Source organism: Rhizobium croatiense, from assembly GCF_019793465.1.
GTDB lineage: Bacteria > Pseudomonadota > Alphaproteobacteria > Rhizobiales > Rhizobiaceae > Rhizobium > Rhizobium croatiense.
This window is the reverse complement of record NZ_JAILYJ010000005.1, coordinates 1-57671: the sequence shown is the minus strand read 5'-3', so window position 1 is coordinate 57671 and position 57671 is coordinate 1. Positions and strand designations below refer to the sequence as shown.

Genomic DNA, 57671 nt, shown 5'->3' with positions numbered 1-57671 from the left:
GAGGATGTGAAATACGAGCGCGTGAGGGTGCGCCGGCAGCTATCCGCCGATCGAGCGACGGAGACGGATATTCGCGCGGCCTGGGAAGCGCGGCTGGCTCTATCGCTGCGCGCCGCCGAGTGGCTGGACCGCCATTTCAGGCTTCATGGCGGCCTGCTTGGCCAGGTATCTGTTGATGGTTTGCGGCAGGATGGTGCAGTTCTGGACTATGCGCTCGGCCGTCTGACGGCCGTCTTCGGCGGACAGCCATTCGTGCCGGGGAGGGCGCAGATGGAGCGCCTTCTCTCATTTGTCACCGGCGGGGAACCGGGGCGGATGACTGTCGGTCGAGTGGTGTTCGATCGCAGGCGTGACGGGCTTTATCTCTCGCGCGAGAGCCGGGGGATATTGCCTTTGACGCTGCGCCCTGGGGAGGGGGGGGGTTGGGACGGGAGGTTTGAAGCCGCAAACGGCTCCGGAGCGACCGTAAGGATAGAAGCGCAGGCCACTCCCAAGGACTTGGGCGCGCTGGATTCCTGTGGCGAGCACAGGAATGAGGGGGAGTGGGGCAGGGGCCTGCCCAAGGCGGCATGGAAAAGTGCCGTCGCCTCAGCGCCGGCTTTTTCCGCCGATGGACACCCTCTATCTCCGGAATCTGTCGGCTCGATCCGTCTGGCGCCCTATTTCGCACCCTTCGACCGCTTTTTGACACGATTTGATTTCATCTTTGCCGATAGGCTTTCGGCGGTTTTCGCGATGGCGCCCTATGCGGGACTGCCTTTAAGAAGTATTGACGGAAAAACCATCTGACCTGGGGGATTGCCTTGGCAACAGCACGGCGCAACCCTATGTTAGAATGAATAAGACGGTCGCCATGAGGCGGCTGTTCCAGTGCTGGGGAGTTCAATGAACCCTAACTTACGTAATTTTGCCTTGTGGGCGATCATCGCGCTTCTGCTGATCGCCCTGTTCAGTATGTTTCAGACGGCGCCGGCGCAGACGGGCTCCCGCGAAATCCCTTATTCGCAGTTTCTGCGTGAGGTCGATGCGGGCCGGGTGAAGGATGTCGTGGTCACGGGCAACCGTGTTTCCGGAAGCTATGTTGAAAACGGCACCACCTTTCAGACCTACTCCCCTGTAATCGACGACAGCCTGCTCGATCGCCTGCAGCAGAAGAATGTCCTGGTTTCCGCCCGTCCGGAAACGGACGGTTCCTCGGGGTTCCTGAGCTATCTCGGCACGCTCTTGCCGATGCTTCTCATTCTCGGCGTCTGGCTGTTCTTCATGCGGCAGATGCAAGGTGGCTCGCGCGGCGCGATGGGCTTCGGCAAGTCCAAGGCCAAGCTTCTGACCGAAGCGCATGGCCGCGTGACCTTCGATGATGTCGCCGGCGTCGACGAGGCCAAGCAGGATCTCGAAGAAATCGTCGAATTCCTGCGTGATCCGCAGAAATTCCAGCGTCTCGGCGGCAAGATCCCGCGCGGCGTGCTGCTCGTCGGCCCCCCGGGTACCGGCAAGACGCTGCTCGCCCGCTCGGTCGCCGGTGAAGCCAATGTGCCATTCTTCACGATTTCCGGTTCCGACTTCGTCGAAATGTTCGTCGGCGTCGGCGCAAGCCGCGTACGCGACATGTTCGAACAGGCGAAGAAGAATGCGCCCTGCATCATCTTCATCGACGAAATCGATGCGGTCGGGCGCCATCGCGGCGCCGGTCTCGGCGGCGGTAACGACGAGCGCGAGCAGACGCTGAACCAGCTGCTGGTCGAAATGGATGGCTTCGAGGCGAATGAAGGCGTGATCCTGATCGCCGCCACCAACCGTCCCGACGTTCTCGACCCGGCGCTGCTGCGTCCCGGCCGTTTCGACCGTCAGGTCGTGGTGCCGAACCCTGATATCGTCGGGCGCGAGCGCATTCTCAAGGTGCATGCCCGCAATGTGCCCCTGGCGCCGAATGTCGATCTCAAGGTTCTCGCCCGCGGCACGCCCGGTTTCTCCGGCGCCGACCTGATGAACCTCGTCAACGAAGCCGCCCTGATGGCCGCCCGCCGCAACAAGCGTGTCGTCACCATGCAGGAATTCGAGGACGCCAAGGACAAGATCATGATGGGCGCCGAGCGCCGCTCCTCGGCGATGACCGAGGCGGAGAAGAAGCTCACCGCCTATCACGAAGCAGGCCACGCCATCACCGCGCTCAATGTCGCTGTCGCCGATCCGCTGCACAAGGCGACGATCATTCCGCGCGGCCGTGCGCTCGGCATGGTCATGCAGCTTCCCGAGGGCGACCGCTACTCGATGAGCTACAAGTGGATGGTGTCGCGCCTCTGCATCATGATGGGCGGCCGTGTCGCCGAAGAACTCACCTTCGGCAAGGAGAACATCACCTCGGGCGCCTCCTCAGACATCGAGCAGGCGACCAAGCTTGCCCGCGCCATGGTCACCCAGTGGGGCTTCTCCGATCAATTGGGTCAGGTCGCCTATGGCGAGAACCAGCAGGAGGTCTTCCTCGGCCACTCGGTTTCGCAGTCGAAGAATGTGTCGGAAGCAACCGCGCAGAAGATCGACAATGAAGTGCGCCGCCTGATCGACGAAGCCTATACCCAGGCCCGTACGATCCTCACGGAAAAGCACGATGAATTCGTCGCTCTCGCCGAAGGCCTGCTGGAATACGAGACGCTGACCGGCGAAGAGATCAAGGCGCTGATTCGCGGCGAGAAGCCGTCTCGCGATCTCGGCGACGACTCACCGCCGAGCCGTGGCTCGGCCGTGCCGAAGGCCGGCGCGCGGCCCGCGACCAAGGGCGACGAGCCCGAAGCCGGCCTCGAACCGCAGCCGCATTGAGCCGCCGCGCCATCTTCAACAAGGCCGGATTTCCCAAGCGGGAGATCCGGCCTTTTCTATTGGTAACGGGATATAATCATTTTTCTTGCTAATTTACGTGCCGATCGCCGCATTTTGTGGCATTCCGCTGAATTGAGGCAAGCATGAATCACGCTCCTGGATCGACGACATTCCATTGAAGCCAGATTCGCTTGGAACGGTGCGCCGCCTTGAATGGCGCGCGGAAAGTGCAGGAGTGTAGATGAAAAGACGCTATTTCGGGACCGACGGCATTCGCGGCCAATCCAATGTCTTCCCGATGACACCGGATCTCGCCATGCGGGTCGGCATCGCCGCCGGCACGATCTTCCGCCGCGGCAACCATCGCCATCGCGTCGTCATCGGCAAGGATACGCGCCTTTCCGGCTATATGCTCGAAAACGCCATGGTCGCAGGCTTCACCGCCGCCGGCCTCGATGCTTTCATTCTCGGCCCGATCCCGACGCCTGCCGTCGCCATGCTGACGCGTTCGCTGCGCTGCGATATCGGCGTGATGATCTCGGCTTCGCACAATCCCTATGAGGATAACGGCATCAAGCTGTTCGGCCCCGACGGCTATAAGCTGTCCGACGACATCGAGGCCGAGATCGAGGATTTGCTCGAAAAGGATCTGAGCACCCAGCTCGCCAAGTCCGATGACATCGGCCGCGCCAAGCGCGTCGATGGCGTACATGACCGTTATATCGAACACGCCAAGCGTACGCTGCCGCGCGACGTGACCCTGCAGGGCCTGCGGATCGCCATCGACTGCGCCAACGGCGCCGCCTACAAGGTGGCGCCTGCCGTGCTCTGGGAGCTCGGCGCCGACGTCGTCACCATCGGCAACGAGCCGAACGGCACCAATATCAATCTTAATTGCGGCTCCACCAGCCCGGTCGCGCTGCAGAAGAAGGTCGACGAGGTGCGGGCCGATATCGGCATCGCGCTCGATGGCGATGCAGACCGCGTCATCATCATCGATGAGAATGGTTCGATCGTCGACGGCGACCAGCTGATGGCCGTCATTGCCGAGAGCTGGGCCGAGAGCCAGCAGCTGCGTGGTAATGGCATCGTCGCCACTGTCATGTCCAACCTCGGCCTCGAGCGCTTTCTCGACGAGCGCGGCATGGCGCTCGCCCGCACGAAGGTCGGCGACCGTTATGTCGTCGAGCATATGCGCCAGCACAATTACAATGTTGGTGGCGAGCAGTCGGGCCATATCGTGCTGTCGGATTACGGCACGACGGGCGACGGCCTGGTTGCCGCACTGCAGATCCTTGCCGCCGTCAAACGCACCGGCAGGACCGTCAGCGAGGTCTGCCGCCGCTTCGAGCCGGTGCCGCAGCTGCTGCGCAATGTCCGCATCAGCGGCGGCAAGCCGCTGGAGGATATCCAGGTGCAGAAGGCGATCGCCGATGCCGAAGCCGAGCTTGCCAAGACCGGCCGGCTGGTCATCCGCCCCTCCGGCACCGAGCCTCTGATCCGCGTCATGGCCGAGGGCGACGACCGCGCCCAGATCGAACGCATCGTCAACGAGCTGATCGGCACGATTTCAAACGTCCGGACCGCCGCCTGATTTTTTGAGGGCAGATCGGGTTCGGCGGCAAGCTTGGCGACATGGTTGGGCGTTTGGGCTGATGCTCAAAGAATGAGCGAGGCCCTCTCTTCGCCCTCATCCTGAGGTGCCCCTCAGGACGAGGGCTAATGGCATGCTGTGCGGCTGATGGGCTGGTCGGCGTGCTTTGCTTGTGAAGCTTCGTTCGACGCTACGCTCTACGGCAGAAAATCTAGCGCAAGTACAAGCCCATCCACCCTTCACGCTGGTGGCGAGTTTGGCGGGAATGCCAACCACACTCTCCGTCATCCCAGGCCTTGAGCCTAGGATCCATGCGGCGGCTGCTGATGGATGCGGCGTGGATGCTCGGCTCAAGGCCGAGCAAGACGGAGGGCGGGGTAGGCAGGAGAGACCGTTCACAGCGCAGACGCCGTGTCAGCGATGCATCCGCTAGCGAAACCAGCAATGCCAGTCACGGCCTAAACTGACTTGGTGAGGGTGGGTGGGGCGAACGTCCTCGCCAATTTATCACCGCTGGTGATGATCATATGCCGTGTCGCGGCTGAGCGAAGATTAAGGGAAGAGCTGGTGCGCTATCCAGCAAAATGGTCTCGTCAGGCCATAACTTCAAAAGACTTTTACTGCGGCAATCCATGTCTCCTCTGCCGGAATCTTCAAGATCTACGGTAAATAATCGTGGTTAAGCAGCTTTTAACGTTTCCGCTTCATTATCCATACGAAGCGTATCAGATTGGCGGCGACGAGCCTGCCGATGTAACGGATTTTGGAGTGGGATCCATGAAAAGAAGCTTGTCCGGCATCTTCGCGGCATTGTTGCTCGCGACAAATGCCTATTCCGCGGACTTCGCTCCGGCCGAACCCATCCCGGAGCAGCCGCCCGAGGTGACGGTCAGTGAAGCGACGGGCTGGTACCTGCGCGGCGATGTCGGTTATGCCTTTACCGATCTGCGCGGTGCCCGCTATTTCCAGGGCAGCAACGCCACCGAAGTCGATTTCGACGACGCTGACCTCGACGACGCATGGACGATCGGCGGCGGTGTCGGTTACCAGATCAACAGCTACCTGCGCACCGATCTGACCTTCGATTATCTCACCCAGGCCGACTTCCGCGGCTCGACGGTCGGTCAGTGCGGCTTCCCGCTGGTGGATTGCACCTCGCGCGACCGCTCGTCGCTGACGGCCTATACGCTGCTGGCCAACGCCTATGTCGATCTCGGCACCTACGGCTACGTCACGCCTTATGTCGGCGCCGGTATCGGTGGCTCCTACGTCAAGTGGAAGAACCTGCGCAACGTCGCCTGCGCCGATGACGGCAGCTTCTGCGATGACGAGGTCACCCATGGCGGCAAGGGCAACTGGCGCTTTACTTATGCCCTCATGGCCGGCGCCTCGGTCGACGTTACCTGCAACATCAAGGCTGATGTCGGCTACCGCTACCTGCATATCGACGGCGGCAACATGTTCGGCTATGCCGAGAACGGCGGCCCGGGCCGCGACAAGGGTCTCAGCGTCCACGAAGCCCGCGTCGGCGCCCGCTATCTGTTCGGCGGCTGCGCCCAGGCGAGCTACGAACCGCCGCCGGAAATCCCGCTGCAGCAGCCGGTCTACAAGTAAATTCAATCCGCTCGCATCAAAGAGCCGCCCCCGGTGAGGCGGCTTTTTTCAGTTTCGCCACTCCGCCTGCGTCAAAATATCTACCGGTTGCGACACTTCGATCTTGACTATGACGTCGCCGATCCATACACACGGCGGCGGGACACCCTTCCCCAACGAAGGGCTTTCTATCTGAGAGGATAGCATCATGGCGAAGACCGCAAAGCCGGACATCCGTCCGCATAATACCCATTTTTCTTCTGGCCCCTGCTCGAAGCGCCCCGGTTGGTCGCTCGAAGCCCTTTCCGACGCGGCCCTCGGCCGTTCGCACCGCGCGAAGGTCGGCAAGGCCAAGCTCAAGCAGGCCATCGACCTTACCCGTGAAATTCTCGAAGTGCCGGTGGATTACCGCATCGGCATCGTTCCGGCCTCCGATACCGGCGCCGTCGAAATGGCGCTCTGGTCGCTGCTCGGCGAGCGCGGCGTCGACATGCTCGCTTGGGAAAGCTTCGGTGCCGGCTGGGTCACCGATGTCGTCAAGCAGCTGAAGCTCAAGGATGTGCGCAGGCTCGAAGCCGGTTACGGCGAGCTTCCCGATCTCTCGGCCGTCGATTTCGACCGTGACGTCGTCTTCACCTGGAACGGCACCACATCAGGTGTCCGCGTGCCGAACGGCGATTTCATTCCCGCGGACCGCAAGGGCCTGACGATCTGCGACGCCACCTCGGCCGCTTTCGCCCAGCAACTCGATTTCGCAAAGCTCGATGTCGTCACCTTCTCCTGGCAGAAGGTTCTGGGCGGCGAGGGCGCGCACGGCGTCATCATCCTTTCGCCGCGCGCCGTCGAGCGCCTTACCACCTACACTCCGGCCTGGCCGCTGCCGAAGATCTTCCGCATGACCTCGGGCGGCAAGCTGACGGAAGGCATCTTCCAGGGCGAGACGATCAACACGCCGTCGATGCTCTGCGTCGAGGACTATATCGATGCGCTGCTCTGGGCCAAAGAGCTCGGCGGTCTCAAGGCGCTGATCGCCCGCGCCGATGCCAATGCCAAAGTCATCCGCGATTTCGTCGCGGCGAACGATTGGATCGCCAATCTCGCCGTCAAGGCGGAAACGGCCTCCAACACCTCCGTCTGCCTGAAGATCGTCGACAAGGACATCGCGGCGCTCGACGACGACGGCCAGGCGAATTTCGCCAAGGGCCTGGTCGGTCTGCTGGAAAAGGAAGGCGTCGCCTATGACATCGGCCATTACCGCGACGCGCCGTCGGGCCTGCGCATCTGGGCGGGTGCCACGATCGAGGCATCCGATATGCAGAAGCTGATGCCCTGGCTTTCCTGGGCCTTCGAAACGCAGAAGGCGCAGCTCTCTCAGGCTGCTGCCTGATGTGATCGCATCCGGCTCCGCCACAGGGCGGAGCCCCTGATTTCATCCATCGCTGAACATTTTTGAAGGAGTCCCTCATGGCACCTCGCGTTCTCGTATCCGACGAATTGTCGGAAACCGCCGTCCAGATCTTCCGCGACCGCGGCGTCGAAGTCGATTTCGAACCGCAGCTCGGCAAGGACAAGGACCGTCTGCTCGAAGTCATCGGCAAATATGATGGCCTCGCCATCCGTTCCGCCACCAAGGTGACTGAAAAGATCATCGAAGGGGCGAAGAACCTCAAGGTCGTCGGCCGCGCCGGCATCGGTGTCGATAATGTCGATATTCCGGCGGCCTCGCGCCGCGGCATCATCGTCATGAACACGCCCTTCGGCAATTCGATCACGACGGCCGAACACGCGATTGCGCTGATGTTCGCCGTCGCTCGCCAGCTTCCGGCAGCAGATACCTCGACGCAGGCCGGCAAATGGGAGAAGTCGAAATTCATGGGTGTCGAGATCACCGGCAAGACGCTCGGCGTGATCGGCGCCGGCAATATCGGCTCGATCGTCTGCGCCCGCGCCATCGGCCTCAAGATGCATGTCGTCGCCTATGACCCGTTCCTCTCCAAGGAGCGCGCCGAGGAAATGGGCGTCACCAAGGTCGAGCTGGACGAGCTTTTCGCCCGGGCCGATTTCATCACGCTGCACGTGCCGATGACCGACAGGACTCGCGGCATCCTCAACAAGGAAGCGCTGGCGAAGACCAAGCCGGGCGTGCGCATCATCAACTGCGCCCGCGGCGGCCTGGTCGATGAAGCGGCTCTCGCCGAAGCCATCAAGTCCGGCCATGTCGCCGGTGCTGCCTTCGACGTGTTCGAGGTCGAACCCGCCAAGGAAAGTCCGCTCTTCGGCCTGCCGAATGTCGTCTGCACGCCGCATCTCGGCGCTTCGACGACCGAGGCGCAGGAAAACGTCGCTCTGCAGGTAGCCGAACAGATGTCGGACTATCTCGTCAATGGTGCGGTCTCCAACGCCATCAACATGCCGTCGATCACCGCGGAAGAAGCGCCGATCCTCAAGCCGTTCATCCGTCTTGCCGACGTTCTCGGCGCCTTCGTCGGCCAGGTCACCGAGGAGCCGATCAAGGAAATCGAAATCCTCTATGACGGCGTCACCGCCAACATGAACACGCGGGCGCTGACGAGCGCGGTGCTCGCCGGTCTCATCCGCCCGCAGGTCGCCGACGTCAACATGGTTTCGGCGCCGATCATGATCAAGGAAAAGGGCATCGTGCTCTCCGAGGTCAAGCGCGATAAGACGGGCGTGTTCGACGGCTATATCAAGCTGACGGTGAAGACCGAGAGCATGACGCGTTCGATCGCCGGCACGGTGTTTTCGGACGGCAAGCCGCGCTTCATCCAGATCAAGGGCATCAATCTCGATGCCGATGTCGGCTCGCATATGATCTACATCACCAATACCGACGTCCCTGGCATGATCGGCTTCATCGGCACGACGCTCGGTGCTGCCGGCGTCAACATCGCCAACTTCCAGCTCGGCCGCGACAAGCAGGGTGGCGACGCCATCGCGCTGCTCTATGTCGACGGCGAGGTGGAGGACGGCGTGCTCGAACGGCTGACGGCGCACCAGGCAATCCGCCAGGCAAAGCTGCTGACATTCAACATAGACTGAGTTTTCCTCCTCCCAAGGAAACAGGGAAAACCCGGCGCCGGAAACGGCGCCGGGTTTTCTGCGTCAGCAATGGGTATATTTTCAGTGAGGCAAGAGCTTGCGGCGGACGATCTTGCCAAAACGGGCTCTATCGTCCTCAGCCTTGGTGCGATGAAGGAAGGCGCGTCTGCTGCCGTCGAGACCCTGGAAGAACTCGTCCCAGGAGATCTCCTCCTGCGTTTCCGAGGAGAAATCGACGCGGACGGTTTCGCTGTCGGTCGCGTCCTTGATGCGGGCGGGATGGCCGCCTCGCTCCTCGATCCAGTGTCTGATCCTGTTGTAATCCGCCGTCAAGCCGAACCTGGCCATGAAACCCTCCGCAGCATTCGATTGCGACATTGATGCGAAACGCATGATCGAGATAATAGTTCCATAGGGTGATAATTATTGGCTCAACGATTTCCGGTTGAGCCGGTTGGTGCTCAAGCATTCGTTATTTTGAGAACGGCGCCCGGCGCGGCATAATGCATGGGCTGGCGGGAGGATGTATATGAAACGCTATTCATTCTCGATAATCGGATTGGCGCTCATGACCGCTGTCATCGCCAATCCAGGCATCGCATTCGCCTGCAACAAGCTGATCGGCACCTGAGCCGCACCCCGCTTTAAGGCGTGGCCTCGGCCGCGCCTTTCCTTTCCCGTCGGCGAAACGATACGCCGCCCGGAAGCCGCCCCTTGCGTCCCGATACAATCCTTTCTATATCGATCGCTGATCGAAAGGCGGCCGATCCCGCCTGATACAGCAATCCGCCGCAATTGCAGCGCAAGGGCGGATGATGAGCGCGCAGAATTTGGCACCACCGTTGAACACACTGGATTTTGACAAGAAGCCGGAAGAGACCCGCGTCGTCGTCGCCATGTCGGGCGGCGTTGATTCCTCCGTCGTGGCCGGCCTTCTCAAGCAGCAGGGTTACGACGTGCTCGGCATTACGCTGCAGCTTTACGATCATGGCGCCGCCGTTCATCGCGCCGGATCCTGCTGCGCCGGCCAGGATATCGACGATGCCCGCCGCGTCTGCGAAACGCTCGGCATTCCGCATTATGTGCTCGATTACGAGAAGCGCTTTCGCGAGACGGTGATCAATCCCTTCGCCGAAAGCTATGTGGCCGGCGAAACGCCGATCCCCTGCGTCTCCTGCAACCAGACTGTCAAGTTCGCCGATCTCCTGGCAACGGCCAAGGAGCTCGGCGCCGATGCGCTGGCGACCGGCCACTATATCCGCTCACGGCCGAACCCTTCGCCCGAACATCCCCGCCGCCGCGCGCTGTTCCGTCCGGCCGACGCCGACCGCGACCAGAGCTATTTCCTGTTCGCCACGACTCAGGAGCAGATCGACTATCTGCGCTTTCCGCTCGGCGGCCTCCCGAAGGCCGAGACCCGCCGCCTTGCCGAAGAGATGGGCCTCGTCGTCGCCAAGAAGGCCGACAGCCAGGACATCTGCTTCGTGCCGCAGGGTAAATATTCCGACATCATCACCAAGCTGAAGCCGAATGCGGCGCTCGCCGGCGAGATCGTTCATCTCGACGGCCGTGTATTGGGAAGCCATGAAGGCATCCTGCATTTCACCATCGGCCAGCGCCGCGGAATCGGCATCGCCACCGGCGAACCGCTCTACGTCGTCTATCTCGATGCCCGCTCGCGTCGCGTCATCGTCGGGCCGAAGGAGGCGCTGGAAACCCACCGCGTCTATCTGCGCGACGTCAACTGGCTGGGCGACGAGACGCTTGCGGAAGCAGCGTCCGGCGAAGGCTTTGCCTGTTACGCCAAGGTCCGCTCGACCAGGGCGCCGGCGCCGGCCGTGCTGCATGTCGATTCCACCGGCACCTATGTCGATTTGACGGTCGGCGAGGCTGGTATCGCACCCGGCCAGGCCTGCGCGCTCTATTCCGCGCCCGGCGATGACGCCCGCGTCTTCGGCGGCGGCTTCATCGAGCGCTCCGAGCGCGAACCCTCGGCCGAGGCCTCGCTCAAGGCCCTCTTGGCCAGCCCCGTCGCCGCCTGAAACCGATAGGAGAGGGCGGGCGGCTAAGCCCAGCGTTTTTCTCCATCATGCGCTTGACACAAAGCCGAAGCGCACCTTATAAGCCGCTCATCCCACGAGCCCGCAGCGCTTCGCGAGCAGGTATCGTTTGACCAGTGGCGGAGTAGCTCAGTAGGTCAGAGCAGAGGAATCATAATCCTTGTGTCGGGGGTTCAAATCCCTCCTCCGCTACCATCTCCTCATTTCGGAATTTGCGATTCTGACGGCTCGATTTTGAGCCGGTTCCGACGGCTGCGGTAGCGCGTCCCTCCGCCAAAAGACGCGGCGACAGGACAATAACCTCGGGATTTCGCTGACGCCGAGGCCAGCACTATCTGTAGAGCATAAAATGCAAAATGGGCATTTTCATCGCCCAAAGATGGGATGCAGCAGCGATAATAATTGCCCATAAGGCCAGCGAGAACATGACCGCGGCTAACCTGATTCCCATTGATTGCATTATTTCCTCCATCCCAGATAATCGTCCCTCCTCGGACGATCCATTGCTAGCAGGGCGCAGGTCGATCAGCTATCGCAAGAAATCGCTACTGGATCGCCGGCAGCGTGCTCGGAAAGATGCGATGTTTGGCGATGCGGCGCCCTTTTGCTCTCTCAAACGACAAAGTGGAAGTTGTCGTATTGCGCGCCATAATAGTCAGGGCCGCTCGTTTCGGTGATGACGGGCTCGGTGTCGAGCACGAGATAGTCGATCTGGCCATAGGCGCTGAGATCAATCACCTGCGGGTCATGAATGCTGTCGGCGGTCACGTTGACCGTAACCAAGAACACGGTGTCGCCGTTCAGCCTACCTTCGATCGTCAGAACGTTGTCATAGTCTGATGTGCCATTTGCCACGCTGAATTGCTCGATCTGGAAGGTGCCGCTGTCGGCGGCCTGGATGGGTGTCCAGAAGACGCCGCCTGACAGATAATGGTTGCCGTCGGCTTCCTTTTGTATCGCTGCATCGTCACCATCGTGCCAAGCGCCCCAATCGAAGCCCTTGTAGCCTGTGGGGAAATCATATTTGCCGACATCCTCGAAATTGACGAAGATGTCGCCCCGCTCCGGCAGATCGACAGCGATATTGAGCAAGCCGAAGTCGGTAGCGCCTTTGCCGTCCGAGATCTTGAAATTGAACTGGTCGACGAGTTGATCTCCCGGGCCGAGCGCTGATACCACCGGATTGGAGTGATTGAGTTCATAGGTGTAGTAGCCGTCGGAATAGATGGTCAGCGTGCCGTATTTTCCCTCGATCGTCGTCGTCGTGGCCGGTCCGTCCGGATTGGCCGGTTGCGGAATTCGCTGCCCGTTCACGAAGTTGAGACGCACAAGATCTCCGTCGGCATCCGTGGAACCGTCCAGGATGTTGCCGTCAACCGGCTTATCGATGTCGAAAATGGGTTGGTATACGTCCGCTGCGACCGGCTTGTGGTTTGCCATCTCTACCTCCCGTCTGAAGTTCTGTTTAAACATGCAACCCTATCGGGTGGTTGGCAACGAGATTATGCCGAGCGTCAGATCAATTCAGCCTGTCAAATCCGACAGGCGCAATTTGTCTGCAGCTCAAAATCCAAGTAAAGGGACTGACGCCGGCGTCTATTCCCTTGGAAATGAATATTTATGACCTGTCTTACGCTGATGCCGCTTTGGGGATGCGGTATTTTCTGCCTGTTCAAGCTTTCTATCAATCTAGGCCAGCAGAAATATTTCAGGCAGCGTAATAAATGCCAGGCTCATGCTGACGTCGTCATGACGATAACCGGCATTGATTGCTTCAATGCAGGCCGCCCACTCCGAGCAAGCTTTCGACGGCTTCGTGGTCCTTGGATAGGCCTGCCGGCGTTCCCGCCCAGGCCAGCCGCCCTCGTTCGAGAATGACGACCTGATCGGCGAAATCCAGCGCGCTCTGGATGCGCTGTTCGACAAGCAGAATGGTCATGTCGCCTGACTTGGCGAGATCGGCGAAGGCTGCCATCAGTTCCTCGCAGATAACGGGGGCGAGACCCTCGAGCGGTTCGTCGAGCAGCAGGACCGACGGGCGGCCGAGAATGGTGCGGGCCGTCGAAAGCATCTGCTGTTCGCCGCCGGAGAGTTGGTTGCCGAGGTTGCGGCGGCGCTCCTTTAGGCGCGGGAACAGCGCATAGGCTTCCTCCAGCGCCGCCTTCGGCCGCGCCTTCAAGCCGACGAAAAGGTTCTCTTCGACGGTCAGCGTCGGGAAGACGCAACGTGTCTGTGGCACATAGCCGAGACCCTTGTGCGCGCGTGTTGCGCTTGGTGCTGTTGTGACGTCCGCATCGCCGAGGGTGATGCGGCCCTCGTAGCGTCTGGTCTGGCCGGCGAGCGTTGCCAGCAGCGTCGTCTTGCCCATGCCGTTGCGGCCGAGCACGGCAAGCCTTGCGCCTGCCGGCACTGCGAAGGAAATGCCTTCCAACACTCGCGTCGGCCCGTATCCGGCCGACAGATTTTCGACCTTAAGCGACAGGGCTGGCATTGGCATAACTCCCGAGATAGGCCTCGCGCACACGCGCATCCCTGGTGACATCTTCAGGCCGGCCGTCAAAGATGATCGCGCCGGCCGCCAGCACGATGACACGTTTGGCAAAACGAAAGACAAGATCCATGTCGTGTTCGATCATCAGCACGGCGAGATCGGCGGGCAGATCAGCCAGCGCTTGCTCGATGCGGCCGGTATCGCTTTGCGGGACGCCGGCGGCCGGCTCGTCGAGCAGCAGCACTTTCGGTTTCAGCGCCAGCGCGACGGCAAGTTCGAGAAGCCGCTGCTGCCCATAGGCAATCTCGCTGACCTTGCGATGCATCAGCGGCGTCAGTCCGAGCTTTCCCAGGAGGTCGTCGATCTCGGCCATGACATCGGGCATCGAGAGGAAATTTCCGAACATGTTCCAGGTCTTTCCGTCCCGCTGAAGGACAGCGAGCCCGACATGTTCGGCGGGCGTCATGTCCTGGAAAAGCCGTGTCACCTGAAAGGAGCGGACGAGGCCGCGTTTGACCCTGCCGATCGCATTGACCGCCGTCACCGTTTCGCCGCCAAGGCGGACCTCGCCGGAATCGGGGGGGAGATTGCCGGTGACGAGGTTGACAAAGGTGGTCTTGCCGGCGCCGTTCGGGCCGATCAGCGCGACGCGGTCGCCGGGCGCCATCGCCAGCGAAACATCGTTGGTGACGGCAAGGCCACCGAAGGCTTTCCGGAGATTGGCGACTTCGAAGACATGGCTCATGAGCGCTACTCCCTGCGGCGGTCAATGAAATTTGCGGCCGTTCCGTAAAGCCCTTTCGGCGCGAAGAGCACGACGGCGATCAAGAGCGCACCGACCATGGTCAGCCAGTGGAACGGATTGGCGGCCGAGACATAGTCCTCGAAGAGCATGAAGATGATCGTACCGGAGATCGCCCCGAAGAGAGAGCCGGTGCCGCCGAGCACGAGCATGACCAGCGCCTCCGCCGACTGCGTGAAGGACAGGCTGTCCAGACCGACGACCTGCGTCGAGATCGCGTTCAAGGCGCCGCCGACCCCGGCAACCGCGCCCGAGATCGCGTACATCCTGATGAGCGCGCCCTTCGGCGAACCACCCATGGCGCGGATACGCAACGGGTCCTGCTTGATGGCGCGGCAGAGCATGCCGAAGGGTGAACGCACCAGCAATCTCAGCAACACGAAGACAACAAGCAGCAGCGTCATTCCGAAAAAGAAGGCGGTGCGGCCATAAAGATCGAATTCAAAAAAACCGAGGACCGGGTCGGGCGCGATGCCGGAAAGTCCATCACTGCCTCCTGTCCATGAGGAGGCCTTGTTGGCGAATTCGTGGAAGAGGTGGATGAGGGCAATCGACAGCACGAGCTGCGGCAGGCCATGCGCGCGCAGAATGATCGCGCCGCTGAGCAGCCCGGAAGCTACGCCGCCGGCAATGCCGGCAAGCAGCATCAGCAGCGGATCATTGATGCCGTAATGCGCCGACAGGATGCCGGCGGCATAGGCGCCGGAGCCGAACAGGGCGGCATGGCCGAGCGTCGCAACGCCGCAATAACCGGTCACGAGATCGAGCGAGAGCACGAGCAGCGCGATGGTGATCATCCGCGTCAGAAGCGCGAGATTATCAGGGAAGGCGAAATAGCCGATGGCGGCAACGGCGATGATCACGATGATGCCGGCGAGATCGCGGCTGACATAACCGCGCCGATGCTGGAGACGTCCGTTTTCGTCGTTCAACACAAGCGCCATCTCACTTCGCCCTCCCGGCAAGGCCGCGCGGGAAGACGCAGATGATCGCGATCACGGCAAGATAGAAGAAGAATTCCCCGAACTCCGGCATCAGATAGCGGCCCGTCGTATCGATCGCGCCGAGCAGCAGGCAGGCGATCAGCGCGCCGGGAATGGAGCCGGCGCCGCCGACGGAGACGACGACCAGGAAGGTGACCATGTAGCGCAGCGCATAATAGGGCTCGACCGGCAGGAGTTCGGCACCGACCACGCCGCCGAAGGCGGCAAGCCCGACGGCGATGGCAAAGCTCACCGCATAGATGATCTCGGTGCGCACGCCGAGTGCCGCGGCCATCGCCGCGTCATCCACCGAGGCGCGCAGCTTGACGCCGAAGCTGGTTCTTTCGATCGCGAACCAGAGCGCCAGCGCCACGGCGATGCCGCAGAGGATCGCGAAAAGCCGGTGAACGGGGATCGTGCGAAAGCCGAGATCGGCCGAACCCTGCAGCGCAGCGGCAAGCGGTATGGTCTTCAGTGTTGGTCCCATCAGGTAATTGGCGATGCCGATGATGCAGAAGGTGATGCCGATCGTCATCAGCACCTGGATCAGTTCCGGCGCGCCGTAGATCCGGCGATAGAGGAAGCGCTCGAGAGGGATTGCAATAATGATCGTAGCGACCACGGCAGCGATGATTGCCATGGCATAACCGAGGCCGAGGTCACGTGCTGCATAGGAGGCGATGTAGCCGCCGATCATGGCGAAGGCGCCGTGCGCGAGGTTGACGACGCGCATCAGCCCCATGGTGACGGAAAGGCCGATCGATATCACGAAGAGCACCATGCCATAGGCTAGCGCGTCGACGGCTATGCTGAAGACTGTCTGCATGGAACTACCTGCTTGAATGCGACGGACCTCGGATTCCAAGTCCGCCGCATGTTCTGACGCCGGATGTTACTTTGCCGCCGCCAGGCCCGGATCGCCCTGCTTCTCGAAGGTCTGGACCTCCTTGTTGATGTAGGTCCCGTCGTCGGCCTTGGCGACTTCGCGCAGATAGATGTTCTGCGTGATGTGGCGGCTTTCCGGATCGATCGAAACCGGGCCGCGCGGGCTCACCCAGGCAAGGCCCTTCACCGCATCGACAGCCTTTTCAGCATCCTGCTTGCCGCCCGTCGCCTCGATCATCTTGTAGATGACATACATGCCGTCATAGGCGCTGACTGCCGGGAAGGAGAGTTCGGCCTTGTTGCCGATCGCCTTGGCGGCCGCCTCGACGAAAGCCTTGTTCTCGGGAGAATCGTGCGACACGGCATAGTGGAAGGTCGTCTGGATGCCGAGTGCGGCGTCACCCAGCGCCGGCAGGTCGGATTCCTGCGTCAGGTCGCCCGGCGCGAAGAACTTGATGCCGGCAGCCTTCAGACCGTTTTCGTTGTAAGCCTTGACGAAGCCGAGCGTCGTCGGTCCCGACGGCAGGAAGGCGAAGACGCCCTCAGCGCCGGAATCCTTGATGCGCTGCATGATCGGGCTGAAATCGTTGGTCGCGAGCGGCATGCGGATCGCCTCGACCACCTGGCCGCCGGCCTTTTCGAAGCCGGTCTTGAAGGCATTCTCGGCGTCGACGCCCGGGCCGTAATCGCTGACGACCGAGATCACCTTCTTGACGCCGGCGTCGAAGGCGACTTTTGCGATCGGCGTCGAGGTCTGCCAAGTCGTGAACGACGTGCGCACAACAAGCGGGCTCTTGGTGACGATTGCCGAGGTCGCGGCGTTCATGACGACCATCGGCACATTGCCCTGCTTCAGGATCGGCGTCACCGCCATGGCATCGGGGGTGAAATAGAAGCCGGCGAGATACTGGACCTTTTCCTTGACGATCAGTTCCTGGGCAAGCGCCTTGGATTGGGCAGGATCGGCCTGCGGCACGTCGCGATAGACGATCTCGACGGTGTCGTTGCCGACCTTGCTGCCATTGGCCGCCATATAGGCGTCGATGCCGGCCTTGAAGTTCTTGCCCTGAAGCGCGAATGGACCGGAGAACGGGCCGATGACGCCAACCTTGATCGTGTCGGCATAGGCGCTCGTGCCCATGACGATGGCCGCAGCGGCGGCCAGAAACAACTTCCTCATTTTCTCTCTCCCTTTTCGGCGTACTCCGGCGCCGTATTGAACTTCATGTTAGCTTCTCATGCGAAATGGTGATGTAAAATGAAATAAATCCCCAAATACATGATTTCCTGGTTATGGTTCTGCGTCCCGAACGCCTGGTGTTCACCGCGGCGCAGCCTTCATCCGCAATCCTTCAGAACGGCAACCCCACATAATTTTCGGCAAGGACAGTCGAGGCGGCGCGGGAATGCGTGAGATAGTCGAGCTCGGCCTCCTGAATCCTCTGATCGAAATCACCGGTATCGGGGAAACGATGCATCATCGTCGTCATCCACCAGGAAAACCGCACGGACTTCCACACGCGGGCAAGTGCAACCTGCGAATAGGCGTCGATGCCATGCTCCGAGCCTTCGCGGTAATGCTCGATCAGCCCGGAGAAAAGGTAGTGGACGTCGCTGGCCGCAAGGTTCAGCCCCTTGGCGCCGGTCGGCGGCACGATATGGGCGGCGTCGCCGACTAAGAAAAGTCGGCCGAAACGCATCGGCTCGGCGACGAAGGAGCGTAACGGCGCGATCGATTTCTCGAAGGACGGCGCGGTTTTCAACGCCTCGGCGTGGTGCGCCGGCAGACGCCGCCTCAGCTCGTCCCAGAAGCGGTCGTCGCTCCAGTCCTCGACCTTCTCGTCGAGCGGGCATTGGATATAATAGCGGCTGCGCGTCGCCGAACGCATCGAACAGAGCGCAAAGCCCCTCGGATGGTTGGCGTAGATCAGTTCGTGGCTGACCGGCGCCACGTCGGCAAGCAGGCCCAGCCAGCCGAAGGGATAGACCTTCTCGAAACTTCGGATCGCAGCTTCGGGGACGGCCTTGCGGCTTGCGCCATGAAAGCCGTCGCAGCCGGCGATAAAATCGCAATCGATACGCCTGGCAGCGCCGTCCTTTGTATAGGTAACGAAAGGAGAGCGGCCGTCGAAATCATACGGTGTGACATCGGCGGCATCGTAGATTGACAGGGCGCCGCTTGCTTCGCGCCGCTCCATCAGGTCGCGCGTCACCTCGGTCTGGCCGTAGACGGTGACGCGCCTGCCGCCGGTGAGTTCATGCAGATCGATGCGATGGTCGCGTCCGTCGAAAGCGAGTGAGAAGCCATCATGCGGCAGGCCTTCGGCGTGCAGCCTGGCGCCTGCTTTGGCCTGGTCCAGCAGCCCGACGGTGCCTTCCTCCAAAACGCCGGCGCGTACCCGGCCGAGGATGTAATCCTTGTTGACGCGATCGAGAATGACATTGTCGATGCCGGCTTCGGTCAGAAGCTGACCGAGCAGCAAGCCGGATGGTCCCGAACCGATGATGGCGACCTGAGTTCGCAAATGCTTCCTCCCTCGCATTTCTTGCGTTTTGTCAGATTCTGCCGCGCCGACCGGGTCGCCACAATGGACATTCCAGCCTAAAAATTGCACTAATCGAACATTGGCGCGGGAGAGAGCCGATGAGCAGACATATACCGACCTACGAACTCTACGGCGAAAACGTCGGACGATCGCCGGAGTTTTGGTTGCATTGCGAAACAATTCGCTCGCGTAGCAGCCTGCATCAATGGGAAATCCGACTGCACCGCCACGAGAGCTTCTTTCAGATATTGTACATCGAAGCCGGTTCGGGCGATGCGATCTTCGGCGAGAGGAGCCATGCCATCCGGCCGCCGGCGGTAATTACGGTTCCCCCGGGGTTCAATCACGGCTTTCGTTTTTCACGCGATATCGACGGTCTTGTCGTCACCATATTGCGATCCCATCTCAGCCATCCACCGGGCGAGCGGAGCCATCTCGGCGAATGGCTGGCGACGCCGCATCTGACGCCGCTCGATCCTGATAATGCCGAGGCTGCCCATGTGATGCAGACTTTGCGAAGGCTGGGCGACGAGTTCGAAAATCGCCGCAGCGGCCGCAACGAGGTCTTGGCAGCCTACGTCGGTTTGGCGCTGCGGCTGACGGCGCGGATCTCTCATGAGGGGAATTCTGGGGAGCTTGCGTCAAACGAAAACGAGCGACGGATGGACATGCTGGGCGAGCTCATTCAGCAGCATTTTCGATCCCACAAGCCGGCATCCTTCTATGCCAGGGAGCTCGGGGTCTCGCCGACGCACCTTACCCGGATCGTCCGGTCGATGACCGGCAGCACGCCGCACGAGCTGATCGCCGCCAAACTGGTCGAGGAGGCGAAGCGTCAGCTTGTCTTCACGCTCGGCAGCGTTCAGGAGATCGGATTCCGCCTCGGCTTTGCCGACCCCGCCTATTTCTCGCGCTTCTTCCTGAAATATGCCGGCGAAACGCCTCGGGTCTGGCGCCTGACGGAAAAGGCCCGACTCGACCGAGCATAAGGTTTTGGCATCCGGTGACGCCGCATTCGCGGCGTACGTCACCGATGTCTCACGCCGCCGGCCATGTCCAGTTCCGTACCTCCGGCATGTCCTCGCCGTGTTCCCTGACATAATCGTGATGCTCGGCAAGCTTGTCGCGGAAGGCGGCAAGCGCATCCGTCGCCTTTTCCTTCAGGCCCGGTACGCGCTCGATCGCTTCGATCGCGAGATGGTAACGATCGAGCTCATTGAGGACGGTCATGTCGAAGGGCGTTGTCGTCGTGCCCTCTTCGATGAAGCCGCGGACGTGGATGTTCTCGTGGTTGGTGCGCTTATAGGTCAGGCGGTGAATGAGATAGGGATAACCGTGATAGGCGAAAATCACCGGCTTGTCCGGAGTGAAGATGGCGTCGAAGGCCTCGTCGGTCAGACCGTGCGGATGCTGGTCCCTGGATTGCAGCGCCAAGAGATCGACGACGTTGACGGTGCGGATCTTCAGCGCCGGCACGGATTTGCGCAACAGGTCGACGGCGGCAAGCGTCTCCATCGTCGGCACGTCGCCGGCGCAGGCCATGACGAGGTCGGGGGCGACGGCGTCTTCCTCGTTGCTTGCCCAGTGCCAGACGCCGATGCCGACCTCGCAATGTTTCGCCGCCTCGTCCATCGAAAGCCATTGCGGTTCTGGCTGCTTACCGGCGACGATGACGTTGATGCGGTCATAGGTGCGCAGGCAATGGTCGCCGACCCAGAGCAGGGTATTGGCATCCGGCGGCAGATAGATGCGGACTATATCGGCCTTCTTGTTGGCGACGAGATCGACGAAACCGGGATCCTGGTGGCTGAAGCCGTTATGGTCCTGGCGCCAGACATGCGAGGTCAGCAGGTAGTTCAGCGACGAGATCGGTTTTCGCCATTCAAGCTCGCGCGTCACCTTCAGCCATTTGGCGTGCTGGTTGAACATCGAATCGATGATGTGGATGAAGGCCTCGTAGCAGGAGAAGAGGCCGTGGCGGCCGGTCAACAGGTAGCCTTCCAGCCAGCCCTGGCAGAGATGTTCGGAGAGCACCTCCATGACGCGTCCATCGCGGGAGAGATGGATATCATAGGGCTCGATATCCTCCATCCAGACGCGGTCGGTGACCTCGAAGACGCTGCCGAGGCGGTTTGATTCCGTCTCGTCGGGGCCGAAGATCCGGAAATTCGCCGCCGTCGCGTTGCGCTTCATCGTGTCGCGCAAGTAATGGCCGAGAATTTCCGTCGACTGGGCCGCGACGCTGCCGCGCTTGCCGATCTCGACTGCATAGCCGCTTATATCGGGGGTATCGAGTTCCCGGCGCAGCAAACCACCATTGGCATGCGGATTGGCCCCCATGCGGCGTTTGCCGACAGGCGCCAGCGCCCGCAGCTCGGGTTTCAGCCGGCCATCGGCGCCGAACAGGTCCTGCGGCCAGTAGCTGCGCATCCAGTCCTCGAGAATTTTGCGATGGCCGTCATTCTCGCGGCAGTTGGAGACCGGCACCTGATGGGCACGCCAGAAGCCCTCGACCTTCTTGCCGTCGACTTCTTTCGGACCCGTCCAGCCCTTGGGGCTGCGCAGCACGATCATCGGCCAGCGCGGGCAGCCGTCCGGAGCCTTGCCGTCACGGGCCTGGCTCTGGATCTCACGAATGCGGTCGAAGATCCGGTCCAGCGTCGCGGCCATCTGCTGGTGCATGTCGCGCGGCTCATGGCCGTCGACGAAGAAGGGTTCGTAACCGTAGCCTTCGAAGAGGCGGCGGAGATCATCGTCTCCGGCACGGCCGAGAACGGTCGGGTTGGCGATCTTGTAGCCGTTCAGATGCAGGATCGGCAGCACGGCGCCGTCGCGGGCGGGATTGAGGAACTTGTTGGAATGCCAACTCGCCGCCAACGGCCCGGTCTCGGCCTCGCCGTCGCCGACGACACAGGCGACGATCAGGTCGGGATTGTCGAAGGCGGCGCCATAGGCATGGACGAGGGCGTAACCGAGTTCGCCGCCCTCATGGATCGATCCTGGCGTTTCCGGCGCCGCATGGCTCGGTATGCCGCCGGGGAAGGAGAATTGCCGGAAGAGCTTGCGCATGCCTTCGGCATCCTCGGAAATATTGGGGTAGATCTCGCTGTAGGTGCCTTCGAGATAGGTGTTGGCAACCATGCCCGGCCCGCCGTGGCCGGGGCCGCATACATAGATGATGTCGAGATCGCGGGCGCGGATCAGGCGGTTAAGATGGGCATAGATGAAGTTGAGGCCGGGCGTCGTGCCCCAGTGGCCGAGCAGGCGGGGTTTGATGTGTTCCGGTTTCAGCGGCTCGCGCAGCAGCGGATTTTCAAGCAGGTAGATCTGGCCGACCGAGAGATAATTGGCGGCCCGCCAATAGCGGTCGATCTGGGTGAGTTCGGCGTCGGTCAGGGCGGCGGCGGTCGAGACATGCTTTTCCATGGGCTTCTCCCGTTCGAAAACGCGTTCAACGTCAATTCTAGCCGCCGGCGCCGGCGCGCCATTGATCTGGATCAGCCGGCGGCAAGCAGGGACAGCGCCTCGTCGGCGATAACCTGTTCCTCGTCCGTGGCGATGACATGGGCGGTCATGCGGCTTTGCCCGGTGCTGATCGTGAAATCGTTGGCGGTATTGGCCCTTTCGTCGATCGAAAGGCCGAGCCAGGCGAGGTGTTTGGCCACGCCGGCGCGGATCCCCGGCTGATTTTCGCCGATGCCGGCAGTGAAGACGACGGCATCGAGGCCGCCGAGCGTTGCCGCCATGCGGCCGATCTCGCCGGCAATGCGCAGCGTCAAGAGGTCGATTGCCTGGCGCGCCTCCGGCCGGCCGTCCTTCAACAGATCGCGGGTATCGGCGCTGATGCCGGAAACGCCGAGCAGGCCTGAGCGGCGGTAGAGCAGATCCTCGATCTCTCCCAGGGGTTGCTTTCGCTCTCCGGCCAGATACAGGATGACGCCGGGATCGAGCCAGCCTGGGCGCGTCGCCATCGGGATGCCGTCGAGGGTGGAAAAGCCCATGCTGCAATCGCGGCTGATGCCGCCTTCCAGCGCACAGAGGCTGGCGCCGCTGCCGAGATGGGCGACCACAGCCTTGGCCGCCTGCGGCGCCTTGCGGGTAAGTTCACCGGCGATGAACTTATATGAAAGCCCATGGAAACCGTAACGCTTGATGCCCTCGTCATGCAGCGAGCGCGGTATGGCGAGACGGCGAACGAGATCGTCCTGCGTGGCATGGAAGGCGGTGTCGAAGGAGGCCGTCTGGACAAGATGCGGCTTCAGATGCGCCAGCGCGCGGACGAAACGCAGCGCCTGCGGCTGATGCAGGGGCGCTAGCGGCGTCAGTGCATCGATGGCGCCGATTGACGCGGCGTCGAGGGCTATCGCTTTCGTAAAACGGTCGCCGCCATGGACGACGCGGTGGCCGGCAGCGCGGCTGGCGGCCATGTCGAAATGATCGGCGAGACGCGCGAAGGTCTCATCGATGACATCGTGCAGGTCTTCCGTCACCTCGGCCTTCAACGGCATGTCGAATGTCTGCGGCCCCCGGCTCAGTCCGAGTGAAAGCGGTTTGGCGCGGAAATCGATCACGCCCTTGCCGATGCGCCGCGCCTTGGCGCCTTCCATGGCAAAGATGCCGATCTTGACCGTCGAGGAGCCGGCATTGAAGGTCAGAAGCAGGTCGTTCGAGGGCATGTCTTTGCAGACTCCATGCGGTCGTGATGATGGGTCGAACTTAGCGCCGGCGCAGCAGGCGGAAAGGCATCCATTCGTCCGTCGGTTATTTTGCCCCGGTGCAGCCTATCATCTTCTTCGAGTGCGATTGTGACGCGGCATCTTCATCTTCCACCCGCTCCAGGGCTCGAATTCGGCCTTCTGGCCGCTGTTCGGGTTCGTCCTGGTTTGCGGCCTAAGTCTTTAAAGCATAGCGTCAGGCCGTTGAGGCCAGGCTGGCATTGCGATCGCTGATGAAGATGCCCGCCTCGGCGGCGGGCATCGCCTTGCCGAAAAGATAGCCCTGGCCAATGTCGCAGCCGAGCTGCAGCAGGAAGGCGAGCTGGCCATGCTCCTCGACGCCTTCCGCAGTCGTCTTGATATTGAGGCTTCTGCCGAGGCCAAGCATGGCGCGGACGATCTTTTCCTGGCGTTCGTCGTCGCGATAGGTGGCGATGAAGCTTTTGTCGATCTTGATCTTGTCGAAGCGATAGCGGGCGAGCTGGGCGAGGCTCGAATAGCCTGTGCCGAAATCATCGAGGGCGATCTGGATGCCGGCAGCATGCAGTTCTTCGAGAATGACGGCGGCGACAGCGGGATCCTGAATCAGCGCGTTCTCGGTGATCTCCACTTCCAGGCGTTGCGGCGGCAGCCGGGTTGCCGACAGCACCTTGAGGATGCGGGATGTCAAGAGCTTGTCTTCCATCTGGACCGGCGAGACGTTGAAGGACAACATGACATGCGCCGGCCAGGTGAGCGCGTCGCTGCAGGCCTGGGCGAGGAGATCCTCGAACAAGGCGGTGATCATGCCGGTTTCCTCGGCAATGTCGATGAAGACCGGCGGCGAAATGTGGATGCCATCCTCGCCCGTCCAGCGCGCGAGCGCTTCGAAACCGCAGAGCTGGCCGGTCTTCAGGTCGATCAGCGGCTGATAGAACGGCTTGATGTCCTTATTGGCGATTGCGGCGCGCAGCCTGGTTTCCAAGGAGGCGCGCTCGGTTACCTTGTCCTGCATCGAGGTTTCGAAGACGAGAAAATGGTTGGGGCCGCGTGATTTGGCCTCGTACATGGCGAGGTCGGCACGATGGGCGGCATCTTCCAGCGGTTCGGCTCCCTCAGCCCAGCGATCGTAGCCGACGCTGGCGCCGACTTCGACGGCAAAGCCATCGATATGGATCGGCCGGGTCACGGCCTGGATCAGCAGCTTGGCGAAACGCTCCTCCCGCTGCGCCGTCAGGGCAAAGGCGACGATGATGAATTCGTCGCCGCCGAAGCGGTAGACGCAATCGGCATTGCCGAGCGCGCAGATGCGCCTGGCGACTTCGATCAACAACTCGTCACCGCCCTTGTGGCCGACGAGATCGTTGACTTTCTTGAAGCCGTCGAGATCGACGGAAAAGATGGTGACGTTGTCGTCCCATTCCTCGATTTCGGCCTCGTCGTTCTTGATCGGCCGTGCGAGAGCCTTACGCTCGAAGGCGTAGCGGTTCGGCAGCTTGGTCAGGTGATCATGAGTTGCCGTCCAATCGGCCTTCGCCTGAGCGGCGACGCGCAATTCCATTTCCTTGCGCAGATCGGCAATGCGCAGCACCGAGTATATGAAGCTCATGGCGCCGGCGATGCCGAGCCCGAGAACGAGCTTGTCGGCGCCGTACGCGCCGAAATCGGTCATGAATGAAGCGAGGCTGTCGTCGAACCGGAGCAGCGTCCCGAGGAGCCAGAGGGTTATCCCCAAACCGACGATCGACATGCATTGCCGTCCGGCTCTGCTCTGGAAAAACACAGGCATTATGCCTTCTCCATCTCCACCCGCGTCGAGATATCACAAAAGTCTGAAATGTTCGTTGAAACCAGAAGGCGAATTTTCAGAGGGGGAAGTACGCTGCTGCGCCGTCAGGAGCTCGGATAACGCTTGCGATGCAACCAGGATTGGCATCGCAGCTGCTTCACTGATTTCGACCAGAAGGAGAATAATTGCTGCAGGTAGTTGGCACTGCAAAGATCAAGAAGAAGAACGAAGGCGAGCGTGCTGTCGCATGCTCGCCCTTTCTCGTGCTTCAGGCGGTGACGATCAGCAGCGGAACGCTGACGATGAGACCGGCCAGAACCGTGAACGTGGCGACGCGCATGAAACGCAGGCGCCGCGTCCGTTCTCCACTCCAATCATATGTCATTCTTCCATCTCCTTGGGACAAGGAAGTAGTCCCCGTAAAACCGGGTTCAACAGGGATGACGCGATTTGCTTGTGTAAGGCTGGATAAAATGAGGAATCTCTAATGCTGGAAGCGCAGGGACCAGCGGCTGCCGTTGCCGGTCATGCGAAGGATGGCGAGCGGCTCGACGTCGCTCAGCCAGAAGGAGGAGCGCGGCGCCTGAAGCACATGCGCGACCGCCGCCCGGATGACAGCCGCATGGCTGACGGCGATGACGTGACCGCCGAGGGCCGATTGGGTGTCCATCCAGTCGGCGACGCGCTTTCGCAGATCAACAAGGCTCTCGCCGCCGTGCGGTGCTGCCGCCGGCTCGGTCATCCAGGCCATGAGGCTTTCCGGTTCTTCCGCCTCGACCGCCGCGATCGGCCTGCCGGCCCAGCGGCCGTGGTCGCAATCGCGAAGCGCCGGATCTGCCCGGGCTTCGAGGCGTAGCGCCTCGGCGGTCTGGCGGGCGCGCAAGGCAGGGCTCGTGACGATACGATCCGCGCGGGGCAGGGCGGCGATCTTGCGGGCTTCCTCTTCCGCTTTGCCCTCAAGCGGTTCGTCGAGCGGGAAAAGGGCCTTGCGGCTCGCCGCCGTCGCGCCGTGGCAGATCCAGGTGAGGCGCGTATTCACGATCGTTCTGACCTCTCGATACGACTGCAGCAGCCGCGCGTCTGTTCCGGCGCCAAAGGACGCTTTGCCGGCTTGCGAAGTTTCGTTGACAGTCTCTTCAGCGTGCAGCTATAACCGGGCTGTTGCGGGTTTGGAAGCCGGTGGAAATCCGGCGCGGTCGCGCCACTGTGACCAGCGTGTCGAAAGCTCTTCGCGCTGGAAGTCAGACCCTGCCGCACAAGCACTCTTTCGACTGAACGCGTCATTCCGGAGGAATACATGTCTGACACCACTTTCACGCCCGTCGCGGCACCGGCGCCGATCCCCGTCGGCGAAATTCTTCCCTGGGCGATCTTCGGCGGCCTACTGATGCTCATCGCCATCTATTTCGTCGGCACCGAGGAAGGCGCGATGGCGCTGTTCAACGGCATGTATGTGCATGAATTCGTGCACGACGGCCGTCATCTCCTCGGCTTTCCCTGCCACTAAGGGAGTTCCCGACATGGTTGGAAACCTTTTGCTTCGCGGCATGTTCGCGGGCGTGATTGCCGGTATCCTCGTTTTCGCTTTCGCCCATATCTTCGGCGAACCGCTGGTCGATGCGGCGATCGCTTTCGAAGAGGCGAGCGCGCAGGCGGCCGGGCAAGCGGCCGAACCTGAAGTCGTCAGCCGCGCCACGCAGGCCGGTCTCGGCCTCTTCACCGGCGTCATGGCCTACAGCGTTGCCGTCGGCGGGCTTTTTGCCCTCGCTTTTGCTTTCGTGCATGGCCGCTTCAGCGCTCTTTCGGCGCGTGGCACCTCGGCCGCCATCGCCATTGCCGCCTTCGTGGCCATCGTTCTCGTCCCCGGCATCAAATATCCGGCCAATCCGCCGGCGCTCGGCAATCCCGACACGATCGGCGTCAGGACCGAGCTGTTCTTCCTGATGATCGTTGTTTCGGTCGGGGCGCTGATTGCCGCCGTGGCGCTGTCGCGCCGCCTTTCCGAGCGTTTCGGGCTTTGGAACGGCGCGATCGTCGCCGCTCTCGCCTATCTCGTCTTTATCGGCGTCGTGCTTTATCTGCTGCCGCCGATCAACGAAGTGCCGGAGAACTTCTCGGCGATGGTGCTCTGGCGGTTCCGCACGACCTCACTCGGCATGCACGCGATTCTCTGGGCAACGCTCGGCCTTGCTTTCGGAGCGCTGGCGGAAAGACGGCTTGCCCTCAAGAGCGGGCTGCGGCCCGCCTTCCGGTGATCCGGCGCATCGAGGTTGCGGCTTGCTACACCTTCTCCCCAGCGGGGAGAAGGTGGCCCGAAGGGTCGGATGAGGGGGCCACACGGCACGCCCTATATGTTGCCCTTCGCCTGTGCTCAGTGCATTCGCAGCTTTGCTGCTCACCCCCTCATCTGCCTGCCGGCATCCGCCGGGGTCGAGCCACGCGTCTCGACCCGTCCTTCGGACCCCCGCTGGGGAGAAGGGGTATGTGGCGGCGCCGTGTTCCTCTCTCGTCCGTCAGGAGTCCGAGGACAGGAATGAGGCAAGCTGGAGGGATGGCACGCTATCTCTATCGACGGCTTGCCTTTCTCGGTCTCAGCGCATGCTTGCTTCTATTCATTGCCGGAAGCGCCTTTGCTCATAGCCGCAGCGCCGGCGGCAGTCATGCCGGCCTCGAGATCCCGGCCATTTCCCACGGCGAGATGGCGGTCATTGCCGATTACCGCAGCGGGATTATCGCGCTGGCGTCGCGGGCGGTCGATACGAACGAACCGTTCCGCCGCGTCCTGAACTACGCCGAAATCCAGTATTCCTATTGCGTCTGGGGCCGAATGCCGGGCAGCGTCACGGATGAGGAAAGTCCTTTCAACGAATGCGCTCATGCCTATCTCGCGGCGACGAAAGCCGTACTGATGGCGATGCGGGAGATGCCGCGGGAGGCGACCGCGGCGGGTGAAATCATCTCAGCCATCGACATCGACATGGCGCGGCGCGGGCTTGCGCTCATCACCTGCCAGTTCAGCGGCGAGGCCTTCAACACCGCCGACATCGTCAAGCCGAATTGGAGCAGGGTGCCGCTTCATCCTGCCAGTATGGCATCGTTGTCGGGACTGGCTGCCCTGTTCGGTCTTGCTGTCCTTGCGCTTAGAGCCGTCTTGCGGCCGAAGGCTCAGTCGTCGGAATAGCGTTGCTCGCGCCACGGATCGCCATAAATGTGGTAGCCGTTCTTTTCCCAGAACCCGGCCTCGTCGGCGGGCATCAGCTCGACCCGGCGCAGCCATTTGGCGCTTTTCCAGAAGTAGAGATGCGGCACGACGAGGCGCATCGGGCCGCCATGATCCGGCGTCAACGGCAGGCCCTCCCATGAGGTCGCAAGGATCGCGTCCTCGGCGGCGAAATCGGCAAGCGGCAGGTTGGTGGTGTAGCCGTCATAACTCGTCAGCAGGACGTAGGCCGCTTCCGGCTTCGGCGCGGCGAGATCGAGCAGATCCCGCGTCGAAACGCCCTTCCAGTTGTTGTCGTAACGCGACCAAGTGGTGACGCAGTGGATATCGCTGATCCTGGTACTCTGCTCGATTTCCTGGAAGGCGGCCCAGTTGAGGGTGAGCGGCGTTTCGACCAGGCCGCGGACCTCGAGCCGCCAGCTATCGGTGGAGATGACCGGCTGCTGGCCGAGATCGAGCACCGGCCAGTTATTGACGAGGTGCTGGCCGGGCGGCAGGCGCTCGGCTTGCGGACGGCTGACGCGGCCGGTCAGGAATTTGCCCTCCGCCGCCCAGCGGCGCTTGGAACTGGTCAGCTTGCTGTCGGCGGGCGTCTGGTCGTCGCTCATGAGGGGGTCTCCTTGCGTTGCCGCAATAGGACATTCGGCCGACGGGGTGTCAAGTTTCGGCAGACCCTTGGAAATCCCCGTCGGTATCATTAGACTTGGAGCCCGTCGGGCATGCCTTGCTGGGGAGTGGAGGCAGAAAGGGAGGAGCCGGATCTGTCTTCGAGATATCGTGCGATAGCGGCGCTTTTGATGGTGCCGATCGTCATTTTCGCCTTCTTCACCTATGGAAGCGCGATTGCGACTCGCACCTATATAGAGGAGGCCTCGGCGCAGGCAGGAACGGCGCTGCGTCTCGCGGTTTCGGCGCTCAGCGGCCATCTCAACCGCTACGAGGCGCTGCCGGCGCTGATTGCCGATCATGACGACATCAAGGAACTGGTCAGCGCGCCTGACGACATGGCGCTGCGTGATGCTGCCAATCTCTACCTCAAAGAGATCAACGGGCTGTTGAAATCCTCCGACATCTACGTGGTGAAGCCGGACGGGGAGACGATCGCAGCCAGCAATTATGATGGACCGGGAAGCTTCGTCGGGCAGAATTTCAACTATCGGCCCTATTTCCAAGAGGCGATCGAAGGCCGGCAGGCGCGGTTTTATGCGCTCGGCACCACCTCGCTGAAACGCGGCTATTATTTCTCGGCGCCGATCAGGGTCGAGGCGGACATTCGCGGCGTCATCGTCTTCAAGGTCGATATCGACATGATCGAATCCTCCTGGAGCGGCGGGGAGTACAAGATTTTCGTCTCCGATCCGGAGGGTATCATCTTCATGTCGGGCAGTCCGGAATGGCTCTACGGGACGATCCTGCCGCTGACGGCCGACCGCATCGCCCGTACGGAAGCCTCGCGGCGTTATGCCAATGCCAGGCTGACAGCGCTGCCGGTGACGCGTCACCGCTTCGAACAGCACGAGTTGATGACGCTGGCAAGCGACCGGGGTGCGAGCGAATATCTCGTGCTGTCGCATTACATGCCGGCCGAGGACTGGACGGTGAACGTGCTGATGGAAACGAGCTCCATCCGGGCTCAGGCGCGCACCGCACTGGTCGCCGTCTTCCTCATCCTCTGCATCGCCGCGCTTGCTGTCGCCGTGCTTCGCCAGCGGCGGGCGCGCCTTGCCGAGCGCATGCAGATGCAGGCCGAGGCGCGCGGCGAGCTGGAGCGACGGGTAGAGGAGCGCACCGCCGATCTTGCCCGCGTCAACAGCCGCATCGAGGAGGAGATCTCGGAACGGCGGCTGACCGAACAGCAGCTACGTCAGACCCAGGCCGATCTGATCCAGGCCGGCAAGCTTGCCGGGCTCGGACAAATGTCGGCGGCTCTTTCGCATGAGTTCAACCAGCCGCTGGCCGCCGCCAAGACCTATACGGACAGCGCTACGGTGCTGATCGACCGCGGGCGAATGGAGGAGGCGCGCGACAATATAAGGCGCATCGGCGGGCTGATCGACCGGATGGCCTCGATCAGCAGGCACCTGCGCAACTTCGCCCGCAAGCCGAACGAGAAGCTCGGGCCGGTCCCTCTCGACGAAGCGATGCGTGATACGCTGGAAATCGTCGCATGGCGGCTGAAAGCGGCGGACGCCGAGCTTCGGCTCGATCTGGGGACACGGCCGCCGGTCGTGCGCGCCGGATCGGTGCGTCTGCAGCAGGTGTTGGTGAATGTGATCTCCAATGCCGCTGACGCGGTGGAAGGGCTGGATGACAGGCGCATCGAGGTTTCGGCTTTCGAGGAGGCCGGCAAGGTGGTGCTGACGGTGCGCGACCATGGGCCGGGTGTGCCGGCGGCGATCGCCGAGCGCATCTTCGATCCGTTCTTCACGACGAAGGGCGTCGGCAAGGGGCTCGGGCTGGGACTTTCGATCTCCTACAACATCGTCAAGGATTTCGGCGGCAGCCTGGCCGCCGCCAATCATCCCGAAGGGGGCGCGGTGTTCCGCATCGAGCTGCAGTCGGCGGCTGGGCTGATGCCGGAGGCGGCAGAATGAACGAAGCGAAGATCCTGCTTGTCGACGACGAAGAAGAGTTGCGCCGGTCGACGGCGCAGGCGCTGGAGCTTTCCGGCTTCAGCGTCGAGACCTTTTCGAATGGCGATCAGGTGCTGGAGCTGATCGGCTACAGCTTTCCCGGGGTCGTCGTCAGCGATATCCGCATGCCCGGTATCGACGGTATGACGCTGATGCAGAAGATCCGCGAGGTCGATCCGGAGGTGCCGGTCATTCTCGTCACCGGCCATGGCGATGTGCAGCTCGCTGTGAAGGCGATGCGGGAGGGCGCCTATGATTTCATCGAGAAGCCGTTCACGGCGGAGATGCTTGCCGGCGTCATTCGCCGGGCGATGGAGCGGCGCGGCCTCGTGCTCGAAAACCGGCTGCTGAAGGCGGTCGCCGGCAAACGCGACGATATCGAGGCGCGGCTGCCGGGACGCACTCAGGTGATGGTGGATCTGCGCTACCGCATCCGTGCGATCGGGGCGAGCGATGCCGATACGCTTATTGTCGGCGAGACCGGCGCCGGCAAGGAAGTGGTGGCCCGCGCGCTTCACGACATCAGCGCCCGGGCAAGTCGGCCGTTCATTGCGATCAATTGCGCTGCGCTGCCGGCAAACCTCATCGAGAGCGAGCTTTTCGGTCACGAGCCCGGCGCCTTTCCGGGAGCGGTCAGGCCGCGTTACGGAAAATTCGAGCACGGGCGCGGCGGCACCATTCTGCTCGACGAGATCGGCTCCATGCCCTTTGACCTGCAGGCGAAGTTCCTGCGGGTGCTGCAGGAACGGGTGATTTCCAGGCTCGGATCGAATGAGATCGTGCCGCTCGACGTCCGCTTCATCGCGACGAGCAAGGTCGATCTCGAGGCGGAGGTGGCAGCCGGCCGCTTTCGCGCCGATCTGCTCTACCGACTGAACGTCGCGACGCTGCACGTGCCGTCGCTGTCGCAGCGGCGGGCGGACGTTCCGCTGCTTTTCCTGCAGCTGGTGCGGGAGGCCGCCGCCCGCTACGGCCGCGACGAGCTCACCGTGCCGCCGGAGGTGATCTCCGACATTGCTCAGCGCGACTGGCCCGGCAATGTCCGCGAATTGAGGAACGCCGCCGACCGTCTGGTCCTCGGTCTCGACAATGGCGGGCGGCAGGCCGAGGAGGCGACCGGCCTTGCAGAACGCGTCGCCGAATTCGAGCGGGGCGTCATCGCCAGCGCACTGGTCGCGCATGGCGGCAGCCTCCGGCCGGTCTATGAATCGCTCGGCATTTCCCGCAAGACCCTCTACGAAAAGATGCAGAAATACGGCCTCGACAAGCGGATGCTGATTACCGACGGCTGATCCTGCAGCACGGCGATGGGTGGATTTCCACCCATCGCAACAGCCGTTTGTTTCGGAATCGACCCATGCTGCACCGCACTGTCCCAGAATCCTCTTGTCGAGGCGGTGGCGATGATTGCGGCTCGATTTTTCCGGGCGGCAAATAGGACATCGTCGGCGCGGAGGATGTGCCGGCGGCTTTGCTTGTTTCATCAGGGAGGAAACGATGAAAATCCTGAAGGCCATGCTCGGCCTGACCGCGGCTGCCGCGGTCTCTCTTCTCGCCGGCGCCGCTTCGGCGCAGACCTATCCCGAGCGCACCATCACCATGGTCGTCCCCTTCGCGGCCGGTGGTCCGACCGATACCGTCGCACGCCTCGTCGCTGAATCCATGTCGAAGGATCTCGGCCAGCAGATCGTCGTGGAGAACGTCGGCGGCGCCGGCGGCACGCTCGGCGCCGGCCGGGTGGCGAACGCCGATCCCGATGGATACACCATTCTCCTGCACCATATCGGCATGGCGACCAGCGCCACGCTCTACCGCAAGCTCGCCTATGACACGCTCGGCGACTTCGACTATGTCGGCCTCGTCACCGAGGTGCCGATGACAATCGTCGCCCGCAAGGACTTCGAGCCGGCCGACCTCAAGGGCTTGATCGACTACGTCAAGGCCAACAAGGACAAGGTGACGGTCGCCAATGCCGGCATCGGCGCCGCTTCGCATCTCTGCGGCATGATGTTCATGAGCGCCATCCAGACCCAGCTGACGACCGTTCCCTACAAGGGCACCGGTCCTGCGATGACCGATCTTCTCGGCGGCCAGGTGGATATCATGTGCGACCAGACGACCAATACGACGAAGCAAATAACGGGCGGCACGATCAAGGCCTATGCCGTGACCTCGCCCAAGCGCCTCGACGTGATGAAGGACATTCCGACGGCGGTCGAAGCCGGCCTGCCGGGCTTCGAAGTCGGCATCTGGCACGGCATCTATACCCCGAAGGGCACACCGGCCGAGATCAACGAACGGCTGTCGAAGTCGCTGCAGGTCGCGCTGAAGGATCCGAATGTCGGCGCCCGCTTCGCCGAACTGGGCACGACGCCGTCCTCCGATGCCGATGCGACGCCGGCTGCGTTGAAGGCCAAGCTCGAAAGCGAGATCGCCCGCTGGAAGCCGGTGATCGAAGCTGCTGGCGAATATGCCGACTGAGGATTATCCTCGTGCGGACATGCTGCGCGAGCCCCTCACCCTAACCCTCTCCCCGCTTGCGGGGAGAGGGGACATGCCATGCGAGACGTGGCGGGAACGGGGAGGTTGCGGTGTGTTCCCTTCTACCCGTTTACGGGGAGAAGGTGCCGGCAGGCGGATGAGGGGCTAGCTCCTTTGTGATGCATCACGTGAACCATCTCCAACTCCAGGAGACACCATGAAATCCATCAGTTTCGATACCACCAATGCGATCTGCGGCGCGCTTTTCGTCGCCACCGGCGCCTTCTTCGCCTTCCAGTCGTTTTCGCTCGACCTCGGCACGGCATTGCGCATGGGGCCGGGTTATTTTCCGCTGGTGCTGGCCTGCGTGCTCGTGCTGCTCGGCGCGATCATCTTCATTCAGGCGCTGCGTGTCGAAGGTGAGCCGGTCGACGTCTTCGCCTGGCGCGGCATGCTGTTCATCCTGCCGGCTCCAGTCTTCTTCGGGCTGACCGTGCGCGGGCTCGGATTTGCGCCGGCGCTGTTCTTCACCGCCTTCATCGCCTGCTTCGCGTCGCGCAAGATGAACGTGGTGTCTGCGATCATTCTGTCGCTGCTGCTGACGATCTTTTCGGTCGCCGTCTTCAGTTATGGGCTCGGGCTGCCGTTCGAGCGTTTCGGCCCCTGGGTCCGGTTCTAGGAGGCGACGGTGGATCTCTTCAGCAATCTCGCACTTGGCTTTGCCACCGCGGCAACCCTCGACAATCTTCTCTTCTGCCTGATCGGCGTGCTGCTCGGCACGCTGATCGGCGTACTGCCCGGCATCGGCGCCACGGCGACGATCGCCATGCTTCTGCCGATCACCTTTCAGCTCGAGCCGGTCTCTTCGCTCATCATGCTCGCCGGCATCTATTACGGCGCGCAATATGGCGGCTCGACGACGGCGATCCTCATCAATATGCCGGGCGAATCCTCTTCCGCCGTCACCGCAATCGACGGCTACCAGATGGCCCGCAAGGGCAGGGCGGGGGCGGCGTTGGCGATCGCCGCGCTCGGCTCATTCTTCGCCGGCACGGTCTCGACCTTTCTCGTTGCGATCTTCGCACCGCCGCTGACCGATATCGCGCTGCAATTCGGTGCGGCGGAATATTTCTCGCTGATGATCGTCGGCCTCGTCTCCTCGATCGCTCTGGCGCACGGCTCGGTCGTCAAGGCGCTGGCGATGGTCGCGCTCGGACTGCTGCTCGGCCTCGTCGGGACCGATATCTATACCGGCACGCCGCGCTTCACGCTCGGCATCCGCGAATATGCCGACGGGCTGAACTTCGTGGCGCTTGCCGTCGGCGTCTTCGGCGTGGCGGAAATCCTGCGCAATCTCGAAGGCGAATCGACCCGCACAGTGCTGGTGGCCAAGGTTTCGGGTCTCTTGCCCTCGCGCCAGGAATTCAAGGAGATGATCGCGCCGGTCATTCGCGGCACGGCGATCGGCTCGGCGCTCGGCATCTTGCCGGGTGGCGGGGCGATCCTTGCCTCCTTCGCTTCCTATACGGTGGAAAAACGCCTGTCGAAGACGCCGCAGGAATTCGGCAAGGGCGCGGTCGCCGGCGTGGCGGGTCCGGAATCGGCCAACAATGCCGGGGCGCAGACTTCGTTCATTCCTCTGCTGACGCTCGGCATTCCGGCCAATCCCGTCATGGCGCTGATGATCGGCGCGATGATCATCCAGGGCATCGTGCCGGGACCGAATGTCGCCACCGAGCAGCCGGCGCTATTCTGGGGTATCATTGCCTCGATGTGGATCGGCAATCTGATGCTCGTGATCCTGAACCTGCCGCTGATCGGGCTCTGGGTGAAGCTATTAACCGTGCCCTATTATGTGCTCTTCCCCGTCATCATGGCCTTCTGCTCGATCGGGGTCTACAGCGTCAATACGAACGTTTACGACCTCTATGCCGTCGCCTTCTTCGGCTTCATCGGCTATGTGCTGGCAAAGCTTCGCTGCGAACCGGCGCCGCTCCTGCTCGGTTTCGTGCTCGGGCCGCTTCTGGAAGAGAACCTGAGACGCGCCATGATCCTGTCGCGCGGCGATCCGACCACCTTCGTCACCCGGCCGATCAGCGCCACGCTTCTGGCGATCGCGGTCGCCGTTCTGATCGTCGTCTTCCTGCCGAGCGTCAAGAAGAAGCGCGAGGAGGTGTTCGTCGAGGAGGCCTGAGGGGTTGAACTTGCGATCCGTTTGATAAACAAGAAATGATCTGACGCGGGCGCCGGCTGGGCGCCCGTTGCTTGACAGGATATCCAGGCCATGAGCATCCCCGCCCGGATCAAGGACGATCTGCCGTTCCTCACCGCCCTGCGACGTGACCTGCATGCCCATCCCGAGCTCGGCTTCGAGGAGGAGCGCACCGCCGGCATCGTCGCGAGGCTGCTGGAGGAAGCCGGTATTGCTGTGCACCGCGGCCTTGGCGGCACCGGCGTGGTCGGCACGCTGCAGGTCGGCAACGGCACCCGCCGCATCGGGCTCAGGGCTGACATGGATGCGCTCGCCATGCCCGAGGCGGCGGAGCGGCCTTATAAGTCGACGGTGCCTGGCAGGATGCATGCCTGCGGTCATGACGGCCATACGGCGATGCTTCTCGGCGCCGCACGGCATCTTGCGGCGACGCGGAGTTTTTCCGGCACGGTGCATTTCATTTTCCAGCCGGCCGAAGAGGGGCGCGGCGGCGCCAAGCGCATGGTGGACGAAGGGCTCTTCAGGCTTTTCCCTTGCGATGCCGTCTATGGGCTGCACAATATGCCTGGGCTTGCGGTCGACGAGATCGCGGTGGTCGAGGGGCCGCAGCTTGCCTCTTCCGACAGCTGGCGCATCACCTTTCGCGGAATCGGCACGCACGGCGCCAAGCCGCATCTCGGCCGCGATCCGATCACGGCGGCCGGCACATTCCTGTCATCGCTGCAGACGATTGTCGGGCGCGTGGTCGATCCGCTGCAGCCGGCCGTCGTCAGCGCCTGCTTCCTGCAGGCGGGTGATCCCAAGGCGCTGAACGTCATTCCCGACGTGGTCGAGATTGGCGGAACGGCCCGCGCCTATTCGCCTGAGGTGCGCGACCAGCTGGCGACAGAGATCGGCCGGCTGGCCAGCGGAACGGCTGCCATGTACGGCATTTCAGCCGACTACCGTTTCGAGCGGCGCATTCCGCCGGTGACCAATGACCGGGATGCGACTACGCGGGCGCTTGCTGCCGCCGGGATGGTCTTTGGTGAAAAAGTGCGAACTAGCTTTCCGCCGTCGACGGCGGGCGACGACTTTGCCTTCTTCGCGCAGAACGCGCCGGGCTGTTACGCCTGGCTCGGCAACGGGCCGGCGGTGGACGGCGCGCTGCATCACAACACGGCCTATGATTTCAACGATGAAGCGCTCGGATATGGGGCGGCTTATTGGGTGGCATTGGTGGAGCGGGAGTTGAAGGGTTAGGCCGCGTTTGCGGCTCCCTCATCCGCCCTACGGGCACCTTCTCCCCGCTGGGGAGAAGGGGTTCGAGACCTCGCGGCAAGTCTCTTCTCCCCAGCGGGGAGAAGGTGGCGGCAGCCGGATGAGGGGGCCACTCGGCACCAACCTCGCTATTTCACCAAGTCCTACAAAATCTCCAGCACCGGGCTTTCCATCACTCTCCCCGTCACGACATCGGCAATCCCCCGATCGGTCTGGTGCGGGCCGGCATTGCAGGCCAGCGTTGCGCCGAAGCAAGCCTTGAAGACGCGGTAGGGCGGTTTCCAGTCGACGATCTTGTCCATGGCCTTGCGGATGTCGGCGAAGGCCGAAGCAGTGTCCTTCAGCGAGGCGCCGGTCACCAGGCCGGAGAGCGGCAGCGGCAGGATCGCTTCGACCTTGCCGCCTCTGGCGACCGCCATGCCGCCGCCGGCTGATATGACGGCGTTGGCGGCGAGCGCCATGTCGCGTGCATTGCCGCCGAAGACGGTGAGGTTGTGGCTGTCATGCGAGACGGTGGTGCAAAAGGCGCCGCGCCATTCGCCCCAGCCGGTGAGGAAGCCGATGCGCGGGACGCCGTCGGTCTTGCCGTGGCGGTGGGCGACGGCGATCATGGCGCTGCCGGCCGGCGGCACGACGAACCCGTCCCGGACCTCCGTTTCGGCCTCGCCCCATTGGGTGAAGCGCGGGCGGTCGATGGTGGCGACGCGGACACGCGCGCCTTCGGATGGAATGAGGAAGTCATTTTCGACGAGTGGCGGGAGCTTCACCGAATTTTCAAGCGGTGCCCTATCAAGCCGTTGGACGGCCGCCTCCATGCTGCCGTTGCGGGCGACGATGCGGCCACCTGAGATGACCAGCCGCGCCCGGAATTCCGTGAGATTCTCGAAAAACACGAGATCGGCGCGGCGGCCGGCGGCAACAAGGCCGAGGTCGGAGCGCTTCAGCCGCTGTGCGGCGTTGAAGGTTGCGGCGCGGATCGCCCATTCCGGCTTCATGCCGTAGCGCACCAGCCGGCGGGCGACGTCGTCGAGCCCGCCGCTCTCATAGAGTTCATCCGGGAAAACGTCGTCGGTGCAGAGCGTGACAGTGGGCGGCAGGTGGCCGAGACCGTTCAGCACCGCGACGAATTCTTGCAGCAGATGGTCGTGCGAGCCGCGCAGTTCGATCGTCAGACCGGCGGCAAGCTTGGCGGCGAGATCGGCGCCGGAGGTGAGTTCGTGGTCGGAGGTAACACCAGCCGCCATGAAGGCGTTAAGATCGGCGCCCTCGAGCCCGCGGGCGTGGCCGCAGACGAGCTTGCCGGAGGCAAGGCCGGCATTGACGATGGCGCTCATACGGGGATCGCCATCGATGACGCCGCGCATGTTCATGACTTCGGCAACGCCGCCGACGGCCGAAGAGCGCAGCATTTCGGCGATAACGGCGGCATCGAAATCGGCGCCGGCAATTTCCAGGCCGGGTGCCGACGGCACGCAGGAGGGGGCGAGCAGGATCATGCGCAGCGGCAGCGCGCGTACGGCCTCGATTGCCCAGCGCACACCGTCGAGGCCATGGATATTGCCGAATTCATGCGGATCCCAGACGACCGTGGTGACGCCACGCGGCAGCACGGCGCTCGCATATTCGGCCGGCGTCACCATCGAGCTTTCGACGTGCATGTGTGTGTCGATCAGGCCGGGCGTCACGATGCTGCCTGCCGCATCAATGATCTCGACGGCATCTGTGCGGCTCGCCGGCGTATGGACGCTGGCGATCAGCGCGCCGACGAGGCCGATATCGGCGTCCCGGATCAGGCCGGTCACCGCATCGAGCAACCGGCCGCCGGTGATCAGCATATCGAAAGGGGCATCGCCGCGCGCAGCCGCAACGGCGCGGGCGCGCAAAGCAGGATCGTTGAGATCGGCCGGTTCCTGGCCAGGGGTGGCGTTCATTTGCGGGCCTCGTTGACCAGGGCGGCGAGAATGATGGCGCGGGCCCCATCGGCATCGATGTCGGCGGCGAATTGGGCGTTGAAGGTCGCATGTGTGGCTCGTGTCTCGACGACGGTGCGGCCACGGGTGAGGGCCCCCTGAAGTTCGACGTCGATTCTTGCGGGGCGGAAGCTGACGATGTCAGGGGCGATGAAGGCGACGGCGGCGGATGGATCGTAGATCGCCATTCCCGGGCGGCCGCGGCTGGTGCCGATGCCGATATAACCGGAAAACATATCGGCGATCAGTTCGGCATTGGCGCCGCCGGCATGGCGCACCGGCTCGGTATCCTCCGGCCTTGCCAGCACTTTGCGGCAGAGGTCGAGATCGACCATGCGCAACGGCAGGCCATGGGCGATGACGATCGCAAGCGCCTCGGGATCGGCAAGCGCGTTGAATTCGGCAGACGCTGTGTGGTTACCTGACGTGACGCCGCCGCCCATCCAGACGAGGTCGTCGATGCGGGTGGCGAGATCGGGGCGGGCGAGCGCCACCGCAGCGATATTGGTGAGCGGCCCGAGCGCGAGGATGCGGTGCTGGCCCTGGCTTTCCAGCCAGCGGCATAGCGCGGCGAAGGCATCGCTGTCGGCAACGGCAGGCGCCTCGGGCAGGCCCTTGCCTGATGTGGGGATGCCGGTTTTTCCGAGAATCGCCTGAGCGGTTTCGAGCGTGCCGAGAACCGGCGCGGCGCGGCCGGTATGAATGGTGAATGTCCAGCCGAAGGCACTGGTGGCGCCGGCGGCATTCATTCTGACTTGCGGCAGCGGCGCATTGCCGAAGACCAGCGATACGCCGTCGATTTCATATTCCGACTGTCCCACCACTAAAATCGCGGCGATGTCGTCGAAGCCCATGTCCGTGTCGATCCAGACGCCCATGATTTCACCCGAACCGTTTGAGGTTGGCCGCGCCGGCGGCCGGCAGGTCGAAGGCGAGCGCACTGCCGATCTCGTGCGGCGGCAGGCCCGCATCGATTTCGGCCTTAATGGACCCGAGCGGCGTATCGAGGAGGTATTCGCGGGTGTTGCCGGCGAAAGACGTGCCGCGCACGGTGCCGTGAAATTGACCGGAGCCGAGGATCACCGCGCGCGGACGCCAGGCGAGACCAGCCGCAGCTTCCGGCGCCGGACCGGAAAGTGAGACCGGGCCGTTCGGCGTCGCAAGCTTTCCATCCTTCAGCGCGAAGACATTCTCGAAGCCGACGAAATCGGCGACGAAGGCGGAGGCGGGATTGTTGTAGATCTCTTCCGGCGTGCCGATCTGCTCGATGCCGCCGTTCAGCATGACGACGATACGGTCGGCGAGCGCCAGGGCCTCCACCTGGTCGTGGGTGACGAAAATCATCGTGACGCCAGTCTCCTTCTGCACGCGCTGCAATTCCGCGCGCATTTCCAGGCGAAGCCGGGCGTCGAGATTGGAAAGCGGCTCGTCGAGCAACAACACTTTCGGCTCCATTACCATCGAGCGGGCGAGCGCCACGCGCTGCTGCTGGCCCCCGGAGAGTTCGGCGGGCTTGCGGCCGGCGAAGGCGGTCAGGCCGACGGATTTCAGGCCGGCGCCGACGCGGGCATCGAGATTGGCGCCCGAGATGCCCTTGAGACGCAGGCCGAAGGCGACGTTCTCATAGACGGTCAGATGCGGAAACAGCGCATAAGATTGGAAGACGAGGCCGACGGCGCGCTTGTTGGCGGAGACGCGGGTGATATCGGCGCCGTCGAGACCGATGCGGCCAGAAGCGGGCGTCAGCAGGCCGGCAATCGCACGCATCGTCGTGGTCTTGCCGCAGCCGGAAGGGCCAAGGAGTGCGACGAGTTCGCCCTTGCCGATTGCAAGATCGAGTTCCCTCACCGCGACCGTATCGCCATAGGCGAGCGTCAGCTTGTTGAGTTGAAGATAAGCATCAGACATAACGCGAAAATCCCAGGAAGCGTTCGGCGAGGAAGACGATGCCGATCGAGAGGAAGGCGAGAAGGGCGGAGAGTGCCGCGATGGACGGGTCGTAAGTGGTTTCCATGTAACCCAGCATGTCGATCGGGAGTGTGCGCACACCGGGGCCGGAGAGGAAGAGCGAGACCGGCACCTGATTGAAGCTGGTGACGAAGCCGAGGATGAAGGCGGCCAGAATGCCGCCGCGGATATTCGGCATCACCACGCGGAAGAAGGCGCCGAGCCTGGAGGAACCAAGCAGGACGGCCGCTTCCTCGATATCCGAACGCAGATTGTCGAGGCTCGCGGAGACGACACGCACGGCATAGGGCAGCACCAGCGCCGCGTGAGCGAAGAAGAGGGCGAGCGTGATGTTGAAGCCAAAGGGAACGACGAGATAACGCAGCAGTGCCAGGCCGACGATAATGCCGGGAACGATGATGGGCAGCGAAACGACGGTGCGGACGGTTTCTGCCGCCGGCAGCCGGTAGCGCGACAGGGCGTAGGCGGCGGGGATGCCGAGGACAAGGGCCGCAAGCGTTCCGAAGACGGCGAGGAACATCGACATGGCAAAGCTGTCGCGGAAGCTTTCAATGGTGAAGACCTTGGTCACCCAGCGCAGCGACAGACCCTGCGGCGGAAAGGCCAGCGTATCGCCTGCCGAGAGCGAGGCGGCGATGATGATCAGGAACGGGCCGATCAGGAAGACCAGCAGCAGGAAAAGCACGATAGGCGAAAACAGGCGCAGGGTCATCGGCGGTTCCTCGCCGTCGCGAGGCGTTTCAGCAGGATATTGGCGGCAAAGCTCATGACGATCAGGATGAAGGCGATGACGCTTGCCGAGACGAAATCATTGGCGACGGAAACCTGCTGGTACATCAGCGTTTCGAGCATCAGCACCTTGGAACCGCCAAGCACGGCGGGGGTGATATAAGCCGTCAATGAGCCGGTGAAGACGAGCGTACCGCCGATGACGAGCCCTTCACGCGTCAGCGGCAGGACGACCTTCCAGAAGACCTGAAACCAGTTGGCGCCAAGCACGCGAGCGGCCGGAATTGCATCCTTCGGCATGTTTTCGAGCGCACTGATTAAGGAAAGTATCATCAGCGGCAGGAAGAGCTGCAGCAGACCGATGAAGACGGCGGTTTCGGTGAACAGCAGGCGCAGCGGTTCGGCACTGAAACCGAGGCCGGTGATCGCCTGGTTGACGATGCCGGTGCGGCCGAGAATGACGATCCAGGCATAGGTGCGCGCCACCGGCGAGATCATCAGCGGCAGGGTGACGAGGCCGATCATTCGGCCTTTGCCCTTCGCCGGCAGGTTGACGATGGCGAAGGCCGCCGCATAACCGATGACGGCCGAGACGGCGGTGACTTCGAGGCCAAGCCGGAAGGAGCGCAGGAAAACGGTGCGGTTCAGCGTCCCGGAAAAGAAATCGGTATAGGCCGACAACGTCCAGCCGCCACCGGCGCGGAAGCCCTCCGACAGCAGGATTGCGACGGGCAGCAGAAAGACCAGGGTTGCAAAGACGGCTGCCGGCAGGGCAAGCGCCAGGGCTTCTGCACGGTTCTGGAACATGAGGCGCCTTTCCGGGAGAGGAGGGCGGTCCCGGCAGACGCCGGGACCGGTTTCAGAAGCGGCTTATTGACCGACCTTGTCGTTCCAGGTCTTCAGCCAGCCGGCGCGGTTGTCGAGGGCGATGGCGGACGGAATGAGCTTGAGGCTCTTAGCCGTTTGTTCGCCATAGGTGAGGTTGTTGGCCGCCGCTTCGGAAAGCTTGACCTCGCTGTTGGCAGGGCTGTCGATCAGCTTCTCGGCGAGTTTGGTCTGAGTTTCGGTCGAGAGCCAGAAATCCATGAACTGCAGGGCGAGATCCTGGTTCTTCGAACCCTTGGTCAGCACCAGCACGTTCATGCCGCCGGTCTGACCCTCTTTCGGCGTTGCCCAGGCAACGGGTACATCGAGCTTGGTGAAACCAGCCCAGGAGAACCGGCCGATGGGAGCCGCCCAAATTTCCTCCTGCTGCATGAGATGCACCAGCTGGGAGGATTTTTCGTAAAAGGTGACGATGTCGTCCTTCTTCTCGCCCAGTGCCTCGATGGGCCCCTTCAGATCCGGCGTGTCCTTGCCGAGCGCCAGGCCCAGCATATAGAGCGCCGGCGGGCCTTGGTTGGTGGTGACATTGGGGAAGGCGACATGGCCGACATATTCCGGCTTCAGGAGATCGGCCCAGGAGTCGACCTTCATCTTGTCGGAGCGGTAGGCGATCGAGGTGGCGTAGAAGGTATAGCCGACACTCATGCCGTCGCCGTTCGGATCCTTGGCGATGTCATACAGCTTGGCGAAATTGGAAAGTTTTGCAGTATCGACCTTGTCGATCAGGCCGGCGCGCGCGGCGGCCAGCGCATCGGCCATCGAAACGGCGGCGAGATCGACGACGGGACTGGTCTTGTTGGCTTCCATCTTGGCCAGGCGCTCGACGCTGTTACCGGTCTCGACCACCAGCTTGCAGCCGCATTGGGCTTCGAAGGGTTCGTAGACCAGCGCCTTGAAATCGTCCTGGGCGAAGGCATAGACGGAAATGGTCAGCGTCCGTTCGGCAGCAGCCGCACTCAACGGCGATAGCGCCGCAAGCGCCACTGAAGCAATGAGAGCTTTTTTCATCTTATCTGTTCTCCATCTCTGAGGTTTTTAGTGCCGGGTTCACAAGGCCCGGATGATTGGCGGACGATCAATTGCATTGCGACGCGTTCGATCTCCGCGGTAACGAGCATGCCCTCCGGGGCGCGGCTTTTGCTTATCGTATCGGCCAGGGCGGACACGGCAATCCCGGCAATCCTGTCCATGTCCATCCTGACCGTCGTCAGGGACGGCGTAACAACAGGCGACCAGATAAGGTCGTCGAAGCCGGTGACGCTGACATCGGCGGGAACGTTGATGCCGGCCTGCTGCAGCTCCGTCAGCGCGCGCAGCGCCTGCAAATCGGAGAGGGCCGCGAAAGCGGTGAAACCCTGCTTCACTCTTTCGGCGAGGCCGAGCGGACAGCCGCTGCCGCCATCCCGTTCCAGCTCGTCAATCCACAGGGTTTCAGCCTGCATACCCGGGCGCAGACCGGCGTGAATGCCGCCGGCGCGGTCGTTCTGGACGCTGGATTCCTGGTTGTTGCCGATGATGAGGATGCGCTGGTGGCCGAGATCGGCGAGATGGACGGCGATTTCACGCCCGCCCTGCCAATGGTCGGCGGAAACGGTGTTGCCCGGCGTCGAAGGGGTATCGATGACGGCGACCGGACAGGCGGCAGACGAAATGCGGGTGGCGCGGCGGGGAATGACGACCATGCCATCGACGCCGCGTTCGACCAAGCGGTTGATCGCCTCGGCCTGGGCGGCGGCATCGCCGCGGGAATCCGCGATCAGCACGCCATAACCTGCGGCGGAGGCCGCGAATTCGATCGCCTGCGCGATCTTCGGGAACAGAGGATTGGCGATATCGGGCAGCACCAGGCCAAGCACGCCGCTGCGGCCGGTCCGCAGCGCGCGGCCGGCCTGGCTCGGGACATAACCGAGCTCGGCGGCATGCTCACGAATTCTTTCGACCAATTGGCCAGAGACCCGGCCTTTGCCGGAAAGCGCATTGGAGACCGTGGCAATGGAGACGCCGAGCGAGGTCGCTATCCTGCTGAGGTTCGGTCCCGGGCGCGATAAAGCCATGATTCAGGCTGCCTGATTAATCGTTTAATCACTCCTATATCAGCGGCCGCCGCTTGTCGAATCGAAATTCCGTTGCCGCGCAATTACCCAATGCGGAGCCGGCATGAAAAAAGCCCCGCGAGACGATCGCGGGGCTCCGTATTTCCAGAAAGGTGGCGAGCCGGTCAGCTCTTGGCCTTCGCCGGCTCAGGCTTCACCGGCACGGTGGTCTTGCCGCCGGGAGCGTAACCGCCGCCGACGGCGATGTTCAGCGAGACATAGTCCTTGGCCATCTGCTGGACGGCCTGGGCAAGGCTTGCCTGGGCGAGCGAAACCTGGCGCTGCGCGTCGAGAACGTCGAGCAGCGAGGAGGCGCCGTCCTTATAGGATGCTGTGGAAAGTTCGAGCGTTTCCTGCGTCGTCTTTACCTGGGCCTGAAGGGCGGCGACCGTGCGGGCATCGCGCCGGACGGCGGCGAGCGCGTTCTCGACCTGCTCGACGGCGGTCAGCACCGTCGACTTCCAGTTGAGGTAAGCGGCCGCGGCTTCAGACTGTGCCGACTTGACGTTGGCGCGCAGGCGGCCGCCATCGAGGATTGGCAGGTTCAGCGTCGGACCGAAGGACCAAGGCGTCAGAGCGCCATGGACACCCCTTTGGTTGATATAGGAGGGCGAGATCGAGCCGCTGAGCGAGATGCTCGGATAAAGCTGCGCCTCGGCAACGCCGATATTGGCCGTTGCGGCAGCGAGGTCACGCTCCGCGACGCGAATGTCGGGTCGGTTGCGGATCAGGTCTGCTGGGATGCCGGAGTTGATGCCGCCGCGGAAGACCGGTTGACCACTGCCCCTCAGCAATTCGTTGACAAGAGCCGAGGCCGGCAGGCCAAGCAGCGTGGCGATGTGATGGGCCGATACACGGATGTTGGTTTCGAGGCCGGGAATTTCGGCGAGCGTAGACTGTACCAGACCTTCGGCCTGAACGACGTCGAGTCGCGAGGCGGCGCCGGCTTCAAGCTGGAATTTGGTCAGTTCGTAGGTTTCCTGACGAGACTTCAGGTTGGCCTTCGAAAGCGCCAGGCGCTGCTGATAAAAGCGAACATCGATGTAGCTCGAGACGAGATCCTGCACGAGGGTCAGCTTGGCGACATCGGCGGATGCGTAAGCCGAATCGAGCGAAGCGACCGCGCTCTCGGTGCTGCGCTTATAGAGGCCGAAGAGATCGAGCAGCCAGCTCAGCTGAACTTCGCCGGCACTGGTGTTGCGCGTGTCGAACTGCGTGCGCAGTTCGCCCTTCTGGCCGCTGATCGTGTGCGAGGCGCCGACGTTGAGGTTCGGCAGGCCGCCTGCGCCGGCGACGGTAACGTTGGCGGAAGCTGCATTGATGCGCTCGATCGCCTGCTGGACGGTCAGGTTCTGCTCAAGGCCAGCCTGGACATAGCCGTTCAGCTTGGGGTCCCTGAAAGCTGTCCACCAGGCTGCGGTGGCAACGTCGCCGACACTCTTCGTTCCGCCTTCTCCGAATTTGGCGGGCAGCGGCATTTCAGGAGGAGCATGATCCGGGCCTACAACGCAGCCCGACAATAATAATAACAATGCCGGTGTGGCAAAACGAAGAGATACCATTCATTTCTTCCTGTACTCGAGCAAGTCAATTCTTGTCCGAAGCTTCATGCTTCACTATCGGCGCGCCGCGCCTTGTCCCACTTGAAAACACACACCGAAGCAGTCGGGCGCAATGTAGCAATCGGAACAGCATTATCACAGTGCATTTATATCACACAGCTGCCGCATTTTTGCCGCGTGTGGCAAAGATGCGTCGGATGACGACGAAAAAGGACGGAACGAAGAAAATTCCGAGCATCGTCGCCGCCAGCATGCCGCCGAGGACGCCGATGCCGATGGCATTCTGGGCCGCCGAGCCCGCGCCTGTCGCGATCGCCAGCGGCACGACACCGAGAATGAAGGCGAGCGAGGTCATGATGATCGGCCGCAGGCGCAATCTCGCTGCTTCCAGTGTCGCCTCGTAGAGACCCATACCACTCTCCATCCGATCCTTGGCGAATTCGACGATCAGGATCGCATTCTTCGCCGCAAGCCCGATCGTGGTGAGCAAGCCGACCTTGAAATAGACGTCGTTCGCCTGGCCGAAAAGCGTTGCCGCCGTCAGCGCGCCGAGAATGCCGACGGGCACGGCCATGATCACCGAGAAGGGAATCGACCAGCTTTCGTAAAGCGCTGCCAGGCAGAGGAAGACGACGAGAACGGAAATCGCATAGAGCATCGGCGCTTGCGAGCCGGAAAGGCGTTCCTGATAGGAGATGCCCTGCCAGGCGACGGTGTAGCCGCCGCCGAGCTGTTCGGTCAGGGCTTCCATTTCGTTCATCGCATCGCCGGAGGACACGCCGGGCGCCGAGGCGCCGTCGAGGGGGATGGCACTGACGGCGTTGAAACGGGCAAGCGAAGGTGCACCCTTGACCCATTCGGTTTTGGTGAAGGCGGAGAAGGGCACCATTTCGCCTGAATTGTTGCGGGCATACCAGTGATTGAGATCGTCCGGCTGCATGCGGAAGGGCGCGTCGCCTTGGACATAGACCGGCTTGATCTCGCCGTTCAGCGTGAAGTCGTTGACGTCGCGGCCGGTGAAGATGATCGACAACATCGAATTGACCGAGGCGATGTCGACGCCCATGGCGCCGATCTTTTCCTGATCGAGCACAATGCGCATCTGCGACTCGACCTCCTTGTTGCTGCTGCGCAGCGCCACGACCTTGCCTGACGAGTTGCCCATCTGGATCAGCCGTTTGGAGGCCGCTGTCAGGGCGTCATTGCCATGGCCGCCGGTGTCGACGAGGTACATGGAAAAGCCGCTCGACACGCCGAGGCCCTGGATTGCCGGCGGCAGAAGCGCGAAGACCTGCGCCTCACGCATCGCAAAGAAGCTGCGCAGGGCCCGGCTGACGACCGATTGGGCGCTCAGATTGGGATCGGTGCGCTGCGAGAAATCCTTGAGCTTGGTGAAGACGATGGCGCTGTTCTGTCCGGAGCCGCTGAAGCCGAAGCCCAGGGCGCCGAAGACGGAGTCGACGGCGTCCTTCTCGTTTTCGCGATAGTAGTTTTCGACCTTCTCGACGACCGCCTGGGTCTGCTGCGTGGTCGAGCCCGGCGGCGTGGTGACGATGGTCAGCAGCACGCCCTGGTCTTCCTGCGGCAGGAAGGAGCTCGGCAGGCGGGTGAAGAGATAGGCGCAGCCGGCGCCGACGAGAAGGAAGACCAGCATGACGCGGATCGGTCGCTTCAGAAGATAGCCGATGGTCCTGACATAACCGTTGGTCGAGCGCGTGAAGTTGCGGTTGAACCAGTCGCCGACGCGGTGCTTCCTGTGCTCGTTGACAGGCTTCAACATGGTGGCGCAGAGCGCAGGCGTCAGCACGATGGCGACGAGCGCCGACAGCAGCATGGCCGAGACGATGGTGATCGAGAACTGGCGATAGATGATACCGGTCGAACCGCCGAAGAAGGCCATCGGAATGAAGACGGCGGTCAGCACGAGCGCGATGCCGACAATGGCGCCGGTGATCTCGCCCATCGACTTTTCCGTCGCCTCGAGCGGCGAAAGCTTTTCTTCGGACATGATGCGCTCGACGTTTTCGACAACGACGATCGCGTCGTCGACGAGAAGGCCGATCGCCAGAACCATGGCGAACATCGTCAGCGTATTGATGGAATAACCGGTCGCCGCCAGCACTCCGAAAGTGCCGAGCAGTACCACGGGAACGGCAATCGTCGGGATCAGCGTCGCGCGCAGATTCTGCAGGAAGACGAGCAGCACCACGAAGACGAGGACGATCGCTTCGATCAGCGTATGCACGACCTTTTCGATCGATAGTTCCACGAAGGGCGTCGTGTCGTAGGGGTAGGTGATCTTCACCCCTTCCGGCAGGGTGCGGCCGATGACGTCGAGCGCGGAGCGCACGCGGGCGGCGGTATCGATGGCGTTGGCGCCGATCGCGAGATTGACCGCAAAGCCGCTGGAGGGCAGGCCGTTGTAGCGCGAACTGCCGCCGTAGCTTTCCTGACCGATCTCGATGCGCGAGACGTCGCTGAGGCGCACCGTCGCGCCGTCCTTTTCGACCTTCAGAATGATGTGTTCGAAATCGGCGACGGTGGTCAGCTGGCTTTGCGCGGTGATGGTGACGTTGAGCTGCTGGCCGGGGATCGTCGGCTGGGCGCCGAGCGAGCCAACCGAGACCTGGGTGTTCTGCGCCTGGATCGCCGCGGTGACGTCGCTGGGCGTCAGCTGATATTTCAACAGCTTGAAGGGATCGAGCCAGATGCGCATGGCGTATCCCGAACCGAAGACGTTGATGCTGCCGACGCCTTCCAGGCGCTGGATCTGATCCTCGATGGAGGTCGACAAGATATTGCCGAGATCGACCGAACTGCGCTTGCCATCGGACGAAACGAGCGAGCCGACGAGAAGGATGCTCGAGGTCGAACGCGTCACGCTGATGCCGGCATCGATGACATCACCCGGAAGCTGCGATTGAACAAGCTGCAGCTTGTTCTGCACCTGCACCTGGGCGATATCGGGATCGATGCTGGTTCCGAAGGTGAGCTGGACGCTGGCCGCGCCGGTCGACGACGTCGAGGTCATGTAGGTGAGGTCGTCGAGGCCGGTCATGCCGTCCTCGATGATCGTCGTCACCGATTTCTCCACGGTCTCGGCGCTGGCGCCGCGATAGGTGGCGTTGATGCGGACCGTCGTCGGGGCGATGTCGGGATATTGCGAAATCGACAGGGTGAAGATCGCCAGCAGGCCGGCGAGCATGATGGTGATCGCAATGACCCAGGCGAAAATCGGACGTCGGATGAAAAACTTGGCCATCGGTTGTTCCTGTGCGGCTGAGACGGTGACGATGCAGGCTCGAAGCGATTATCTCGCTGCGGGCTTCTCAGCATCACCGGCCGCGGGCGGCTCGGCAGGCACGACCACGCCGTTGTCATTGATCTTCATCGGGACCGGCGTTACCGGCATGCCTGCCGTGACCGACTGCAGGCCGGTGACGATCAGCTGATCGCCGTCCTTGATGCCTTCGGTCACCAACCAGGAATTGTTGGAGGGCGAGCTGTTCTCGAAGGCCCGGGTTTCGACCTTGCCGTCGGCGGAAACGAATTGCGCCGTCAGCCGGCCGTTGGCGTCACGGCTTGTCGCCAGCTGCGGCAGCGCATAACCGGTCTCGGCCCCGAGCTCAACGGTTGCGCGGACATACATGCCGGGCAGGACGACACGATCGGGATTGGGGAAGAGCACGCGGATGATGAAAGTGCCTGTGGTCTCACTGACCACCTGCTTCGACATGTCGAGCTTGCCCTGCTGGTTGTATTCCTTGCCGTTTTCGAGAATCAGGTGGAAGGCGACGTTCTCCGCGCCCTTGATATCGCCGGCTGCCATGGCATCGCGCAGCCGCAGGAGGTTGGTGCTCGATTCCGTCAGCGAGATATAGATCGGGTCGAGCTGGCGGATCGTCGTCAGCGCCGTCGTCTGGTTGGCAGAGACGACGTTGCCGACATTGTAGGCCGTCTGGTCGATGATGCCGTCGAAGGGCGCGACGATCTTGGTGTGATCGAGGTCGATCTGCGCGGCGGAAAGGGCTGCCTTTGCCGACTCGACTTCGGCCTTCGCCTGGAGAAGCGTCGTCCTGGCCGTCTCGTATTCGATCTGCGTGGCGCCGCTGCCGACGAGGCGCTGGTAGCGTTCGAGGTTGCTTTCAGCGCTCGGCACGCTCGCCTCGGCCTTGGAGATTGCCGCCTTGGCCTGCTCGACGGCGGCGATATAGGGCGCATCCTCGATCTGATAGAGAAGGTCGCCCTTCTTGATCTCCCCGCCTTCCCTGAAGGCGATCTCGCGGATAATGCCGCTTACCTGCGGCCGGATATCGGCCGTCTGGAAGGCTTCGGCGCGGCCGGGAAGGATCGTGGTAACAGGAAAACTAGCCTTCTCCAGCGCGACCACGCCGACGGGCGTTGCCTGCTGCGCCGCGCCTGCACTGCCGGCGGGCTTGCCGGCGTTGTCGCTGCAGGCGCCAAGCAAGGCGCCGGCCACCAGGGCCGAGGAGATGAGCAGGGCACGCCGTATCATTCTGAATTTCCTCATGCGGTGGCAATTGCCTTCGATCCATGCACTCAGCCGAGCCAGCTCAGGCTTATACAAGCGACAGGATCGGTCTGGCTTCAGGTGCCATTATCCCCGAGTCTAAGAAAAGCTTTACGAAGTGACGTAAGTCAGCAATCGTCACTTAGCAAGCGCTATTTTGCAGTGCGGCATCGACGAAGCTGACGATTTCCCCCGCACGCTGCACCAGTGTCTCCTTGTCGTCGCGGACGATGAGGACGGGATGCAGCACGCAGGCAAGCATATCGGCGACAACATGCGCCGCCCGTTCGGGGTTGCCGCAATGGTAACGGCCTTCTGCAACACCTTTGCGGATGATCTCGCCGAGATTTTCCTCGATGCGGGCGCGATAGCGAATGCCGGCTTCGAGTTTGGCCTCGATGGTCGAAAGCACCATTTCAAATATGTAGGGGCTTTTCTGTATATCCTGCAGATGGCCATCCAGGAGGCGCAGGACGAAGCGGTGGAGTTGCTCTTTCGCGGGCATATCCTGGTCGAGGGGAGCGAAGCGCTCGGCAGCATTGTCGAGATGTCGTCCGGCAATGGCATCCACCAGCGCGACCTTGGAGTGAAAATGCTTGAAGACGTTGGCGGGCGACATGTTGAGCGCGCCGGCGATATCGGCGATCGACACCGCGACGTAGCCGCGCGCGCGAAACAACATCTCCGCCATGCAGAGAATGTCCTGTCGCGTTTCCTCGGCCTTGCGTCTCGGCCTCCTCGCCATCTGTCCCCCGCCGGGCCGTGCCCGGGTTCCATTTTGCTGATGCTAGCGCGATTGCGCGAAAGCTGCCAAGCCGATGCACGGCCCGGCGGCTTCGTGTGCCGTCTTTTTCAAGGGAAATAGCGGGAGAGGTTGTTTCGGACACGGGCAAGCGGTGTCTCGCCGCTGTCGTCGGGAACAAAGCGTTCGCCGGTGATCGACTCGTAGGCCTTGATGTAGACGGCCGAGGTCTGCTCGATCAGCTCGAGGGGAATTTCGGGGATTTCGTCCTTATAGGGATCGCAACGTTCCGCCACCCAGGCGCGGACGAAATCCTTGTCGAAACTTTCCGGCCGTATTCCGGCCGCGAAGCTCGCCGGATAGCTTTCTGCGAGCCAGTAACGGCTGCTGTCAGGTGTGTGGATCTCATCGGCGAGGATGATGTTGCCGTCGCCGTCGGTGCCGAATTCATATTTGGTGTCGACGAGGATCAGGCCGCGTTCGGCGGCCATTGCCTGGCCGCGGGCAAAGAGTGCAAGCGCATATCCGGAGAGCGTCTCCCACTGCTCCTTGGTCAGAAGGCCGCGGTCGACGATTTCGGCAGGTGTCAGCGGCTCGTCATGACCGCCGTCGAATTCCTTGCTGGTCGGGGTGATGACGGGTTCGGGCAGAATCTGGTTATCGTGCATGCCGTCCGGCAGGCGCATGCCGTACATTTCCCGCTCACCCTTCTTGTAGAGCGTCAGGATCGAGGTGCCAGTGGTGCCGGCAAGGTATCCGCGCACGACGATCTCGACCGGCAGGATGTCGAGCCGCTTGCCGATGACGACATTCGGATCGGGATAGTCGATGACGTGGTTTGGGCAGATGTCCTTCGTCGCTTCGAACCAATAACGCGCGGTCTCAGTCAGCACCTGGCCCTTATAGGGGATGCAGGTGAGGATTCGATCGAAAGCGCTCAGCCGGTCGGTGCTGATGATAATGCGGCGTCCGTCCGGTAGATCGTAATTCTCGCGCACCTTGCCGCGATAGTAATTCGGCAATTCCGGGAAATGGGCTTCGGAGAGGATTCGCACGGCGCTCGACTGTCCTTGTGTTTAGCTGAAGGCTTCCTGCTCTACTGCATAATTCCTCAAACCGGAATCGATTTAAGGACAAAATATCGCATCACAGCCAGAACAGAGCCAGAAGAAGCAGAGCAAGGCCGTAACTTACGACGGCGAGCGGCCAGCCGGCGCGCAGGAAATCGCTGAAACGGTAGCCGCCGATTCCCATTGCAAGCGTATTGTTGTGATGGCCGAAGGGCGTCAGGAAATCGAGAGAGGCGCCGACGGCTACCGCGATCAGATAGGCGTCGGGCGCATGTCGCCCGGTCCTTGCAAATTCGAGTGCGATCGGCGTCAGCACGATTGCGACCGTCGCATTGTTGACGAAGGGCGTCAGCGCCATGGCCAGGAAGAGGATGAGGGCAATGCCGGAGAGCGGATGGTCGATCGGCACGACGAGGCTCAGCCAGCCGGCGATCGCTTCGGCTGTCCCGGTGCTTGCCACCGCCTGGCCGATCGGGATCATCGCCGCGAGCATGATGATGATCGGCCAGTTGAGGTCGGCCATCGCCTGGCGGATGTTGAGATGGTTGAGCAGGGCGAGGACGAGCACGACGCCGGCAAAAGCGACCTCGGGATGCAAGCCGGCCGCCGACGCAGCGACGCCGCAGGCAAACAGCGCGAAGGGTCGCCAGGAGAGCAGGGCCGGTTCGGCTGAAGCCGTCGGGGCGAGCGGCAGGCACTCGCTTTCCTCCAACGCTTCGGCAATGGCCATGCGAGGCCCTTCCAGCGTCAAAATATCGCCGATCGACAGCTGCAAATCGAGGAAGCGGCCTTCGATGCGCGGGGTACGCATGGAAAGAGCAGTGACTGCGATGCCGCGATGGTGAAAGACTTCGAGCGAGCGGACGCGCGAACCGACCAGCGTGCTTTCCGGCATCACGACGGTTTCGACTCGGGTAAAATCCGGCGGCAGACCATGCGGATGGATATCGGCGATTAGCGCCTGTGCGGCGGCAAGGCCGGCGAAGACGCCATCGGCGCCTTCGGCCAGCAGTACGTCGCCAGCGTTGATTACCGACTGGTCGAGCGGGCCAAAAACGAAATTGTCGCCACGGATCAGCGCATGCGGCTTGATGGCGAAGCGGGTTGGACACTCGGAAAGCCGGGTGCCGATCAGCGGAGAAGCGTCCGGGACGCGACGTTCGACGACGATGGGGCGCGTACCCGGGGAGATCGTTGCCGGCACTGCATCGGGTTCCGGAAACAGGCGCCGGACGCGAAAGGCGATGAGCAGAATGCCGGCGATTGCAACCGGCAGGCCGACATAGGCGAAATCGAAGAAGCGAAAACCCGCGCCGGACGCCTTGGCGAGCGCGTCGCTGACGAGCAGGTTGGCCGGCGTGCCGATCAGCGAGACCAGACCGCCGAGCAGGGCGGCAAACGAGACCGGCATGACGAGTTGACGGCGAGGGATCGATAGCGCCACGCCGAGCCGCAGCGCCACCGGCAGCGTGATCGCAAAGGCGCCGATATTGTTCATGAAGATGGAAACAAAGCCGGCGAGCGAGGACGTACCCGATATGACCTTGAAGGGCGATGGTCTTGCGGCCGCCCAACGCGCGGCGAGATTGTCGAAGAGCTTGGCGCGCGCCAGCACCTGAACGATCAGCAGGATTTCGATGACGGTGATGACGACGGGGCTGGCGAAGCCTGCGAAAATCTGGTCGGCCGGATAAAGGCCGAGCGCATAACCGGCGAGCAGGCCGGCAATCGCAACCACCTCGATGCGGATGCGCTCGAAGGAGAAGAGAACGAGCATCGCCAGCAGAAGGATCAGCAGGGATGCTTGCTCGAACGACATGGGCAGATCCGGTGTTTCATCGATTGAAATATGTCGCTATGCGGAAACCGCTGCACGCTTCCGGGTGACATGCGACGAGCGGACTGTAATCGTTCCTCACCGGCTGTACAGAGGCGCCAGCCGGCAAAGATCGAACAATCCTCACGTCTACGGTCGGGCGGGTGCCTGCCACCGGCCGGCGGCGTTGCGCTTCAGAACGGGCGTTGCGAAAACGCTGACGATGCGCGTGATCCATTGCGGCCCGGCGGTTGCGAGGCTTTCGCGCCAGCGCCCAGATTGCAGCATGGCCGCACCGATGACGACGGGTTCGATGCTGCAGGCCGTCAGCAGATTAAGACCCGAGACGATCGATGCGCCGCTGGAAATAACGTCGTCAATCAGGCCGACGCGCCGTCCGCTCAGCAGCGGCAGCATGCGCGGATCGATATAAAGACGCTTTTCCTGTGTCGGCGTCGTGATTGAGGACAGGGCAACAGAGAGTTCGTCGCGGTACCAGAATTTGCGCGAGGTGCCGAGCGGGACGTAGCGAGCGTGGCCGAGCTTCTGCGCGACGGCCGCGGCAAGCGTCAGGCCGAGCGTCGGCAGGCCGGCGACGACATCAATGCGCATGGGCCTGATCTTTTCGGCGAGGTCTTCGGCCAACGCATCGAGCACGGCGAAGCTTGCCTGGTTGACGATCAGCGAGGCGAGGGCATGTTCGCCATCAGCCAGCACGCGGATCGGCAGGCAAAGCTGGCGTCCGTCTTCCAGTGCGGCGACATAAAAGGAGGTGAACTCCCGATCGTCGGGAAAGGTGCCGGGCGGATGGATTACCTGCCAGAAGTCGTGCGGCGCCATCTCCGTCATATCGGTCAACGTCTTGCCCTTTCCATGCCGGCGCTCCGGCGCAGCGCCTGCAATTCCGCCTCGGTCAGCGCGCGCACGGCACCTTTCGGCAGTTCACCGAGTTCGAGCCCGCCGATTGCGACCCGCACGAGGCGCAGACATTCGGCCCCGAGCGCCTCCAGCATGCGGCGGATCTGGCGGTTGCGGCCTTCATCCAGCTCGACCTCGATCCATGAGTTCCTGTCGCCCTGGCGAAGGCGTCGCGTCGCAGTCGCCGTCAGCAACTCGCCATCGTGGCGGATGCCCGACGTCATTGCGGCGATTTCCTCGTCGTCCAAAAGCCGGCCGACCTGGACATGATAGGTCTTGGTCACATGGGTGACCGGATCGAGCAGGATCTGGGCGAATTCCGTGTCGTTGGTGAAAAGCAGCAGGCCTTCGCTCGCCTTGTCGAGCCGGCCGACCGGAGAGAGGTGCGGGATGTCGAAATCTCTCAAGCAATCATAAACCGTCGGCCTGCCTTCGGGATCGTGGCGGGTGGTCACGAGCCCGCGCGGCTTGTTGAGCATCAGATAGATTTTTGCCTCGGCGGCGATGGGGAGACCGTCGACGCTGATCCTGGCCGTCGCAAGATCGACCCATGCAGCGGCATCGCTGATCGTGCGGCCGTCGACGGCGACGCGATTTTCGGCGATTAGCCGTTCGGCTTGGGTGCGGGAGCAGTAACCGAGCTTGGAAAGGGCGCGGGGAAGGGTGACCCGCTTGCCTGCGCCGGCGGCAGGCTTTGGCCGCTCGTGCAGTTTATGCGATGGGCGCCGGTCCCTCATCTGCTATCCCTGTGCTGCTTCGATGCCGTTTCTTGGCATGAACGGCACAAGGATTCCAGCGTGGCGAACTATATCTAGGGAACGATGGGGCTGCAGACTGCCTTCAGCGCTTCTGACAAAGCACCGTCAGGGCATGAAGGGTTACGCTGTCTCAGCGGCAGGCCATGAAACCGGCCAGTTCCTTGCGGCTGACGACGATGCCGGCAGCGGCTTTCACAGGGTCGGGATGCGTATAAGATAGGCTTGGCATTTCCGGCAGTTCGAGTGCCTGACGCATATTCATGATGCCGACCGCGTAACGGCCGTTAACGCCATCGACGCTGACTTCAATAATGCAATTGGCCCTCTTGTTTTCCATGCTGTCCTCCCTTTCGTTTTTTATGGTCCCTTGCTTGCATTAAAAATTGGTTTTTCTAAGACATAAGCATTTACGCACCCTGCCGAAAAACGGATCGGCGGGTGCGTAAAAGTATGATTTTAAGCGGATGTGGCAGGCCTAGCGCCACCAATGGCGATGCTGCGGTTGCGGGCTGCCGGAAAGCAGATATCCGGCGAGGAATCCAATGGCGCCTGCAAGCACCAGCGCCGTCGTCGTGGCGGCTGGATGCTCGCGGGCAGCACCGGCAGCAGCGGCCCCTTCGGCCCTGATCTGGGCGACGGCATTCTTGGCGCGGGGCAAGGCCTCATCATAAGCCTTGCCGGCGCGGCCGCGCACTTCGTAATAGGCTTCGGCGCCCTGAGCGGAAATCATTTTCTGCAGGCGGGATACTTCCTGCTGGAGCGCAGCAATGTCCTTGCTGACAGATGCTCTGATATCGTCGGTGTTGGCAGGCATGTCGGTCTCCTTTCCTCGATGGGAAAGACAACACGCTAGACGGCGATAGGTTCCGAAATGCCGGTCGTTGATTTGTGACGGAAATTTAAAGCCTGGGGGCTGGAAGCGTTTTAATCCTCTGTTAACCATAAATTCGCTCAAGCCGCTGTTTTCCTGTCATCTTTCGCTGGTTGAAAGCGGGTTTCCGATGATTTTTTTATCGACTGGTAAAAGAATTTTCGGAAATCTGCGCCGAAAACGCCGGCTGTGGATAAAGGCCTGCGGAAAAATACACGCCGAATCAACCTGTTACAAAAATGTCAAAAAACTTTTGGTATGGCTGTTGACTTGGAAAAGGGGTTGGTTCTATAAGCCCACTCACTGAACGAGGGCGGCGGCGCTGCTGGCGACGAAGTCTCTCGCTCTCAAGAAACTCAAGCGGATTGGCGATTGCTGGTTTGTGTTCTGGGCGAAAGTTTGGAACGGGTTTTGGTGACGGCTTCGGGTCGTCGGTTTTTTGACAATTGAAGATTGGAAGAAAGAGAAACGTGGGCGGCGGAGCTTCGCGGGATCTGAAGAGATTTGGATCCTTTGAAAGAGACTTTGGCGGTCACGTTTATCAAGAGAAGTTACACTGGTTTTCGGAGATTGAGTTTCGGCTTTGTCTCCTGGAAAACAGGTGTGAAGTTCTCGTCGATTCAAGACGTGACGTAATG

At 62.2% G+C, this 57671-nt stretch carries 47 protein-coding genes, 1 tRNA gene and 1 pseudogene (1 of these 49 running past the window's edge); 18 read left to right on the top strand and 31 right to left on the bottom strand.

Features of this window, described 5'->3' with window-relative positions:
* The 6 genes from tilS to serA all read left to right on the top strand — a co-directional run.
* Positions 1-789, top strand: the 3' portion of a protein-coding gene (tilS, locus tag K6M89_RS09925) for a tRNA lysidine(34) synthetase TilS (RefSeq protein ID WP_222139323.1). Its footprint begins 579 nt before the window's first position; only the last 789 of its 1368 coding nucleotides appear in the window; the start codon falls outside the window, past its left edge; it ends in the stop codon at positions 787-789.
* 96 nt (positions 790-885) lie between these two features.
* Positions 886-2817 carry an ATP-dependent zinc metalloprotease FtsH gene (ftsH, locus tag K6M89_RS09920; RefSeq protein WP_038691074.1) on the top strand — a complete coding sequence of 644 codons (1932 nt, stop codon included), beginning with the start codon at positions 886-888 and terminating at the stop codon, positions 2815-2817.
* Positions 2818-3058: 241 nt separating this feature from the next.
* The gene (gene glmM / locus K6M89_RS09915; RefSeq protein WP_064683357.1) at positions 3059-4411 is read left to right on the top strand and encodes a phosphoglucosamine mutase; all 1353 of its coding nucleotides are present in this window, start codon (positions 3059-3061) and stop codon (positions 4409-4411) included.
* Positions 4412-5188: 777 nt separating this feature from the next.
* Entirely contained in the window at positions 5189-6025 is an 837-nt protein-coding gene (locus K6M89_RS09910) for an outer membrane protein (protein WP_222139322.1), read from the top strand.
* Positions 6026-6212: 187 nt separating this feature from the next.
* A complete protein-coding gene (locus tag K6M89_RS09905) occupies positions 6213-7391 on the top strand; it encodes a phosphoserine transaminase (RefSeq protein WP_222139321.1) in 1179 nt (392 codons plus the stop codon).
* 77 nt (positions 7392-7468) lie between these two features.
* On the top strand, positions 7469-9064 hold the full coding sequence (gene serA / locus K6M89_RS09900) for a phosphoglycerate dehydrogenase (protein WP_097583804.1): 1596 nt from the start codon (positions 7469-7471) through the stop codon (positions 9062-9064).
* A gap of 81 nt (positions 9065-9145) precedes the next feature.
* Here serA and K6M89_RS09895 read toward each other — a convergent pair whose 3' ends face one another.
* A complete protein-coding gene (locus K6M89_RS09895; protein WP_097583806.1) occupies positions 9146-9412 on the bottom strand; it encodes a hypothetical protein in 267 nt (88 codons plus the stop codon).
* A 494-nt stretch (positions 9413-9906) separates the two neighbouring features.
* On the opposite strand from K6M89_RS09895, the gene mnmA reads away from it, so the two are divergent.
* Together mnmA and K6M89_RS09885 are read left to right on the top strand one after the other, a co-directional pair.
* Entirely contained in the window at positions 9907-11106 is a 1200-nt protein-coding gene (mnmA, locus tag K6M89_RS09890) for a tRNA 2-thiouridine(34) synthase MnmA (RefSeq protein ID WP_222139320.1), read from the top strand.
* A 136-nt stretch (positions 11107-11242) separates the two neighbouring features.
* A tRNA-Met gene (locus K6M89_RS09885) sits at positions 11243-11319 on the top strand.
* Between the two features lie 417 nt (positions 11320-11736).
* Here K6M89_RS09885 and K6M89_RS09880 read toward each other — a convergent pair.
* The 7 genes from K6M89_RS09880 to pobA all read right to left on the bottom strand — a co-directional run bounded on the left by K6M89_RS09880 (position 11737) and on the right by pobA (position 18810).
* Positions 11737-12564: a cadherin-like domain-containing protein gene (locus tag K6M89_RS09880; RefSeq protein ID WP_222139319.1), complete on the bottom strand. Its 828-nt coding sequence runs from the start codon at positions 12562-12564 to the stop codon at positions 11737-11739.
* Positions 12565-12898: 334 nt separating this feature from the next.
* Positions 12899-13615: an ABC transporter ATP-binding protein gene (locus tag K6M89_RS09875; protein ID WP_222139318.1), complete on the bottom strand. Its 717-nt coding sequence runs from the start codon at positions 13613-13615 to the stop codon at positions 12899-12901.
* Entirely contained in the window at positions 13596-14360 is a 765-nt protein-coding gene (locus K6M89_RS09870) for an ABC transporter ATP-binding protein (protein ID WP_077990433.1), read from the bottom strand. The genes K6M89_RS09875 and K6M89_RS09870 overlap by 20 nt, the downstream gene beginning before the upstream one ends.
* Positions 14361-14365: 5 nt before the next feature.
* Complete coding sequence (locus K6M89_RS09865) at positions 14366-15361, bottom strand: branched-chain amino acid ABC transporter permease (RefSeq protein WP_222139317.1); 996 nt, start codon at positions 15359-15361, stop codon at positions 14366-14368.
* 1 nt (position 15362) lies between these two features.
* The gene (locus K6M89_RS09860; protein WP_222139316.1) at positions 15363-16226 is read right to left on the bottom strand and encodes a branched-chain amino acid ABC transporter permease; all 864 of its coding nucleotides are present in this window, start codon (positions 16224-16226) and stop codon (positions 15363-15365) included.
* Between the two features lie 66 nt (positions 16227-16292).
* Positions 16293-17465: an ABC transporter substrate-binding protein gene (locus K6M89_RS09855; protein WP_097583849.1), complete on the bottom strand. Its 1173-nt coding sequence runs from the start codon at positions 17463-17465 to the stop codon at positions 16293-16295.
* A gap of 172 nt (positions 17466-17637) precedes the next feature.
* The gene (gene pobA, locus K6M89_RS09850) at positions 17638-18810 is read right to left on the bottom strand and encodes a 4-hydroxybenzoate 3-monooxygenase (RefSeq protein WP_222139315.1); all 1173 of its coding nucleotides are present in this window, start codon (positions 18808-18810) and stop codon (positions 17638-17640) included.
* A gap of 119 nt (positions 18811-18929) precedes the next feature.
* On the opposite strand from pobA, the gene K6M89_RS09845 reads away from it, so the two are divergent.
* Complete coding sequence (locus K6M89_RS09845) at positions 18930-19820, top strand: helix-turn-helix domain-containing protein (RefSeq protein ID WP_222139314.1); 891 nt, start codon at positions 18930-18932, stop codon at positions 19818-19820.
* A gap of 49 nt (positions 19821-19869) precedes the next feature.
* Here the strand turns inward: K6M89_RS09845 and K6M89_RS09840 are convergent, their stop codons facing one another.
* From K6M89_RS09840 to K6M89_RS09825, 4 genes are all read right to left on the bottom strand, one after another.
* Positions 19870-22257 (bottom strand): phosphoketolase family protein, encoded by a 2388-nt coding sequence (locus K6M89_RS09840; protein ID WP_222139313.1) that lies wholly within the window; start codon positions 22255-22257, stop codon positions 19870-19872.
* Between the two features lie 71 nt (positions 22258-22328).
* A complete protein-coding gene (locus K6M89_RS09835; RefSeq protein WP_222139312.1) occupies positions 22329-23507 on the bottom strand; it encodes an acetate/propionate family kinase in 1179 nt (392 codons plus the stop codon).
* 235 nt (positions 23508-23742) lie between these two features.
* The gene (locus K6M89_RS09830) at positions 23743-25314 is read right to left on the bottom strand and encodes a putative bifunctional diguanylate cyclase/phosphodiesterase (protein WP_222139311.1); all 1572 of its coding nucleotides are present in this window, start codon (positions 25312-25314) and stop codon (positions 23743-23745) included.
* 484 nt (positions 25315-25798) lie between these two features.
* On the bottom strand, positions 25799-26353 hold the full coding sequence (locus K6M89_RS09825) for a histidine phosphatase family protein (RefSeq protein WP_222139310.1): 555 nt from the start codon (positions 26351-26353) through the stop codon (positions 25799-25801).
* A gap of 258 nt (positions 26354-26611) precedes the next feature.
* Here K6M89_RS09825 and K6M89_RS09820 point away from each other — a divergent pair, with 258 nt between their 5' ends.
* The 3 genes from K6M89_RS09820 (at position 26612) to K6M89_RS09810 (ending at position 28495) form a co-directional block, all read left to right on the top strand.
* Positions 26612-26821: a CbtB domain-containing protein gene (locus tag K6M89_RS09820; protein ID WP_010060821.1), complete on the top strand. Its 210-nt coding sequence runs from the start codon at positions 26612-26614 to the stop codon at positions 26819-26821.
* Between the two features lie 13 nt (positions 26822-26834).
* On the top strand, positions 26835-27569 hold the full coding sequence (locus K6M89_RS09815; RefSeq protein WP_222139309.1) for a CbtA family protein: 735 nt from the start codon (positions 26835-26837) through the stop codon (positions 27567-27569).
* A 296-nt stretch (positions 27570-27865) separates the two neighbouring features.
* Positions 27866-28495 carry a hypothetical protein gene (locus tag K6M89_RS09810; RefSeq protein ID WP_222139308.1) on the top strand — a complete coding sequence of 210 codons (630 nt, stop codon included), beginning with the start codon at positions 27866-27868 and terminating at the stop codon, positions 28493-28495.
* Here K6M89_RS09810 and K6M89_RS09805 read toward each other — a convergent pair.
* Positions 28480-29142 (bottom strand): sulfite oxidase-like oxidoreductase, encoded by a 663-nt coding sequence (locus K6M89_RS09805; protein ID WP_222139307.1) that lies wholly within the window; start codon positions 29140-29142, stop codon positions 28480-28482. The two genes, K6M89_RS09810 and K6M89_RS09805, sit on opposite strands and share 16 nt — an antisense overlap.
* A 111-nt stretch (positions 29143-29253) precedes the next feature.
* On the opposite strand from K6M89_RS09805, the gene K6M89_RS09800 reads away from it, so the two are divergent.
* The 6 genes from K6M89_RS09800 (at position 29254) to K6M89_RS09775 (ending at position 37102) form a co-directional block, all read left to right on the top strand.
* The gene (locus K6M89_RS09800; protein WP_281428474.1) at positions 29254-31128 is read left to right on the top strand and encodes a sensor histidine kinase; all 1875 of its coding nucleotides are present in this window, start codon (positions 29254-29256) and stop codon (positions 31126-31128) included.
* Positions 31125-32459: a sigma-54-dependent transcriptional regulator gene (locus tag K6M89_RS09795; protein ID WP_222139305.1), complete on the top strand. Its 1335-nt coding sequence runs from the start codon at positions 31125-31127 to the stop codon at positions 32457-32459. The genes K6M89_RS09800 and K6M89_RS09795 overlap by 4 nt, the downstream gene beginning before the upstream one ends.
* 205 nt (positions 32460-32664) lie before the next feature.
* Positions 32665-33648, top strand: a complete 984-nt coding sequence (locus K6M89_RS09790; RefSeq protein WP_222139304.1) for a tripartite tricarboxylate transporter substrate-binding protein — start codon at positions 32665-32667, stop codon at positions 33646-33648.
* A gap of 217 nt (positions 33649-33865) precedes the next feature.
* On the top strand, positions 33866-34327 hold the full coding sequence (locus K6M89_RS09785; RefSeq protein WP_097583829.1) for a tripartite tricarboxylate transporter TctB family protein: 462 nt from the start codon (positions 33866-33868) through the stop codon (positions 34325-34327).
* A 9-nt stretch (positions 34328-34336) separates the two neighbouring features.
* Positions 34337-35842 carry a tripartite tricarboxylate transporter permease gene (locus K6M89_RS09780; RefSeq protein WP_064683382.1) on the top strand — a complete coding sequence of 502 codons (1506 nt, stop codon included), beginning with the start codon at positions 34337-34339 and terminating at the stop codon, positions 35840-35842.
* A gap of 90 nt (positions 35843-35932) precedes the next feature.
* Positions 35933-37102: a M20 aminoacylase family protein gene (locus K6M89_RS09775; RefSeq protein ID WP_222139303.1), complete on the top strand. Its 1170-nt coding sequence runs from the start codon at positions 35933-35935 to the stop codon at positions 37100-37102.
* Between the two features lie 161 nt (positions 37103-37263).
* Here K6M89_RS09775 and K6M89_RS09770 read toward each other — a convergent pair whose 3' ends face one another.
* From K6M89_RS09770 to K6M89_RS09685, 18 genes and pseudogenes are all read right to left on the bottom strand, one after another.
* Entirely contained in the window at positions 37264-39051 is a 1788-nt protein-coding gene (locus K6M89_RS09770) for an adenine deaminase (protein ID WP_222139302.1), read from the bottom strand.
* Positions 39048-39968, bottom strand: coding sequence for a nucleoside hydrolase (locus K6M89_RS09765; RefSeq protein WP_222139301.1), 921 nt, complete (start codon positions 39966-39968; stop codon positions 39048-39050). The genes K6M89_RS09770 and K6M89_RS09765 overlap by 4 nt, the downstream gene beginning before the upstream one ends.
* A gap of 4 nt (positions 39969-39972) precedes the next feature.
* Positions 39973-40998, bottom strand: coding sequence for an ABC transporter ATP-binding protein (locus tag K6M89_RS09760; RefSeq protein WP_222139300.1), 1026 nt, complete (start codon positions 40996-40998; stop codon positions 39973-39975).
* Complete coding sequence (locus K6M89_RS09755) at positions 40991-41770, bottom strand: ABC transporter permease (protein WP_038690988.1); 780 nt, start codon at positions 41768-41770, stop codon at positions 40991-40993. Before K6M89_RS09755 ends, K6M89_RS09760 begins: the two co-directional genes overlap by 8 nt.
* Entirely contained in the window at positions 41767-42594 is an 828-nt protein-coding gene (locus K6M89_RS09750) for an ABC transporter permease (protein ID WP_097583836.1), read from the bottom strand. Before K6M89_RS09750 ends, K6M89_RS09755 begins: the two co-directional genes overlap by 4 nt.
* Positions 42595-42657: 63 nt before the next feature.
* Positions 42658-43680 (bottom strand): ABC transporter substrate-binding protein, encoded by a 1023-nt coding sequence (locus tag K6M89_RS09745; RefSeq protein WP_222139299.1) that lies wholly within the window; start codon positions 43678-43680, stop codon positions 42658-42660.
* Position 43681: 1 nt separating this feature from the next.
* Positions 43682-44726, bottom strand: a pseudogene (locus tag K6M89_RS09740) (LacI family DNA-binding transcriptional regulator).
* 164 nt (positions 44727-44890) lie between these two features.
* Positions 44891-46327, bottom strand: coding sequence for an efflux transporter outer membrane subunit (locus tag K6M89_RS09735; RefSeq protein ID WP_222139297.1), 1437 nt, complete (start codon positions 46325-46327; stop codon positions 44891-44893).
* A 151-nt stretch (positions 46328-46478) separates the two neighbouring features.
* A complete protein-coding gene (locus K6M89_RS09730) occupies positions 46479-49589 on the bottom strand; it encodes an efflux RND transporter permease subunit (protein WP_222139296.1) in 3111 nt (1036 codons plus the stop codon).
* Between the two features lie 48 nt (positions 49590-49637).
* Positions 49638-50843 (bottom strand): efflux RND transporter periplasmic adaptor subunit, encoded by a 1206-nt coding sequence (locus K6M89_RS09725; protein WP_222139295.1) that lies wholly within the window; start codon positions 50841-50843, stop codon positions 49638-49640.
* Between the two features lie 157 nt (positions 50844-51000).
* A complete protein-coding gene (locus K6M89_RS09720) occupies positions 51001-51603 on the bottom strand; it encodes a TetR family transcriptional regulator (protein WP_097583842.1) in 603 nt (200 codons plus the stop codon).
* A 107-nt stretch (positions 51604-51710) separates the two neighbouring features.
* Positions 51711-52655, bottom strand: coding sequence for a phosphoribosylaminoimidazolesuccinocarboxamide synthase (locus K6M89_RS09715; protein WP_222139294.1), 945 nt, complete (start codon positions 52653-52655; stop codon positions 51711-51713).
* Positions 52656-52746: 91 nt separating this feature from the next.
* Positions 52747-54489: an SLC13 family permease gene (locus K6M89_RS09710; protein ID WP_222139293.1), complete on the bottom strand. Its 1743-nt coding sequence runs from the start codon at positions 54487-54489 to the stop codon at positions 52747-52749.
* A 147-nt stretch (positions 54490-54636) separates the two neighbouring features.
* Positions 54637-55326: a phosphoribosyltransferase gene (locus K6M89_RS09705; RefSeq protein WP_222139479.1), complete on the bottom strand. Its 690-nt coding sequence runs from the start codon at positions 55324-55326 to the stop codon at positions 54637-54639.
* Between the two features lie 14 nt (positions 55327-55340).
* The gene (locus K6M89_RS09700) at positions 55341-56141 is read right to left on the bottom strand and encodes a pseudouridine synthase (RefSeq protein WP_222139292.1); all 801 of its coding nucleotides are present in this window, start codon (positions 56139-56141) and stop codon (positions 55341-55343) included.
* 151 nt (positions 56142-56292) lie between these two features.
* Positions 56293-56499, bottom strand: coding sequence for a hypothetical protein (locus tag K6M89_RS09695; RefSeq protein WP_009987986.1), 207 nt, complete (start codon positions 56497-56499; stop codon positions 56293-56295).
* 138 nt (positions 56500-56637) lie between these two features.
* A complete protein-coding gene (locus K6M89_RS09690) occupies positions 56638-56976 on the bottom strand; it encodes a hypothetical protein (protein ID WP_097583847.1) in 339 nt (112 codons plus the stop codon).
* 357 nt (positions 56977-57333) lie between these two features.
* The coding region (locus K6M89_RS09685; protein WP_222139291.1) for a hypothetical protein at positions 57334-57671 on the bottom strand (338 nt) is incomplete at its 5' end.

Bases quoted from the DNA above. Each gene is read 5' to 3' on its own strand.
- ftsH (WP_038691074.1), top strand. From the start codon at position 886: ATGAACCCTAACTTACGTAATTTTGCCTTGTGGGCGATCATCGCGCTT.
- glmM (WP_064683357.1), top strand. From the start codon at position 3,059: ATGAAAAGACGCTATTTCGGGACCGACGGCATTCGCGGCCAATCCAAT.
- K6M89_RS09910 (WP_222139322.1), top strand. From the start codon at position 5,189: ATGAAAAGAAGCTTGTCCGGCATCTTCGCGGCATTGTTGCTCGCGACA.
- K6M89_RS09905 (WP_222139321.1), top strand. From the start codon at position 6,213: ATGGCGAAGACCGCAAAGCCGGACATCCGTCCGCATAATACCCATTTT.
- serA (WP_097583804.1), top strand. From the start codon at position 7,469: ATGGCACCTCGCGTTCTCGTATCCGACGAATTGTCGGAAACCGCCGTC.
- K6M89_RS09895 (WP_097583806.1), bottom strand. From the start codon at position 9,412: ATGGCCAGGTTCGGCTTGACGGCGGATTACAACAGGATCAGACACTGG.
- K6M89_RS09880 (WP_222139319.1), bottom strand. From the start codon at position 12,564: ATGGCAAACCACAAGCCGGTCGCAGCGGACGTATACCAACCCATTTTC.
- K6M89_RS09875 (WP_222139318.1), bottom strand. From the start codon at position 13,615: ATGCCAGCCCTGTCGCTTAAGGTCGAAAATCTGTCGGCCGGATACGGG.
- K6M89_RS09870 (WP_077990433.1), bottom strand. From the start codon at position 14,360: ATGAGCCATGTCTTCGAAGTCGCCAATCTCCGGAAAGCCTTCGGTGGC.
- K6M89_RS09865 (WP_222139317.1), bottom strand. From the start codon at position 15,361: ATGGCGCTTGTGTTGAACGACGAAAACGGACGTCTCCAGCATCGGCGC.
- K6M89_RS09860 (WP_222139316.1), bottom strand. From the start codon at position 16,226: ATGCAGACAGTCTTCAGCATAGCCGTCGACGCGCTAGCCTATGGCATG.
- K6M89_RS09855 (WP_097583849.1), bottom strand. From the start codon at position 17,465: ATGAGGAAGTTGTTTCTGGCCGCCGCTGCGGCCATCGTCATGGGCACG.
- K6M89_RS09845 (WP_222139314.1), top strand. From the start codon at position 18,930: ATGAGCAGACATATACCGACCTACGAACTCTACGGCGAAAACGTCGGA.
- K6M89_RS09840 (WP_222139313.1), bottom strand. From the start codon at position 22,257: ATGGAAAAGCATGTCTCGACCGCCGCCGCCCTGACCGACGCCGAACTC.
- K6M89_RS09835 (WP_222139312.1), bottom strand. From the start codon at position 23,507: ATGCCCTCGAACGACCTGCTTCTGACCTTCAATGCCGGCTCCTCGACG.
- K6M89_RS09830 (WP_222139311.1), bottom strand. From the start codon at position 25,314: ATGCCTGTGTTTTTCCAGAGCAGAGCCGGACGGCAATGCATGTCGATC.
- K6M89_RS09820 (WP_010060821.1), top strand. From the start codon at position 26,612: ATGTCTGACACCACTTTCACGCCCGTCGCGGCACCGGCGCCGATCCCC.
- K6M89_RS09815 (WP_222139309.1), top strand. From the start codon at position 26,835: ATGGTTGGAAACCTTTTGCTTCGCGGCATGTTCGCGGGCGTGATTGCC.
- K6M89_RS09810 (WP_222139308.1), top strand. From the start codon at position 27,866: ATGGCACGCTATCTCTATCGACGGCTTGCCTTTCTCGGTCTCAGCGCA.
- K6M89_RS09805 (WP_222139307.1), bottom strand. From the start codon at position 29,142: ATGAGCGACGACCAGACGCCCGCCGACAGCAAGCTGACCAGTTCCAAG.
- K6M89_RS09800 (WP_281428474.1), top strand. From the start codon at position 29,254: ATGCCTTGCTGGGGAGTGGAGGCAGAAAGGGAGGAGCCGGATCTGTCT.
- K6M89_RS09795 (WP_222139305.1), top strand. From the start codon at position 31,125: ATGAACGAAGCGAAGATCCTGCTTGTCGACGACGAAGAAGAGTTGCGC.
- K6M89_RS09790 (WP_222139304.1), top strand. From the start codon at position 32,665: ATGAAAATCCTGAAGGCCATGCTCGGCCTGACCGCGGCTGCCGCGGTC.
- K6M89_RS09785 (WP_097583829.1), top strand. From the start codon at position 33,866: ATGAAATCCATCAGTTTCGATACCACCAATGCGATCTGCGGCGCGCTT.
- K6M89_RS09775 (WP_222139303.1), top strand. From the start codon at position 35,933: ATGAGCATCCCCGCCCGGATCAAGGACGATCTGCCGTTCCTCACCGCC.
- K6M89_RS09770 (WP_222139302.1), bottom strand. From the start codon at position 39,051: ATGAACGCCACCCCTGGCCAGGAACCGGCCGATCTCAACGATCCTGCT.
- K6M89_RS09765 (WP_222139301.1), bottom strand. From the start codon at position 39,968: ATGGGCGTCTGGATCGACACGGACATGGGCTTCGACGACATCGCCGCG.
- K6M89_RS09760 (WP_222139300.1), bottom strand. From the start codon at position 40,998: ATGTCTGATGCTTATCTTCAACTCAACAAGCTGACGCTCGCCTATGGC.
- K6M89_RS09755 (WP_038690988.1), bottom strand. From the start codon at position 41,770: ATGACCCTGCGCCTGTTTTCGCCTATCGTGCTTTTCCTGCTGCTGGTC.
- K6M89_RS09750 (WP_097583836.1), bottom strand. From the start codon at position 42,594: ATGTTCCAGAACCGTGCAGAAGCCCTGGCGCTTGCCCTGCCGGCAGCC.
- K6M89_RS09745 (WP_222139299.1), bottom strand. From the start codon at position 43,680: ATGAAAAAAGCTCTCATTGCTTCAGTGGCGCTTGCGGCGCTATCGCCG.
- K6M89_RS09735 (WP_222139297.1), bottom strand. From the start codon at position 46,327: ATGGTATCTCTTCGTTTTGCCACACCGGCATTGTTATTATTATTGTCG.
- K6M89_RS09730 (WP_222139296.1), bottom strand. From the start codon at position 49,589: ATGGCCAAGTTTTTCATCCGACGTCCGATTTTCGCCTGGGTCATTGCG.
- K6M89_RS09725 (WP_222139295.1), bottom strand. From the start codon at position 50,843: ATGATACGGCGTGCCCTGCTCATCTCCTCGGCCCTGGTGGCCGGCGCC.
- K6M89_RS09720 (WP_097583842.1), bottom strand. From the start codon at position 51,603: ATGGCGAGGAGGCCGAGACGCAAGGCCGAGGAAACGCGACAGGACATT.
- K6M89_RS09710 (WP_222139293.1), bottom strand. From the start codon at position 54,489: ATGTCGTTCGAGCAAGCATCCCTGCTGATCCTTCTGCTGGCGATGCTC.
- K6M89_RS09705 (WP_222139479.1), bottom strand. From the start codon at position 55,326: ATGGCGCCGCACGACTTCTGGCAGGTAATCCATCCGCCCGGCACCTTT.
- K6M89_RS09700 (WP_222139292.1), bottom strand. From the start codon at position 56,141: ATGAGGGACCGGCGCCCATCGCATAAACTGCACGAGCGGCCAAAGCCT.
- K6M89_RS09695 (WP_009987986.1), bottom strand. From the start codon at position 56,499: ATGGAAAACAAGAGGGCCAATTGCATTATTGAAGTCAGCGTCGATGGC.
- K6M89_RS09690 (WP_097583847.1), bottom strand. From the start codon at position 56,976: ATGCCTGCCAACACCGACGATATCAGAGCATCTGTCAGCAAGGACATT.